The sequence below is a fragment of the Streptomyces sp. Qhu_M48 genome (assembly GCF_051305195.1).
Classification (GTDB): domain Bacteria; phylum Actinomycetota; class Actinomycetes; order Streptomycetales; family Streptomycetaceae; genus Streptomyces.
In genome coordinates this window covers 5,264,370-5,319,313 of sequence record NZ_CP195432.1, presented here as the reverse complement: position 1 = coordinate 5,319,313, position 54,944 = coordinate 5,264,370, and the positions used below count along the sequence as shown (strand labels likewise).

The following is a 54,944-nucleotide window of genomic DNA, read 5'->3' as shown; positions in this document are numbered from 1 at the left end:
GCCCGACTCGCTCTCCTCGCCGAGCCATCGCCACCACTTCGCCCGCCGCTCCCGCAGCTGGGGTTCCGTCAGGAGCGTGTGATGGGCGGAGGAGGGCTCGGGGCCGGAGTACGCCCCGCCGGGCACGCCGCGCGCGTAGTAGTCGTACTCGTCCTGGAGGCCGCCGAGCGAATGCCCGATCTCGTGCGGGGTGATGAGGGAGGAGAGCGCGTTGCCGCCGGACGCGGTGGCGTAACTGCCGCCCGCGCCCCCGTAGGTGGAGCTGTGGGCGAGGGCGACGATCTGCCGGTTGGCGTGGCTGGTGCCGGGGACGAGATCGGCGAGCGCGGCGGCCTTCCCGCTGTCGACGGTCAGCAGCCGCTGCACGCTGCCCGGGTTGCAGCCGCCCCAGAACCCCATGTCGAGCACGGTGTCACGGGCGGGGGCGTCCAGGCCCGTATCGCAGTCCACGCCCGATTCGGCCGAAGGGGATTCCACCGCCCACACGTTGATGTACGAGCGGTACGAGGCGAAGGGCTCGATGCTCCACAGGGTGTTCAGGTGCCGTTCGAGGTCCGCGCGGAACGCCGGCATCTCCGCCGCCGTGTAGCCGTCGCCCATGAACACCAGGTTGAACCGCCGGTCCGCGGGCCCGGTGGTCCGCACGGGGACGACGGCCGGGCCGTCACCGGCGGTCGGCGTTCCGGCCGCCGCGGGTACGGTTCCCACCAGGCCCGCGGCCAGCAGACACACCGTGACGAGGCGGGCCACCCCTCGTCGAACTCCACTGCGCTGTGAGGTCATGGGGCGCGAGCCTAGGCCGCGCCCCCGGCCCCGTAAAGATGTTGGCCGGTCGTACGGACGGGTGTCGCCTCAGTGTCGCAGGTACGCCAGCCCCGCGTGCTCCGCCGTGTAGCCGTCCACCAGCCGGCGGGCCACCGCCACCGAGTCGACCAGCGGGTGCAGGGCGAAGGCCTTCACGGCGGCCGACCGCGAGCCGCTCTCCGCCGCCGCGAGGACCTCCCGTTCCACGGCCTTCACCGCCGTCACCAGACCCACCGCGTGGTACGGCAGTGGGGACACCGCCACCGGATGGGCGCCGTTCGCGTCCACCACGCAGGGCACCTCGATCACCGCGTCCGCGTCGAGCGCGCCGAGTGTCGTGCCGTTGCGCACGTTGAGGATCAGCGTGGCCCGTTCGTCGCGCGCGATCGCCCGCATGAGGGCGAGCGCCACCTTCTCGTAGCCACCGGACTCCAGGTCCTCCTCGTCGCGCTCCCCGATCCCGGCGGCCTCCCGGTTGGCGGCCATGTAGGTGGCCTCGCGGTCGGCGAGCGTACGGTGCCAGGCGGCGAGGGCGGGCGTGTCCGGCTTGCCCATCTCCCGGTAGAAACCGGCCTGTTGGTCGCGGAGGTAGGCGCCGCGGGTCCGCTCCGCGGTGCGGTAGGCGTGCACGGCCTCCCGGTTGAAGTAGTAGTAATGCAGATACTCGTTGGGGATGGCGCCCAGCGAGCGCAGCCACTCGGGGCCGAACAGCCTGCCCTCCTCGAAGGAGCCGAGGGCCTCCTCGTCGGCGAGCAGCCGGGGCAGCTCGTCCCGGCCGCCGATCCGCAGTCCCCGCAGCCAGCCCAGGTGGTTGAGGCCCACGTAGTCGATCCAGGCCTCGTCCGGGTCGGCGCCCAGGACGCGCGCGACCCGCCGGCCCAGACCCACGGGGGAGTCGCAGATGCCGACGACCCGGTCGCCGAGGATCCGGGACATCGCCTCCGTGACCAGGCCGGCCGGGTTGGTGAAGTTGATGACCCAGGCGTCCGGGGCGAGTTCGGCGATCCGGCGGGCGACGCGCACCGCGACGGGCACGGTCCGCAGGCCGTAGGCGATGCCGCCCGCCCCCACCGTCTCCTGGCCGAGGACGCCTTCGGCGAGCGCGATCCGCTCGTCGGCCGCCCTGCCCTCCAGGCCGCCGACGCGGATCGCGGAGAACACGAAGTCCGCCCCGCGCAGCGCCTCGTCCAGGTCCGTCGTCGCCGTCACCCGCGGCGCGTCCGGCACCCCCTCGCCCTGCTCCGCGAGGACCCTGGCGATGGCCGAGAGCCGCCCCTCGTCGAGGTCGTACAGGGTGACGTGGGTGACCCGCCCCTCGGCGTGGTCGCCGAGGAGAGCGCCGTACACCAGCGGCACCCGGAATCCGCCGCCTCCGAGAATCGTCAGTTTCATGCTCGTACGCTACTCGGGCGACCGCTCCGAGCAGCGGGAATCCGGCCCGGCGTCCACCCGGCCGTCCACCTGCCGGGCGCCGTGCCGTGCGTCCGGTGGGGGACAATGGCGGCATGTCCCGACGCAAGACCCGCCCCCGTACGACCGCCGTCCCCGCGCCCGCCGTCACCGCGGAATCGCCCTGCCCGTGCGGCCTCGGCGCCCCGTACGGGGCGTGCTGCGGCCGGTTCCACACGGGTGCGGGCGGCACGGCTCCCACCGCCGAGCTGCTCATGCGCTCCCGCTACAGCGCGTTCGTCGTCCGCGACGAGGGCTATCTGCTGCGCACGTGGGCGCCGGAGACGCGACCGGGCGAGGTCGACTTCGACCCCGGCATGCGCTGGGCGGGGCTGGAGATCGAGGGAGCCACCGAGGGCACGGCCTTCCACCAGCGCGGCACCGTCACCTTCACCGCGCGCTACGTCCACGGCGGCGAGCCCGGCGCCCTGCGCGAGCGGAGCCGCTTCGCCCGGCACGAGGGAGCGTGGGTGTACGTGGACGGGGACGTCACGGAGTAGGGGCGCCGTCCGGTCCGACGAGTCCCAGGGCCCCCGAGACCGTCGGCCGGGGCCGCGCGTGAGGTCGTGCGCGAGTCCGCTCGTGAGGTCGTGCGTGAGGCCGCTCGTGAGGACCTCGGGCACGGAGAGCGGCGCCCCCGGGACAGTCCGGCCGGGCGCGGGTCTCAGCGCGCCCCCGCCGACACCTTCGGCCTGTCGCGCGGCAGGCCGTGCGCGAGGTCCTCGGCGACCATCCGCTTCGCGATGGCGTCCGTCGCCACGCGCAGCTCGGGCCCGCTGGGCTTGCCGCGTTCCTCCTCGATGCGGCCGGAGAGCCAGTCGCCCCAGGCGTGAGTGATCACGTCCGCCTCGCGCTTGCCCGCCGGGGTGTGCGAGAGCAGGCTGCCGTCGCGGGTGAGGAAGCCCTCGTCGACCATGCGGTCGAAGACCGGCAGGAGCACCTCGGGCGGCACCCGCCGCCCGGCCGAGATCAGGCCCAGGCTCGCGTGTCCGACCGTGCGGGTGAACAGTTCGACCTGCATCACCGCCCAGGCCCCGGCCGTGTCGAGCCGGGTGTCGGAGTCGGTGACGATCCGCCGGGCCGTGTCCAGGTCGGTGCGGCGCAGGATCCGGCCGACGGACAGTTCGAGGAGTTTCGCCGAGTCGCCGGAGGTGGTGGGGGAGGCGAAGCCCTCGCCCATGTCGGGGGCGGCGGCGCGGGCCGAGTCGCGGAGGGTCACCTGCTTGAGGAAGAGCGCGACGACGAAGCCGACGGCGGCGACCGGCACGGTCCAGAGGAAGACGGTGTGGAGGGTGTCGGCGTAGGCGTTGACGATCGGTTCGGCGACCTGGTCCGGCAGCCCGTGCACCCCGGCGGGGCTCTGGGCGGCCCGGGCGACACCGGCCGGGTCCACGCCGAGGCTCTGTGCGACGGCCGTGGCCTCGCCGACCCCGGCCGCCAGGTTGGGCCGGAGGGAGTTGACGTAGATCGTGCCGAAGACGGCGGTGCCGAAGGAGCTGCCGAGCGTACGGAAGAAGGTGACGCCGGAGGTGGCCGTGCCGAGGTCGGCGTAGTCGACGGTGTTCTGTACGGCGATGGTCAGGACCTGCATGCACAGACCGATGCCGACGCCGAGCACGAACATGTACAGCGACGCGAGCCAGGTGCTGGTCCCCGGTTCCATGAGCGACAGCAGATAGAGCCCGAGCCCCATCACCAGGCAGCCGACGATCGGGAAGATCCGGTAGTGGCCCGTCTTGCTGACCACGTTGCCGCTGAAGACGGAGGCGATGAGCAGACCGACGACCATGGGGAGGGTGCGGATGCCGGAGACGGTCGCCGAGTCCCCGTCGACGTACTGGAGGTACGTCGGAAGGAAGGTCATCGCGCCGAGCATGGCGAAGCCGACGACGAAGCTCAGCACCGAGCAGACGGTGAAGACCGGGTTGCCGAAGAGCCGCATGGGCAGCATCGGTTCGGCCGCCCGGGTCTCGACCCAGCAGAACAGGGCGAGGGCGATGATGCCGCCGGCGAAGAGGCCGATGATGACCCCGGAGCTCCAGGCGTACTCGTTGCCGCCCCAACTGGTCGCCAGGATCAGGGCGCTGGATCCGGCGGCGACGAACGCGATGCCGGCGTAGTCGATGACCGGTCGGCTCGCGGAGCGTACGGAGGGGATGGTGCGGGCGGCGGCGATGACGACCGCGATCGCGATGGGCACGTTGACGTAGAAGGCCCAGCGCCAGCTCAGGTGGTCGGTGAACAGACCGCCGAGGAGCGGGCCGATGACGGTGGACACACCGAACACGGCGCCGATCGCGCCCTGGTACTTCCCCCGTTCGCGCAGCGGGATCACATCGGCGATGAGCGCCATCGAGGTGACCATGAGGCCGCCCGCGCCGATGCCCTGGAGACCGCGCCAGACGATGAGCAGCGTCATGTTGGTGGCGAGTCCGCAGAGGAACGAGCCAGTGATGAAGATGATCGCCGAGATCTGGAAGATCACCTTGCGGCCGAAGAGATCGCCGAACTTGCCGACGAGGACGGTCGCGACCGTCTCAGCGAGCAGGTAGGCGGTGACCACCCACGACATGTGGGCGGCGCCGCCGAGGTCCGAGACGATCGTGGGCAGTGCCGTGCCCACGATGGTCTGGTCGAGGGCCGCGAGGAGGACACCCAGCATGATCGTGCCGAAGACGATGTTGCGGCGGCGGCGGTCGAGCACGGGTGGCTCGGTGGCGGCCGGGGGCGCGGGCGCTGCGTCGCTGGTCGTGGTCACTCTCGCAGCGTCACACCGGCCCCGTCCGGGTGCATGCGGGGGGCGGCCGAACGGGCGGACCCGTCAGGGGGCGCCGGCGGCGTGTCCGGGGCGGGTGACCGGCCCCGGAGTCCGGTCGGTTCCGGTGGGTGAGCGGCCCGGCGGACCGTCAGGGGGCGACGGGCAGCGTCGGGTGGTGCTTGGCGAGGATCTTGTTGGCGCGGGCGAGCGCGGCGAGGGCGTGCTCACGGTCGGCCCGGTCCTCCGCGCAGAGCGGTCCCCGGAACCGGTACACCTCGCGCGCCGCGCAGTCCGCGTCGATCTCGGCCTGGAGGACGTGCAGGGGCAGGCAGGACCCGATCAGCGCGGCGACACGGTCGGGGATGGGAACGGGTACGAGGCGCGAGAGAGAGGTGATCACGGGTCAGTCCTAGCGGGTCCGGGGAGCGTACGGAAGTGTTCTCCCCTCCATACGTACCGGATCGACGTACGGGTTCCGGTACGGCGTCGTCGCGGTCGGGCGACGACCGGGACGGCCCTCCGGGCGGTCCGGGGCGGATCAGGTCGGGCGACCCGGCGCGCACGTGATCCGGGGACGGGGGTGTTCTCGCAGGTACGGGGTCGGGTGACGGCGGCGGACATCCGTACCGTCCCTGTATATCGCCCGCACGGGCGGCGAACACATGGTCGATTCAAGGGTGTTGCGCCCCGTCCGTCCGCCCGGGGAATGTGAAGGATCTCACGTCGCGGAATGGTGCATTCCGGAGAAGGGGTCCTAGTCGAGGATCTCGGACAGGTCGTACGACACGGGTTCGTCCAACTGCCCGTACCCGCAGGACTCCGGCGCGCGGTCCGGGCGCCACCGCTTGAACTGGGCCGTGTGCCGGAAGCGGTCGCCCTCCATGTGGTCGTAACCGACCTCGCAGACCCGCTCGGGCCGCAGCGCCACCCACGACAGGTCCTTCTTCCCCGACCAGCGGCTCGGCGCACCCGGCAGCCGCGCCCCCTCGTGCGCCGCCTCCTCCGCCCACGCCGCCCACGGGTGCCCGTCCGGCGGGTCCATCCGGAGCGGTGCGAGCTCCTCGATCAACTCGGCCCGCCGCTGCGCGGTGAAGGCCGCGCACACGCCGACGTGCTGGAGGGCGCCCCGGTCGTCGTAGAGGCCGAGCAGGAGTGAGCCGACCACCGGGCCGCTCTTGTGGAGGCGGTAGCCGGCCACCACGACATCGGCCGTCCGCTCGTGCTTGATCTTGTACATGAGGCGGGCGTCCGGACGGTACGGCAGGTCGAGCGGCTTGGCGATCACCCCGTCGAGCCCCGCGCCCTCGTACTGCTCGAACCAGCGGGCGGCGAGCTCGGCGTCCCGGGTCGCCGGGGCCAGGTGAACTGGCGCGTCGATCCCCGCGAACACCCTCTCCAGGGCGGCCCGGCGCTCGCTCAGCGGGGTGTCGAGCAGCGCCTCGTCCCCGAGGGCGAGCAGGTCGAAGGCGACGAACCGCGCCGGAGTGGCCTCGGCCAGCATGCGGACCCGCGACTCGGCCGGGTGGATCCGCTCGCTGAGCCGGTCGAAGTCGAGATGACCGCCGTGCTCGACGACGATCTCCCCGTCGACCACGCAGCGCTCCGGCAGCCGGGCCGCGAGCGCCTCGACCAGCTCGGGGAAGTACCGGGTGAGGGGCTTGCCGGTACGGCTGCCGATGACGAGTTCCGCTCCGTCCCGGTGCACGATCGCGCGGAAGCCGTCCCACTTCGCCTCGTACTGCATGCCGGGCGGAATCCGCTTCACGGACTTGGCGAGCATCGGTTTCACGGGCGGCATCACCGGAAGATCCATGAGGCGATTGTCCGGTATGCGGGAGTTGTCGGCGAGCCCTAGGCTGACCGGCATGGCAGGCAAGGCGGCAGCGGTGGAACTGGAAGTCGGCGACCGGACCGTGCGCGTGTCCCATCCGGACAAGGTGTACTTCCCCGAACCCGGCTACACCAAGCTCGACGTGGTCAGCTACTACCTGGCCGTGGGCGACGGCATCACCCGCGCCCTGCGGGACCGCCCCACCACCCTGGAGCGCTACCCCGACGGGGTGACCGGCGAGTCCTTCTTCCAGAAGCGCGCCCCGAAGTACATGCCCGACTGGATCCCCACCGCCCACATCACCTTCCCCAGCGGCCGGTCGGCCGACGAGATGTGCCCCACCGAACCGGCGGCCGTGCTCTGGGCCGCCAACCAGGGGGCCTTCACCTTCCACCCCTGGCCGGTACGGCGGGACGACACCGACCACCCCGACGAACTCCGCATCGACCTCGACCCGCAGCCCGGCACCGACTACGCCGACGCGGTCCGCGCCGCCCACGAACTCCGTGCCGTCCTCGACGAACACGGACTGCGCGGCTGGCCTAAGACCTCCGGCGGGCGAGGCCTCCACGTCTTCGTGCCGATCACGCCCGACTGGACCTTCACGCAGGTCAGGCGTGCGGCCATCGCGTGCGGCCGGGAGCTGGAACGGCGGATGCCGGAGCGGGTCACCATCAGGTGGTGGAAGGAGGAGCGCGGGGAGCGGATCTTCGTCGACTACAACCAGACCGCCCGGGACCGCACGATCGCCTCCGCCTACTCCGTACGCCCGCGACCGCACGCCCCCGTGTCCGCGCCCCTGCGGTGGGAGGAGATCGACGACGCCGTGCCGCGGGACTTCGACATCAGGACGATGCCGGTGCGGTACGCCGAGGTCGGCGACGTCCACGCCGACATGGACGACGAGCGGTTCAGCCTGGAACCCCTGCTCGAACTGGCCCGGCGGGACGAGGCGGAGCACGGCCTCGGCGACCTGCCGTATCCGCCGGAGTACCCGAAGATGCCGGGCGAGCCGAAGCGGGTGCAGCCCAGCAGGGCGAAGAAGGAGAAGGGGGAGACGAAGGGGGAGTCGGAGTCGGGGTGAGGCGGGTGGGGGAGGCGGGCCGGCGCTTCCGGGTGGGCGCCGGCCCGCCTCTCTGTGAACCATAAAACAACACGAACGGTCGTGCTAGCATTTTTACCTGCCCAGGACGACCGAGGAGATCCGGCATGTACCCGATGGCTCCGCTCATCCGCACCGCCCTGAACGCCACCGCCCGCGTCGCCCCCGGCCCCGCCGGCCGCTGGGCCTTCCACCTCTTCGTCCGCCCCCTCGGCAGGGCACGGGTGAAACCCGGGGAGGAGGCGCTGCTCGCCACCGCGCGCACCGGGCACCTCCGGGTCCGGGGCAAGGACGTCGTCACCTACGCCTGGGGCGACGGCAGCCGTCCCGTCCTCCTCGTCCACGGCTGGTCCTCACGCGCCTCGCGCCTCACCGCCTTCGCCGAGGCGCTGCTCGCCCGCGGCTACAGTCCGGTCGCCTTCGACGCGCCCGGCCACGGCGACTCCCCGGGACGGGCGACCAACATCCTCGAATACCGCGAGATCATCCGGGAGTTGCACGCGCGCCACGGCGACTTCGACGCCGTCGTCGCCCACTCCTTCGGCGTCCTCGCCTCCCTCTTCGCCCTCCGCGACGGCGTGCGGACGGACCGGTTCGTCGGGCTCGGCGGCGTCGGCTCCTTCGACCTGCTGCTCGCCGGCTTCCAGGCCGGCCTCGGCCTCGACGACCGGGTCGTCCGGTGCATGCGCGACCATGTGGAGCGGCGGCTCGCGCCGGGAGAGCCCGGCGTCTGGGACCGCTTCGGTGCCGACCGGGAGCCCGGCCAACTCGGCGCTCCCGTGCTGCTGTTCCACGACGAGAGTGACGACATGGTGCCGCCCGCCCAGTCGAGGCTCCTCGCCCGGGCCCACGGCGACAGGGCCCGGCTCGTCGCCACCCGGGGCCTCGGCCACCGCCGCATCCTGCTGGACCCGGCGGTCGTGACGGAGGCGATGGAATTCCTGACGGCCCCGGCCGTGGAGCCGTCGGCCGTGGAGCCGTCGGAGGGGCGGGTGACCGCGCGCTGAGTCGGTACGCCTCGGGCGTGTTCGTCGACCGCCCTGCCGACGCGCCGCGTCAGCGCCCCTCGGCGTCGAGTCCGTCCCGGCCCCGGTTCGTGGCGGAGGCGCGCAGTCGGGCGGCGACTCCCCGTTCGGCGCGGACGTAGGCCGTGGTGTCGCCGAAGAGGACGGACTGCGCGTTGGCCGCCTCCATCAGGGCGATCACCTCGAACGCCAGCTGTTCCACATCGAGGTCCTCGGCGAAGTCCCCTACCGCCTGAGCCTCCGTCAGGGCCTGTTCCACGTAGGCGTTCCAGTCGCGGCGGGTCCCGGCGACGGCGTCGTGGACCGGACCCGTACGGGCGTCGAACTCCGCCGAGACCGCGTAGAAGAAGCAGCCGCCCGCGAACACCCTGCCCGAGGAGTACGCGAGCCAGTTCCGGCACAGCTCGTGGACCCGCCGCGCACCCGGCGGCACGTCCTTGAGGGGCGTGACGACGTGCTCGGCGAATACGGCCACGGCGGCCCTGATCGTGGCGAGCTGGAGCTCCTCCTTGGAGCCGAAGAGGGCGAAGACGCCACTCTTGCTCAGCCGCAGCTCGGTCGCGATCCGCCCCAGCGACAGGCCTTCGAGACCCTCGACCGAGGCGATGTCCATGGTCCGGCCGAGCACCAGGCGCCGGGTCTGGTTCCCGCGCTCGACGCGCCCGTCCGTCTTGGTCCCGGCGCCGCCGCCGGTGCTGCCGCTCATGTGCCCATGATACTGAACGCACGACCGTGCGGAAATCTTGGGCGCGCAGGTCGGCGGGTGCGCGGTCGATCGGGTGAGCAGGTGTGCGGCGGGGCGGGCAGGCTCCTAGCCGGTCCGTTCTCCGGGGTCGCGCCGCTCCGAGGGGGTCAGCAGAAGGACCTCAAGGGCGCGGGCGCAGGACCGTGCCTGCGCCAGGTACCAGTCGAGCCGCGCGTCGGTGATCAGCTCCGGCGTCGCGCGGACCGCCAGCGCGAACCGCGCGTGCCCCGTCCGCTCCAGGACCGGCACGGCGACCGTCCGCACCCCGAGGGCTGACTCGCCGTCGTTGAGGGCGTAACCCGCCTCCCGTACCCGCGCCAACTCGGCCGTCAGGGCGGGCGGTTCGACGATCGTCCGCTCGGTGAACGCGTACAGCGGCGGCAGCGAGCGCGGGCCCGCCTCGCCCGCGCGGGGCCAGGCGAGCAGCACCTTCCCGAGCGCCGTCGAGTGCAGCGGCCTGCGCAGCCCCACCTTCGGTGTCACCGAGCCACCCGCCACGATCACCACGTGCGGTCCGCTGCGCAGGGCCAGATCGGCGGTGGCGCCCGTCCGTTCGGCGAGATCGGACAGCTCGGGGGCGGCCAGATGCAGCCCCCGCTGGTGGTACGAGAGGCGGCCCAGCTCCGTCATCGCCGGGCCGAGCCGGTAGCGGGCGGTCCGGGCGTCCTGTTCGAGGAAGCCCGCGCCGAGCAGGGTCCGGGCGAGGCGGTGCGCGGTGGAGGTGGAGAGCCCGAGCCGCCGCGCCAGGTCGGAGGCGCTGAGGTCGGGCCCGTTGTCGTGGAAACAGTGCAGCACGTCCAGTGCGCGGCGGACCGCCTGGGCGCCCGCCGGGGGTCGGGCGATGCCGGCCTCGGTCGTCATAGGGTTCGCTCCCCGTGGGTGATCGGGCTCCCACGCTCCCACATGGCGGGAGCCGATTCAGGGCTCCGGGGCGGTCGGAAACACGCCGTTCATACGCAATCCCACATCGTGGGAGACGAGTTGTCGGAGGTCGAGCATCCGTGGCAAGGTTCCGGCCAAGCCACCACAGCGGCGCCGAACCGAAGGGAGCAAGGCCGGTCATGAACGGACGACGTACCGCACGACGTGGCGCACGATGTGCGCCCACCGCCTCTCCCGCACCGCTCGGACTCACCCGTCGCCGCCACATCGACCTGGGGCGCGTCGCAGGGGCCGGCTGTCGCTGACACGGCTCGTCGCCTGACGCCAGTGGCGCTGACGACGCTCGTCTCGGACGAGGCCTGTCGCTGATCGTCGCCCTCGGACGGCGCCCTTCGCCGGGGTTCGCTTCTCGGCCTCGTGCGGTCAGCGGGCCCAGGGTGGTCAGCGGACAGACGATGGCCAGCGGGCCGACGACGGTCAGCAGGCCGACGATGGTCAGCGGACGGACGACGGTCGGCAGGCCGATGGCGGCCGGCCGGGTGAGCCGGTCCCTCGGTCCTCTCCGGTCCAGCCTTGTCCCACCCGGTTTCCGGTTCCCCTGGTCTTCCCGTTCCCCCGGTTCTCCAGTCCCCCCGGTTCTTCAGTCCCCCCGGCCTTCCGGCTCCGCGATCCTCTCCGGATCCATCCGGTCCGGCGCGCCGTTCCTTCCCCGCTCCGTCACTGGCGCGTGATCGTGCGACCTGCCGTCGCACCCCACGCACCCTCCGCTGCCCCCGCCGTCCTCCCACCACACCCCGGGAAGCCCTCCATGCCGCACGCCCGCGTTCCCGACACGCTCTGGTTCACCCGTTGCCCCGTTCCCACCGCCACCGGTATCGCCGCCGATCGAGGCTGGCTGGCGGGCGAGTTCGCACCGGACGGCATCGCCGTCCGCTCGCTCCAGGACGCGGAACCCGGCGCCGACCGTGCCACCCACTTCACCCACGCCCTTCCGGGACTCCTCCGCGAGGGTGGCAACGTGCCCGCGCTGTGGGCCCGTTCGCGAGGTGAACGGACCCGGCTCATCGGCCTCACCTGGATCGAGGAGCGCCAGGTGGTGCTCGTCGCTCCCGGCTCCCCGGTGCGCGGCGCCGCCGCGCTGCGCGGTCTCCGTCTGGCCCTGCCCAGGCACTCCGTCCCCATCGACTTCTGGCGGGCGATGGCCCTGCGCGGCTTCGAGGGTGTCCTCGCCTCCGCCGGGTACGGGCTCGGCGACGCGGTCCTCGTCGACGTACCCGCCGACGGTCACCAGGGTCAGTGGGCCGCCGAGCTGGGCGCCCTGCGCCGGGGAGAGGTCGACGCCGTCTACGTGAAGGGTGCCCTCGCCGTCGAGGCGGCCCGCCGCGCCGGGGCCGAGGTGGCCGTGGAACTCGACTCCCTCCCCGATCCCGCCCACCGCGTCAACAACGGCACCCCGCGCCCCCTCACCGTGCACCAGGACCTCCTGGACGAACACCCCGAGCTCGTCGCCCGTTTCCTGGCCGTCCTGCTCCGTGCCGCCGACTGGGCGGCCGGTGAGCCGGCCGAGGTCGCCCGCATCCTCGGGGCCGAGACGGGGGCGGGCCCGGAGGGGGTCGCGGGTGCCTACCGGCCCGGCACCCACCGCACCCTGCACCCGGACCTGTCCGGCACCCGGCTCGACCTGCTGGCCCGGCAGGAGGAGGCCCTGCGTGCCCACGGCTTCCTGCCCGAGGCCGTGGACGTACGGAACTGGGCCGACCCGGAGCCGCTCCGGCTCGCCCGGCAGCTCACGGCAGCCGCCCCGCCGGCATCGACCCCGCCCGCGACGTCACCGCAGCCGGTCCCGTAGCCGCGCGAACACCGCACCACGCCCCGCCCCACCCCGGCGCCTCCCGCCCCCGAAGACTCACCCCCCCCGAAGACCTACCTGCCCACCGGCACCCGCCCCGCCCCACCGGCCCCCCCGACCCCCGAAGGACGACCGCCATGCGCCCCCTCACCCCGCTCGCCGTTCTGGCGGCCCTCGCCGCCCTCTCCACCCTCACCGCCTGCGGAGGCGCCGCGGACCCGGCCGCCGCTCAGGGCGGCGGCGGGGCGAAGGGAGCGAACGGCACGGTCACCATCCGTATCCCCGACCCCGGCAACGCCGGTGTCCTCGCCCGCGGCAAGAAGGACGGCAGCCTCGACAAGGCCCTCGCCGCGGTCGGCGCCAAGGTGGCGTGGACCGGCAGCGCCGGCCCCTTCGCCCCCGCCGCGCAGGCGATGAACGCCGACCAGCTCGACATCGCGACCGGTTCGATCACCTCCGGCATCACGTCCCTCTCGCAGAGCCCCGGCTTCGCCTTCTTCACGGCGACGGCCCCCGACCCCGTCGGCGAGGGCATCCTCGTCCGCGAGGGTTCGGACATCGACTCCGTGCGGGACCTCGTCGGCCGCAAGGTCGCCGTCAACAAGGGCGGCACCGGCGAGTACCTGCTCCTGAAGGCCCTCGCCAAGGCGGGTGTCCCCGCAGACAAGGTGGAGCGGGTCTATCTGCGCCCCGACCAGACGGCCGCCGTCTTCAACGCCGGTCAGGTCGACGCCTGGGCCGTCTGGTCCACCTACGCCGTCGCCGAGATCGGCTCGGGCAAGGCCCACTTCGTCGCCGACGGAACCGCCATCGGCTCCGACAACTACAGCCTCAACGCCGTCCGTTCGGGCTTCGTCAAGGAACACCCCGAGGTCGTCAAGGCGCTCTACGCCTACCTCCACGAGAACAGCGCCAAGGAGAAGCGGGACCCGGCCGCCTACCTGAACGTCTTCACCGACGCGGGCCCCACCGCGGTCAACGGCAAGGCCAAGGACGTCCAGATCGCCTTCACCGGCAAGGGCGGCACCGTCGACCCGATCCGGCCCGAGGACATCAAGCGCTTCGAGACCGTCGCCCGGTTCTACGCCGACCAGAAGGTGACGCCGAACAAGGTCGACATCGCCGCCCACCTCCTCGACATCGAGAAGCTGTCATGACGGCCACCGCTCCCGACTCCACGACGGCGAAGACGGCCACCGCCCCCGACTCCACGACGGCGAAGACCGGCACGGCGGCAGTCGACGCCGCCGTCGGACTCGTCGCACCACGCCCGCAGCTGCGCCGCCCCCGCTCCCGTACGTACTCCCTCACCGTCCGCGCCCTCGGCCCCGTCGCCCTCCTCGCCCTCTGGTGGTCCTCGTCCGCCACCGGCCTCCTCACCCCCGACGTCCTCGCGTCCCCGGTGCAGGTCATCGACGCGGTAGGGGAGTTGTGGGGCAACGGACAGTTACCGGACGCCCTCGCCACGTCCCTCACCCGCTCGGGCATCGGGCTCGTCATCGGTCTCGCGGTCGGGCTCACCCTCGGCATCACCACCGGCTTCACCCGGCTCGGCGACGAACTCCTCGACTCCTCGCTCCAGACCCTCCGCACCATCCCCTTCCTCTCCCTCGTCCCGCTCTTCATGGTCTGGTTCGGCATCAACGAGACCGCCAAGATCCTGCTCATCGCGGTCGCCACCACCTTCCCGATGTACGTCTCCACGGCCGGAGGCGTCCGCAACACCGACCCCAAGCTCGTCGAGGCCATGCGCAGCTTCGGCCTCGGCCGGCTCGCGATCGTCCGCCAGGTCGTCCTGCCCGGCGCGCTGCCCTCGCTCCTCGCCGGACTGCGGCTCTCCATGACGCTGAGCGTCATCGCGCTCATCGCCGCCGAGGAGATCAACGCCACCGAGGGCATCGGCTATCTGATGTCCCAGGCCCAGAGCTACGCCCGTACCGACATCCTCGCCGTCTGCATCCTCGTCTACGGCCTGCTCGGCCTGACCGCCGACGTCCTCGTCCGCGGTCTGGAGCGGGTCCTGATGCCCTGGCGGACGGCCGGCCCCGGGGGAGGAACCCGATGAGCGCGTCCACCACCACCCCGAGCACGGCGGTACGGGTACGGGGCCTGCGCCGGGTGTTCGGTACCCGCGCAGTCCTCGACGGACTCGAACTCTCCTTGGCCCGCGGCGAGTTCCTGGCCCTGCTCGGCGCGAGCGGCAGCGGCAAGACCACCCTCCTCCGTATCCTCGGCGCCCTCGACGGCGCCGACAGGGGAGAGGCGCTCGTTCCCGAGGCGCGCACCATCGTCTTCCAGGAACCCCGCCTCATCCCGTCCAAGAGGGTCCTCGCCAATGTGACCGTCGGCCTCCCGCGCGGAGCGGCGACCCGGGCGACCGGGCTGCGGGCCCTCGCGGAGGTCGGCCTGGAACGGCACGCCGACGCCTGGCCCGCCACCCTCTCCGGCGGCGAGGCCCAGCGGGTCGCGCTCGCCCGGGCGCTGGTCCGCGAGCCCGAACTCCTGCTCCTCGACGAGCCGTTCGCCGCCCTCGACGCGCTGACCAGGCTCCGTATGCAGGACCTGGTCGGCGAGCTGCGCCGGATCCACCGTCCCGCCGTCCTGCTCGTCACGCACGACGTCGACGAGGCCGTGCGCCTCGCGGACCGGGTCGCCGTCCTGCGCGACGGCCGCCTCGTCACGGACGAGCCCGTCACCGTCGCCCACCCCCGCGACCCCGGCGACCCGGCGTTCGTCGCGCTGCGCCGCCGTCTCCTCGCCGACCTGGGCGTCCACACGCCCGAGGAGGCACCCACCTCCGTACCCGCCCCCACCCCCGCCCCCACCCCTGCCCCCGCCCCCGCGCCCGTGTCTCTCGAAGGAGCGTCCGCATGACCGTCGTCATCGGTGTCCACCGCAGCAACCCCTCCCTCTACCACCTGTCCCGGCTCGGCTACGCGGAGGAGGAGCTCGCCGCGCTCGGCGAGACCGTGACCTGGCACCCGTACACCGACGGCGTCCGTACCGGCGCCCATCTCGCCGACGGCACCATCGACTTCGGCGGCACGGGCTCCACCCCGCCCGTCACCGCGCAGGCCGCGGGCCACGACATCGTCTACACGGCCGTCTCGGCGCCCCGCCCCGACCACGGCGCCCTCCTCGTCCCCGAGGACAGCCCGGTCCGCACCGTCGCCGACCTGAAGGGCGGCACCGTCCACCTCGCCGTCGGTTCCTGGCAGACCCACCTCGTGGCGAAGGCCCTGGACGACGCGGGGCTCTCGTACGCCACCGACATCACTCCCGTACGCGGCGACTCCGGCAGCGAGGGGAAACTGCGTTCCGGTGAGATCACCGCCTGGGTCGCCCAGGGTGCCGAGCTCGCGGCCGCCCGCCGCACCGGCGGACTGCGCACCCTGGTCCGTACCGGCGAGGTCATCAGCGACCGGTCCGTCTTCTTCACCCGGCGCGATCTGGCCGAGCGGCGGCCCGAGGTCGTCGAGGCGCTGACCCGGGCGCTGCGGCGGGCCGACGAGTGGGCCGCCGCCCACCCCCGAGAGGCCGCCGAGATCGCCGCCGCGGACCAGGGCGGCGCGGTCGACGACTGGGAGACGGCGCTGCGCGCCCTGCCCTGGACGATCGAGGCGGTCAGCGAGGAGTTCGTCGCCGAGCAGCAGCAGGCGGCCGACATCTTCCACCGCACCGGCTTCATCGACCGCGCGGTCACCGTCGCGGACGCCCTGCCCCGGAAGGCCTGAATCCCATGACCTCCCCGGCACCCGAAGTGCTCTGGTACATCATCCCGCGCGAAGGCGCCTACCCCTGGGAGCCGGCGGGCCGTCGTCCCGTCGACCTCGGCTACCTGACGCAGCTCGCCGGAACCGTCGAACGTCTCGGCTACACCGGCGCGTTGCTCGCCACCGACCTGTACGACGTGTGGCCGCTCGGTTCGGCGCTCGCGGCCTCCACCAGCACCCGCTTCAAGCCGCTCCTCGCCGTCCACCCCGGCCTGATCGCGCCCACCCTGCTCGCCAAGATGGCGCTGAGCTTCGACAACCTCTTCGGCGGACGGCTCCGCTTCAACGTCGTCAACGGCTCGACCGCCTCCCTCCGCGAGTACGGGCTCCACGTCGAGCACGACGAGCGGTACGAGCTGAGCGCCGAGTACTGGTCGATCGTGAAGCGGCTCACGGCGGGGGAGGTCTTCGACCACAAGGGGCGCTTCTACGACCTCAGGGGCGCGGGCGCCTCCTTCCGGGACCTGCGGCCGGTCCAGGAACCGTACGTGCCGCTCTGGTTCGGAGGTTCCTCGGCCCCCGGCATCGAGATGGCCGCCGAACACGTCGACGTCTACCTCACCTGGGGCGAGCCGCCGCACCTCCTGAAGGAGAAGCTCGACCGCGTGCGGGCCCGGGCCGCCGCCCACGGCCGTACCCTCCGCATCGGCCTGCGTCTCCACCTCATCGTCCGCGCCACCGAGGACGAGGCCTGGGCCGCGGCCGACCGGCTCCTCGACGTCACCAGCGAGGCGACGTACGCGCGGCAGCTCGGCGAGCGCGCGGGGGAGGACGGCGTCGGCTGGCAGCGCCAGTTCCGCCAGCACGGCGGCAGGGTTCCCGCCCACGCCCGCGAACTGGAGACCCACCCCAACCTCTGGCCCGGCATGGGCCTCTTCCGCCCCGGCCCGGGAACGGCGGTCGTCGGTTCCACGGCCCAGGTCGTGGAACGCCTCAAGGAGTACCAGGACCTGGGCGTGGACACGTTCATCCTCTCCGGCAACCCCCTCCTGGAGGAGGCCTACCGGGTCGCGGAGACGGTCCTCCCGGCTCTGGGCGTCACCCGCTGAGATCGAAGACGCACCACGCGGTGTACGGCTCGACCTGGACGTAGATCCTGCTCCCCCGGCCGACGACCCGCCGGCGGCCGAGGGGGGTGCCCGCGGGCAGGGTGAGCCGGCCGGCGGCCGTGGGTTCCACGGACGCCTCGGTGAGCTCCCCGTAGGCGAGCCGGTCGTGGTCCTCCCCGTAGCCGCCGAGGAAAGCGACCCGGTTCCCGTGGACCGCCACCGCCTTGGCGCCCCGCACGGTGTTGGTCCGCACCCTCATCTCCTGGTCCGGCCGGATCTCCAGGAGAGGGAAGTCGGTGTACGGGCAGGCCCAGGCGACGGATCGGGAGACGTTGAGGGCGTAGCAGTCCGTGATCCACGCGACTCCCGGGACGTGGTCGAGCACCTCGTGGATCTGGCCTGTGGCGCTCCACCGGCGGATGCCCAGGGGGTTCTCGTCGAAGTGCCCGACCCAGAGGTCACCGGCCGCGTCCACGAGCAGGTGCTCGATCGCGTCCCCGACGGAGAAGGTCCAGCTCTCGCGGCCGAGGGCGTCGAAGACCTGCACCTGGTTCCCGTCCTCGTACCGGCGGGCGCGGGAGGACGCGACGACGAAACCGCCGTCCGGCAGGCGGCCCAGGTGCGGCCACCGGGCCCGGACCGCGCTCAGCTCCGTGACCTCGGCGCCTCCGTCGTCGTGGACGGAGACGAACAGCGCGTCGTAGGGAGGGAGGTCGGCGCCCGGGTCCGGCAGGCGGTCGGCGAGCAGCCAGTGGGCGGCGCCGAAGGCGTCGACGGTACTGCCCAGGACATGGCGGGAGTGGTACGTGCGGGGCAGCCGGGCGTGGGGGACGAGGGCGGTCTTCCGCACGGGCGGGCTCTCCTGGGTGGGGCGGTCGCGGGGGTTCTGGCGCGCGGACGGCGGAACCCGGTGGTGCGCGACCGGCGGAGAGCGGGGCCGGGCGCCCACGCGGCACGGCCCTTTCCGATCGTCTTGCGGCGATCCTCGCCCATGCCCCGAGGGGTGACGATCCCCTTCGGCGCGCCGCATTGATCGAACGTTGATGGCTCGTTTACGACGCTCCGGCAGCGTGTACGGCATGCAGACCTACACGAGCGTACTGACCGCACCGGAGCCCGACATGACCTGGCAGGAGAACGCGCTGTGCGCCCAGGCCGGACCGGAGTTCTTCTTCCCGGCCCCCGGCTCCTCGACCCGCGAGGCGAAGCAGCTCTGCGGAGCCTGCGAGGGGCGCGTGGCCTGCCTGGAGTACGCGCTGAGCCACGACGAGCGCTTCGGCGTGTGGGGCGGCCTCTCCGAGAAGGAGCGGGGGCGGCTCAAGCGGCAGAGCCGCTGAACCGCCCCGGCATCACCGGCGGATATCAGCCCGCCTTGCGCGCGGCCAGCCGCGCCTTGCGGGCCGCGAGCTTCTCGTCGAACTTGCTCGCCTCGGAGTCCAGGCCGTCCATGTACAGCCCCAGCTCCTCCTGGGCGCGCAGGCCCTCCGGGCCGAGGCCGTCGATCTGGAGGACCTTGAGGAAGCGCAGCACGGGCTGGAGGACGTCGTCGTGGTGGATGCGCATGTTGTAGATCTCGCCGATCGCCATCTGCGCCGCCGCCCGCTCGAAGCCGGGCATGCCGTGTCCGGGCATCCGGAAGTTGACCACGACGTCCCGCACGGCCTGCATGGTGAGGTCGGGGGCGAGCTCGAAGGCCGCTCCCAGCAGGTTGCGGTAGAAGACCATGTGCAGGTTCTCGTCGGTGGCGATGCGGGCGAGCATCCGGTCGCACACGGGGTCGCCGGACTGGTGGCCGGTGTTGCGGTGCGAGATGCGGGTGGCGAGCTCCTGGAAGGCGACGTACGCCACGGAGTGCAGCATCGAGTGCCGGTTGTCGGACTCGAAGCCCTCGCTCATGTGCGCCATCCGGAACTGCTCCAGCTTGTCCGGGTCGACGGCGCGCGAGGCCAGCAGGTAGTCCCGCATCACGATGCCGTGCCGGCCCTCCTCGGCGGTCCAGCGGTGCACCCAGGTGCCCCAGGCGCCGTCGCGGCCGAAGAGGCTGGCGATCTCGTGGTGGTAGCTCGGGAGGTTGTCCTCGGTGAGCAGGTTGACGACGAGGGCGATCTTGCCGATCTCGGTCACCTTGGACTGCGCCGGGTCCCAGGCCTCGCCGTCCTCGAAGAAGCCGGGGAAGTTGCGGGCGTCGGACCAGGGCACGTACTCGTGCGGCATCCAGTCCTTGGTGACCTTGAGGTGCCGGTTGAGCTCCTTCTCCACGACCTCTTCCAGCGCATAGAGCAGCCGGGCGTCGGTCCACCCTGCCGAGCTGTCGAGGTGGGGAGAAGTGAGCGTCACGGGGACTCCTGGGGACGGAGAGGGGCGAACGGGCGTACCTACGGATTCGTAGGTTACGAGACCGTAGGTTAAGGCTCCGTAAGGCGTCGGCCAAGCCCGTCCCGACGATGTCCGGTTACGTTCCGTTATGCGCGCTGCTCGGACGGGGTGCTGGAGACGCAGGTCACGTCCGGGACACCCCCTGGCGGCCGGTCGGCTGACTACGCAGTGCAGCCGTTCGGCGGCTCAGGGCACGCGCCCGGCCCGGCGGCTCGGAGCGCCCGCTGCCCTCTCGTCCGGACCGCCGGGTGGCGCCCCCTCCGCCCGGACCGCCGCCCGATGCCCCTCGCCCGGACCGCGCCCCGCGGCTCAGAGCAGATGGTCGGCGGCGCCGGACTTCACCGCGGAGAGTCAGTGCCCGAAGGGCCTCCACCGAGTCGCTGACGCACGCGTCGGGGCTGAGGGTCGAGCCGATGTACGCCCGGCCCGCGTCGTCGAGGAGTGCCGCGACCGCCGCGGCCGCAGCATGTGGCTGCTGGCCGCGGCGGTCGACGCGCACGGAGGGGACTGGGGACTCGCCCCCGTCCTCACTCCCGGCGGCGGCACGAAGTCCTGGGCCCTGCTCCACCGTTAGCCCCGGAGACCGCTACCGCCCGGGAACCGCCCCACCGGCGACGGGACCCGGCGCCGTCTCCCGTACCTCCTCCGCGGTCGTCGGCCTCAGCTCACCGTCGAGCAGCAGCCAGCGGGTGATGCCCAGCGACTCCAGGAACGTCACGTCGTGGCTCGCCACGACCAGCGCCCCCTCGTACGCGTCGAGGGCCGCCGTCAGCTTCCGTACCGACGCCATGTCCAGGTTGTTCGTCGGCTCGTCCAGCATCAGCAACTGTGGCGCCGGCTCCGCGAGGAGCAGTGCCGCGAGCGTCGCCCTGAACCGCTCCCCGCCCGACAGGGTGCCCACGGCCTGGTCGGCCCGCGCCCCCCGGAACAGGAACCGGGCCAGCCGCGCCCTGATCGCGTTCCCCGTCGCCGTGGGCGCGAACCGGGCCACGTTCTCCACCACACTCAACCCGTCGTCGAGGACGTCGAGCCGCTGCGGCAGGAAGCGGAGCGGCACCCGCGCCTCCGCCTCGCCCGAGAGCGGCTCGACCTCCCCGGCGATCGTCCGCAGCAGCGTCGTCTTTCCAGCGCCGTTCCTGCCGCCCAGCGCGACCCGCTCCGGCCCGCGCAGCTCGAACGCGCCGGCCACCCGAGCCCCGTACCGCAGCTCCAGATCCCGCAGGAACAGCACCTCGCGGCCCGGCGGCACCGAGGTCCGCGGCAGCTCGACCCGGATCTCGTCGTCGTCCCGCACCGCCTCCACCGCCGCGTCCAGCCGCTCCCGGGCCTCCGAGAGGCGCTCCGTGTGCAGCGCCCGGTGCTTGCCGGCCGAGACCTGGGCCTCGCTCCTGCGGTTGTTCGCGACGATCTTCGGTACGACCTTGTTCTCGAAGCTCTTCTGCCCGAACCGTCTCCGGCGGGCCAACTTCACCTGGGCGTCGGAGAGTTCCCGCTTCTGCCGCTGGACGTCGGCCTCGGCGACGCGGACCATCCGCTCCGCCGCCTCCTGCTCGGCGGCGAGCGCCGCCTCGTAGTCGGAGTAGGCGCCGCCGTACCAGGCGACGGAGCCGTCCCGCAGATCGGCGATCTGGTCGACCCGCTCCAGGAGTTCACGGTCGTGGCTGACCACGACCAGGACACCGGACCAGTTCTCCACCGCCTCGTACAGTCGCGCGCGGGCGTGCCGGTCCAGGTTGTTGGTCGGCTCGTCGAGGAGCAGGACGTCGGGGCGGGCGAGCAACAGCGCGGCGAGGCGCAGCAGCACGGACTCCCCGCCCGAGACCTCGCCGACGGTCCGGTCGAGGCCGACGGAATCGAGCCCGAGCTGGTCGAGGGTGGCACGGGCCCGCTCCTCCACGTCCCAGTCGTCGGCGAGGGCGGTGAAGTGCTCCTCCGCCGGGTCGCCCGCCTCGATGGCGTGCAGGGCGGTGCGCTTGGCCGCGATGCCGAGGATCTCGTCCACCCGACGTGAGGTGTCCAGGACCAGGTTCTGGGGGAGGTAGCCGAGTTCACCGGTGACCCGGACCGTGCCGGAGACCGGAGCGAGCTCGCCCGCGATCAGCTTCAGGAGGGTGGACTTGCCGGAGCCGTTGAGTCCGACGAGCCCCGTTCGGCCGGGGCCGACCGAGAGCCGGAAGTCGTCGAGGACCTCGGTGCCGTCGGGCCAGGAGAAGGAGAGGGACGTGCAGGTGATGAAGGTGGGGTGATGCGCCATGGGGGCCTCCCGGATGCGTGAGCGCGAGCGTGACGTGATGCGACGCGTGGAGACACCGGGGCGCGGGCAGTCGGAGGAACGGCTCGTACGCCGAGGTCGAGAACGGCACACGCGGCTCACAGGGCACGCGCGGCGCGGTGTCTCGCAACCTCAGACGAGCAACGTCCTTCTCCGATCTGATGACGACAGGTCGTTACGGACCGTACGCCGGGGCGCGGGAGGGCGGCAAACGATTTAAGCGGCGACGCGCGTGAGGGAGGGGGAAAGGGCCGGTGGCGGCCGGGCCGCTACGGGCGCTCGTCCAGCAGCTCCGTGAGGTCCTCGTCCCAGTCCAGGTACTGGTGCTCACGGCCCGCCGGCACCAGATGCTGCGAGGCCTCCAGGAAGCGACGCAGCTCCGAGGTCCGGACGTGGACCATGGCCACCCCCTCGGGAGCGTGGAACTCGACCACCGTCCGGTCGTACCCGTACGGGCGCAGGCGTACGTCCCCGACACCGGCCGGCCGCTCGACGCCCTGCACCAGGAGCTCACGGGCGAAGGCCCACGAGACCTCGACACCCTCCAGGGTCGCGGGCGGCGGGAAGGCCATGCTCACCGCGTACGGGTCCTCGCGGTCGTACCGCAGAGTGGCGGGGACGGTCTCCATCCGCGGAGCGGATGCGACCAGACGGGCCTGGACGGCCTGCTCGATGACGACGGCGGACAAGACCGGCTCCTCTCACACGGGCTTCGGATCCTGTGCGTCTCCCCGACACCAGGGCACCTGACACCTGGCTAGACGAGCGGAACGGCCGGAACGTGCACTCCAGGACCACGTGACCTGCGTCACCGAGCTCGGACCGACGGCGGTACGGGGCGCATCGGCGCAGGTCAACGCTGTTCTTCCAGGTCGTCGTCGGGTTCGGCGCACGGACCGGAGTGATCGCAGTACGGCTGGTTTCCGGAGGCTCCGCAGCCGCACGGGACCACCCGGGTCTCCTGCCGCTCGCCGTACGCGCCCGCCATAAGGAGGTCTCCGCGCGGGACGAGTCGGCCGGAGGGGGTGCGGCGCACGGTCGTGGGGGAGTCGGGGGGTTCCGCGGAGCCGTCGGCCGGGTGGTACCGCAGCGCGCCGGAGGGGCGGCGGCGGACGGCCTCGGCGACGAGACCGGTCCCGGCGGCGTCGGTCAGCACCCATGGGTGCCGCGACGGGTCGAAGACCTCGGGCAGGCCGTGGACGCACTCGGCCGCGTGCAGGCAGCGGCGTGGCTCGAAGGTGACGGTGATGCCCTCGCCCTCGTATTCCTTGAGCTTCGGCCTCTCGTCGGGCCCGCCCTCGTACTCCTTGAGCTTGGGCTTTCCGTCGGGCCCGCCCTCGTACTCCTTGAGTTTCGGCTTCTCGTCGGGCCCGCCCTCGCCCGTGCGGTGGGTCATGGCACCCAGCCTGGGAACGCCCCTCGGGGGACGCACCCTGGACGGGGAGCGGCCGGGGGTACTAGCTTCCGGCGCCATGACGTCCATGGGGAAGACGAGACGAATGATGTCGGTGGGGCTGATCGGGGCGGCGCTCGCGCTGACCCTGGCCGCCCCGGCGCGCGCAGGGGCGACGCCCGCGGCCGCGCTCGACGGGCGGACGGCGGAGACAGGGGCCACCGCGATCGGCTGGCATCTGACGCCGACCGGTACCGACGCCCGGTTCCGCGGCCTCGCGGCGGTCGACCGCCGCACCGCCTGGGCCGCCGGCTCGAAGGGCACGGTGCTGCGGACCACCGACGGCGGCCGGAGCTGGCGGAACGTGTCGCCGCCGGGCGCCGCCGAGCTCGAGTTCCGTGACGTGGAGGCCTTCGACGCCCGCCGCGCCGTCGTCCTCGCCATCGGGGAGGGCGAGGCCTCGCGCGTGCTGCGCACCGAGGATGGCGGCGCCACCTGGACCGAGGCGTTCCGCAACACCGATCCGCGCGCCTTCTACGACTGCATGACCTTCTTCGACCGCCGGCACGGACTCGCCATGAGCGACCCGGTCGACGGGAAGTACCGCATCCTCTCCACCCGGGACGGCGGCCGTTCCTGGAAGGTGCTCCCGAACGCCGGGATGCCCGACGCGCTGCCCGGCGAGGCCGGTTTCGCGGCGAGCGGCCAGTGCCTGGTGTCGGCCGGCCCCCGGGACGTGTGGCTGGCGACGGGTGGCGGCGCCACCGCGCGCGTGCTCCACTCCGCGGACCGGGGCCTGACCTGGACCGCCACCGTCGCGCCGATCCCCGCGGGAGACCCGGCCCGGGGCGTCTTCGGGCTCGCCTTCCGCGACCGCGCGCACGGCATCGCCGTCGGCGGGGACTACCGCAAGGACCAGCCGTCCCCGCGGGCGGCGGCGGTCACCGGTGACGGGGGCCGCACCTGGCGCGCCTCGGCGACACCCCCGCCCGCCTACCGCTCCGGCGTGGCCTGGCTCCCGCACAGCGGGAACGCGGCGCTCGCGGTCGGACCGACGGGCACGGACCTCACCACGGACGGCGGCCGCACCTGGCGCACGGTCGACACCGGCTCGTACGACACGGTGGACTGCACCCGCGACGGCTCCTGCTGGGCCTCCGGCGAGAAGGGCAGGATCGCCCGCCTCACCGGTCGCTGACGAGCGCGGCCCGGAGCCGGGCGGGCGAGGGCGGTAAGGGGGCGAGCGCGTACCGGGATCAGGAGGGGAGCTGCTCCCGGTACGCGGCGAGGTCGTCGGCCGTCTTCGTCGCGTAGAACTCCGTGATCCGGTACGCGCACACGCCCTCGACGCTGAACGGGTCGGCCGCCGCGATCTTCTCGATCTCCGCGCGGTCGACCCCGGCGGCCAGGATCACCCCGCCGTCGCGCGGGTTCTTCCGCCCCGATGCGAGGAACACGCCGGCGGCGTACTGCGCGTCGAGCCACTCGATGTGCGCGTCGAGCAGCGCGTCCGCCCGCTCGACGGGCGCGGTGTAGGTCAATTCCAGTACGAACATGATCGCCAGGCTACCCGCGCGGCCCGGACACCCGCGGACCGTCCCACCAACCGGACCGCCCTCCGCGACGCCCCGCCCCACGTTTCCCCGCCGCGGGCCTGGGAGCCGGCCGGCGGCCGAACATAGGGTGACCCGCATCATGACGATCATCGACATTCCGGCGGGCTGGCCCGCCGACGAGACCGCCGCCCGGGCCGTCCAGCAGGAGCTGCGCGGGCGCCTCGTACGCGACGAGGAGGGGCCGGAGGCCGGCCGGGGGCACGTCACGGGGCTCGACGTGGCCTACGACGACGAGCGCGACCTCGTCGCCGCGGCGGCCGTCGTCCTCGACGCGCGGACCCTGGAGGTGGTGGAGGAGGCCACGGCCGTCGGCCGGGTGTCCTTCCCGTACGTCCCCGGGCTCCTCGCCTTCCGCGAGATCCCGACGGTCCTCGCCGCCCTCGACCGCCTCACCGCCGATCCCGGCCTCCTCGTCTGCGACGGCTACGGCCTCGCCCACCCCCGTCGCTTCGGCCTCGCCAGCCACCTCGGGGTGCTCACCGGCCGGCCGTCCATCGGCGTCGCGAAGAACCCCTTCACCTTCACGTACGAGCAACCCGGCTCGGCACGCGGCGACTTCGCCCCGCTCCTGGCCGGCGGCGAGGAGGTGGGGCGGGCCCTGCGGACCCGCGCCGGGGTGAAGCCCGTGTTCGTCTCCGTCGGCCACCGGGTCTCCCTGGCCAACGCCTGCGCCCACACCCTCCACCTCACCCCCCGCTACCGCATCCCGGAGACCACCCGCCACGCCGACTCCCTCTGCCGCCGCGCCCTGACGGAGGCACTCGGGGCGGTCTGAACCCGGGTGCGTCCGATGGGGTGGGCGTCTGTGGCCCTGGGGCCCTGGACCCTGGGGTGGCCGGGACGCCTGGGATGCCTGGGGACGTTTGGGGCGCCTGAGACGCCTGAACACGTCCGAGACGCCTGAGTGCGTCGGAGCGGCGAGAGGCATGAGTCGCCTACTGGGACGTCTGAGTACCTGTACGGATACCGAGCCGTGACCCGGCCCCGGCAGAGTGGGGTTCATGACAACACCCCTTTCCGCTCCGCCGCGTTCCGCCGGGCGCGGCCTGAACCTGATCCTCGCCGGGTCCGCGCTCGTCGCCCTGGCCTGGGTCTGCGCCGTGCTGTACATCATCGTCGCCTGGGCCGTGGCGTGATCGGGCGCCTGAGGTGCCTCGTGCTCGACTGCCCGGACGCCCTGCAACTCGCCGCGTTCTACCGGCGGTTGATCGGCGGGGAGGTGGAGAGACCCGATCCCCGGTGGGCCGTCGGCGAGGGCTCCGCCGTGCTGCGCGGCGACGCCGGTCCGGTGCTCGCCTTCCAGGGCGTGGCCGATCACCGGCCGCCCGTCTGGGGCGCGCCCGAGCAGCAGTTCCACCTCGACGTGCGGGTCGACGACCTGGGCGCCGCCCATGACGCCGTGCTCGCCCTCGGAGCCGTACCGCTCGACGACGGGGGCGACGGCCAGGCCTGGCGCGTCTACGCCGACCCGGCCGGCCACCCGTTCCGTCTCGTACGGCCCTGATCCCGCGCGTCCGTCCGTCGTATGGCCCTGCCCCCCCCGCCCGTCCGCTCAGCCGCGGTGGGCCACCCGGAAGCGGATGCCCGCCGCCCTCAGGCGGGTGATGAGCGCGTCGCCCATCGCCGCCGCCGTCGTGACCTGCCCCGCCGTCTTCGGCAGCGGGTCGAAGGCGAGGCAGAGGGCCGACTCGGCGAGCATCTTGGCCGTCTCGTCGTACCCGGGGTCGCCGCCCGAGACCTCGGTGAAGATCCGGCGTCCGCCGCCCTCGCCGACGAAGCGCACCGAGAACCAGCTGCGCGCGCGCCGCTCGGCCGACGGCCCCCGGCCCGCCTGGTAGCGCCCCATCAGCCATTCACGCACGGGCGGCAGTTGGGCCGCCGCCACGCTCGCCCCGACGGCGGCCGCGCCCCCGAGTGCCACCGGGAGGTTCTTCACGGAGGCGTAGTGCCGGTAGCGGAAGTCCGGCCCGTACCGGTCGAGGGCCGCCGCCGAGCGGGCCACGACCTGCGGGTCGAGCGTCGGCAGCGGCAGCGCCCAGGTATCGGTCTCGCGGCTGAACCGCGGCCCGCCCAGCGGTGCGCGGGCCCGGCGGGCCACCAACCTCGGTTCGTGGAGGTGTCGTTCGCGCGCAGCCCGCAGCATCTCCCGGCCCCGGCCGAGGGCGGTCAGCGCCGAGGCGAAGGTGCCGCCGGAGAAGGTCGCCCCGACCCGCACGAAGCCGTCCACCCGGAGCGGCACCCCCTCCGGGAGCTGCTGGACGGTGAAGTACGCGCCCAGATCGTGGGGGACGGAGTCGAAGCCGCAGGCGTGCACGATCCGGGCGCCGGTCTCCCGGGCGCGGGCGTCGTGCCGCACGTACGTCAGGTCGACGAACTCCGCCTCGCCGGTGAGGTCCACGCAGTCCGTCCCGGCCTCGGCGCAGGCGGCGACGAGCCCGTCGCCGTACCAGACGTACGGACCGACCGTGGTGGCCACCACCCGGGTGGACTCGGCGAGTTCGCGCAGGGAGTCGGGGTCGGCGGCGTCGGCGACGACGAGCGGCAGGTCGGCGCGGTGCGGCCACCGGGCGGCGAGCCGCTCGCGCAGGGCCGTGAGCCCCGCGAGGTCGCGGCCCGCGAGTGCCCAGCGGCACTCCGCCGGGGCGTGCTCGGCCAGGTAGGCGGCGGTGAGTTCGCCCACGAACCCGGTCGCGCCGAACAGGACCACGTCGTAGGGCCTGCCCCCACGGCCCGGCGAGGCCTCCCGCCCGCCCTCGGGCGCCGTGCCGCTCCCGCTGTCCGGCGCGCCTTCGTTCCCGACCCCGGCCCCAGCCCCGGACCCGGCCCCGCTCCCGCTCGCGGTCCCGCTGTCCGGCGTGGCCCCGCTGTCCCGCGTGGAGCCGTGGTGCGGCGTGGCCCCTTGGTCCGATGCGCCCCCGCTTTCGCCGCCGGGCTCCGCCCCGCTCCCCACGCCCGTCCCTGTACCCATCCAGCCCCTCATTTCGGCCGTGCCGCGCCGCCGCGCGCGGCTGTCGTCGTCGGCGGAGGATAGCGGGTCCCGCACCATGCCCCGTTGCCGCCCTACCCCCGGTTACCCCGTCTGCCCCCGTCCGGTAATTTCCAAGCGCTTGCTCGGCCGGGGGGCTTGTGCCGAGTGGAACACGTTCCTAGCATCTCTGGTGTTACATCATTGGTGTCACACATGCCTGGGGGCTCGATGAGCACGACGCACACCGCCGGGAACGGGCCGCTGACCGGGGTCCGCGTGGTCGAACTCGCCGGCATCGGCCCCGGCCCCTTCGCCGCCATGCTGCTCGCCGACCTCGGCGCCGACGTCGTCCGCGTCGACCGCCCGGGCGGTCCCGGCCTCGGCATCGACCCGGCCCGTGACCTCACCAACCGCAACAAGCGCTCCGTCCTCGTCGACCTCAAGGCCGAGGACGGCCCCGCCACCGTCCTCGACCTCGTGGCCCGCGCCGACATCCTGATCGAGGGCTACCGGCCCGGCGTCGCCGAACGCCTCGGCGTCGGCCCCGACGTCTGCCTCGTCCGCAACCCGCGTCTCGTCTACGGCCGGATGACCGGCTGGGGCCAGGACGGGCCGCTCGCCGCGACCGCCGGACACGACATCGGCTACATCGCGATCACCGGCGCCCTCGGCATGATCGGCCCCGACCCGGACGGCCCGCCCACCGTCCCCGCCAACCTCGTCGGCGACTACGCGGGCGGCTCCCTCTACCTCGTGATCGGCGTCCTCGCCGCCCTCCAGCACGCCCGCGCCCACGGCGAGGGCCAGGTCGTCGACGCGGCGATCGTCGACGGCACCGCCCACCTCACCACCATGATCCACGGCATGCTCGCCGCCGGCGGCTGGCAGGACCGCCGAGGCGTCAACCTCCTCGACGGCGGCTGCCCGTTCTACGGCGTGTACGAGACCTCCGACGGCGGCCACATGGCGGTCGGCGCCCTGGAGGAGCGGTTCTACGCGGAGTTCGTCCGCCTCCTCGGCGTCGAGGACGTCGCGCCCGCCCGCCGGGACCCCGGCCGCTGGCCCGAACTGCGCAAGGCCGTCGCCGACCGCTTCCGGAGCCGTACCCGCGAGGAGTGGACAGCCGTCTTCGACGGCGGTGACGCCTGCGTCGCTCCCGTGCTCTCCCTGCGCGAGGCCCCGTCCCACCCCCACCTCGCCGCGCGCGCCACCTTCACCGAACACGGCGGCATCGCCCAGCCGGCCCCCGCACCGCGCTTCTCGGCCACCCCCGGCACCCTGCGCACGGGCCCCGCCCTGCCCGGCGCCGACACCGCCGAGGTCGCCCGCGACTGGGCCGTACCCGCCCTCGATCGTCCGATCCAGACCCAGGAGACCGACGCATGAAGCGCCAGCTGTACACCGCCGACCACGAGGCCTTCCGGGCCACCGTCCGCACCTTCCTGGAGAAGGAGGTGCTGCCCCACTACGCGCAGTGGGAGAAGGACGGCATCGTCGCCCGCGAGGCCTGGCTCGCCGCCGGCCGTCAGGGGCTGCTCGGCCTCGCCGTCGACGAGGAGTACGGAGGCGGCGGCAACCCAGACTTCCGCTACGGAGCCGTCCTCGCCGAGGAGTTCACCCGCGCCGGCGCCCCCGGACTCGCCATCGGCCTGCACAACGACATCATCGGCCCGTACCTCACCTCGCTCGGCACCGAGGAGCAGAAGCGGCGCTGGCTGCCCGGCTTCTGCTCCGGCGAGACCGTCACGGCGATCGCCATGACGGAGCCCGGCGCCGGTTCGGACCTCCAGGGCATCCGTACGACCGCCGAGGACCACGGCGACCACTGGATCCTCAACGGCTCCAAGACCTTCATCTCCAACGGCATCCTCGCCGACCTGGTCGTCGTCGTCGCCCGCACCACCCCCGAGGGCGGCGCGCACGGCCTCTCCCTCCTCGTCGTCGAGCGCGGCGCCGAGGGCTTCGAGCGCGGCCGCAACCTCGACAAGATCGGCCAGAAGTCCCAGGACACCGCCGAACTCTTCTTCCGCGACGTCCGCGTCCCCAAGGAGAACCTGCTCGGCGAGCTCAACGGCGCCTTCCTGCACCTCATGACCAACCTCGCCCAGGAGCGCCTCGCCATCGCCGTCGCCGGGATCGCCGGGGCCGAGCACCTCCTGGAGATCACCACCCGGTACGTCAAGGAGCGCGAGGCCTTCGGCCGCCCGCTCGCCCGGCTCCAGCACATCCGCTTCGAGATCGCCGAGATGGCCACCGAGTGCGCCGTCACCCGGACCTTCGTCGACCGGTGCATCGAGGAGCACACCGAGGGAGGGCTCGACGCCGTCCACGCCTCCATGGCCAAGTGGTGGGCGACCGAACTCCAGAAGCGGGTCGCCGACCGCTGCCTGCAACTCCACGGCGGATACGGCTACATGAGCGAATTCCCGGTCGCCCGCGCCTACACCGACGGCCGGATCCAGACCATCTACGGCGGCACCACCGAGATCATGAAGGAGATCATCGGCCGTTCCCTCCTCGGCTGACCTCCCGCCGCCCGTCTCCCCAACCCTCATCGCGAAAGGCTTCCCGTGAGCACCGAAGCGTACGTGTACGACGCGATCCGCACCCCGCGCGGACGCGGCAAGGCCAACGGCTCCCTGCACGGCACCAAGCCCATCGACCTGGTCGTCGGCCTCATCCGGGAGATCCAGACCCGCAACCCCGGCCTCGACCCGGCCGCCATCGACGACATCGTCCTCGGCGTCGTCGGCCCCGTCGGCGACCAGGGCTCCGACATCGCCCGGATCGCGGCCATCGCCGCCGGACTCCCCGACACCGTCGCCGGCGTCCAGGAGAACCGCTTCTGCGCCTCCGGCCTCGAAGCCGTCAACATGGCCGCGATGAAGGTCCGCTCCGGCTGGGAGGACCTCGTCCTCGCCGGCGGCGTCGAGTCGATGTCCCGGGTGCCGATGGCCTCCGACGGCGGTGCCTGGTTCTCCGACCCGATGACCAACCTGGAGACCAACTTCGTCCCGCAGGGCATCGGCGCCGACCTCATCGCCACCATCGAGGGCTTCTCCCGCCGCGACGTGGACGAGTACGCCGCGCTCTCCCAGGAGCGGGCCGCGGCCGCCGTCAAGGACGGGCGCTTCGCCCGGTCGATCGTCCCCGTGAAGGACCGCGCGGGACTCACCGTCCTCGACCACGACGAGTTCCTGCGCCCCGGCACCACCGCCGACTCCCTCGCCCGGCTCAAGCCCTCCTTCGCCGACATCGGCGAGCTCGGCGGCTTCGACGCCGTCGCGCTGCAGAAGTACCACTGGATCGAGGAGATCGACCACGTCCACCACGCCGGCAACTCCTCCGGCATCGTCGACGGCGCCTCCCTCGTCGCCATCGGCTCGAAGGAGGTCGGCGAGCGGTACGGACTCGCCCCGCGCGCCCGGATCGTCTCGGTCGCCGTCTCCGGCTCCGAGCCGACCATCATGCTGACCGGCCCCGCCCCGGCCACCCGCAAGGCCCTCGCCAAGGCCGGACTCACCATCGACGACATCGATCTCATCGAGATCAACGAGGCCTTCGCCGCCGTCGTCCTGCGCTTCGTCAAGGACATGGGCACCACCCTGGACAAGGTCAACGTCAACGGCGGCGCCATCGCGCTCGGCCACCCGCTCGGCGCCACCGGCGCGATGATCCTCGGCACCCTCGTCGACGAACTGGAGCGGCAGGACAAGCGCTACGGCCTGGCCACCCTCTGCGTGGGCGGCGGCATGGGCATCGCCACCGTCGTCGAGCGCGTCTGACCGTCCCGTCCGAACCCCTCATACGGAGAAGCAGAGCCATGAGCGAGAGCACCACCATCCGCTGGGAGCAGGACGCGACCGGGATCGTCACCCTCGTCCTCGACGACCCGAACCAGTCCGCCAACACCATGAACCAGGCCTTCCGGGCCTCGATCATCGCGATCGCCGACCGCGTGGAGGCCGAGAAGGACTCCATCCGCGGCATCATCTACACCTCCGCGAAGAAGACCTTCTTCGCCGGCGGCGACCTCAAGGACATGGTCCAGGCGGGCCCCGAGCACGCCCAGGACATCTTCGAGGGCGCCCTGGAGATGAAGCGCGCGCTGCGCCGCATCGAGACCCTCGGCAAGCCCGTCGTCGCCGCGATCAACGGCGCCGCGCTCGGCGGCGGCTACGAGATCGCCCTCGCCTCGCACCACCGCGTCGCCCTCGACGCCTCCGGCTCCAAGATCGGCCTGCCCGAGGTCACCCTCGGTCTGCTGCCGGGCGGTGGCGGCGTCACCCGCACCGTGCGCCTCATGGGCATCACCGACGCCCTGCTCAAGGTGCTGCTCCAGGGCACCCAGTACACCCCGAGGCGGGCCCTCGACAGCGGCCTCGTCCACGAGGTGGCCGCCACGCCCGAGGAGATGATGGACAAGGCCATCGCCTTCATCGACGCGCACCCCGAGTCCCGGCAGCCCTGGGACGTCCCCGGCCACCGGATCCCCGGCGGCACCCCCTCGAACCCCAAGTTCGCGGCCAACCTGCCCGCGTTCCCCGCCAACCTGCGCAAGCAGCTGAACGGGGCGCCCTACCCGGCGCCGCGCGCCATCATGGCCGCCGCCGTCGAGGGCTCCCAGGTCGACTTCGAGACCGCGCTCACCATCGAGAGCCGCTACTTCACCGAGCTGGTCGTCGGCCAGACGGCGAAGAACATGATCCAGGCGTTCTTCTTCGACCTCCAGGCCGTCAACTCCGGCGCCAGCCGCCCCAAGGGTGTCGAGCCCCGCCCGGTCCGCAAGGTCGCCGTCCTCGGCGCCGGCATGATGGGCGCCGGCATCGCCTACTCCTGCGCCCGCGCCGGCATCCAGGTCGTCCTCAAGGACGTCTCGGCCGAGTCCGCCGCGAAGGGCAAGGCCTACTCCGAGGCGCTCTGCGCCAAGGCCGTCTCCCGGGGCCGCACCACCCGGGAGAAGGCCGACGCGCTCCTCGCCCGGATCACCCCGACCGCCGAGGTCCGGGACCTGGCGGGCTGCGACGCCGTCATCGAGGCGGTCTTCGAGGACACGTCGCTCAAGCACAAGGTCTTCCAGGAGATCCAGGCCGTCGTCGAGCCCGACGCGCTGCTCTGCTCCAACACCTCGACCCTGCCGATCTCGGTCCTCGCCGAGGGCGTGGAGCGCCAGAGCGACTTCATCGGCCTGCACTTCTTCTCCCCGGTCGACAAGATGCCGCTCGTCGAGATCATCAAGGGCGAGCGGACCGGCGACGAGGCGCTGGCCCGCGCGTTCGACCTGGTCCGGCAGATCAGCAAGACGCCGATCGTCGTCAACGACTCGCGCGGCTTCTTCACCTCCCGGGTGATCGGCCACTTCATCAACGAGGGCGTCGCCATGGTCGGCGAGGGCATCGAGCCCGCCTCCGTCGAGCAGGCCGCCGCACAGGCCGGCTACCCGGCGAAGGTCCTCTCCCTGATGGACGAGCTGACCCTGACCCTGCCCCGCAAGATCCGCAACGAGACGAAGCGGGCGATCGAGGAGGCCGGCGGGGTCTGGGTGACCCACCCGGGCGAGGCCGTGATCGACCGCATGGTCGACGAGTTCGGGCGGCCCGGACGCAGCGGCGGCGCGGGCTTCTACGAGTACGGGGAGGACGGCGGGCGCGGGAAGCTCTGGCCCGGCCTGCGCGAGCACTTCGCCAAGCCCGGGTACGAGATCCCCTTCCGCGACATGCAGGAGCGGATGCTCTTCGCCGAGGCCCTGGACACCGTGCGGCTGCTGGAGGAGGGCGTCCTGACGTCGGTCGCCGACGCCAACATCGGCTCCATCATGGGCATCGGCTTCCCTGCCTGGACCGGTGGCGTGCTCCAGTACGTCAACGGGTACGAGGGCGGTGTCGCGGGCTTCGTGGCCCGCGCCCGCGAGCTGGCGGAGACGTACGGCGAGCGGTTCACCCCGCCCGCCCTCCTGGTGGAGAAGGCCGAGCGGGGCGAGGTCTTCACCGACTGACGGTCACGGCCGGCCGGGACGCGCCACGGAGACCCGGCCGCCGGACGGGCGTTCACGGAGCCCGGAACGCCGTCCTCAGCTCCTCGCTCAGCGAGCGCTGGAAGGCCGTGAGGAGGGCCTGGACCACCATCGGCTGCATGTGCGCCGAGAGCGACCTCATCGCGCTCAGGTGGTCCGGGTCCTCCCCGCTCTCCCGGTACGGGCTCCACACCTCGTCCCGGAAGAGCCGGGAGAGCTCCTGGGCGGCGGCGCGCGCGTGCTCCAGGAGCACGGTGCGGGAGGCGAGGATGGTCTCGTGCTCGATCGGCACGTCGAGCAGTTCGACGCCGAGCCGGAGCAGCGCGCCGTCGAGCCGGAACGTGTCCTCCTCCCCGGTCCGGTCGAGCACCCCCATCGCGGCCAGCCGGTCCACGTCCCGCTCGGTCAGCGCCCGCCCGGCCCGCCGCTCCAGCTCCCGCCGGGTGATGGACTCGGCGGACTCCGGAGCCCAGGAGGCCACCAGGGCCCGGTGGATCGCCAGGTCCTGCGCGCTGAGGTCGGGCGGCAGCTGCTCCAGGTACCGCTCGATCGCGGCCAGGGTCATGCCCTGCCGGCGCAGCTCCTCGATGAGCGCGAGCCGTGACAGGTGCCCCGGCCCGTAGTGCCCGACCCGCCGTGCCCCGATGACGGGCGGCGGCAGGAGACCCCGCGTCCCGTAGAACCGCACGGTCCGCACCGTGACCCCGGCCCGCGCGGCCAGCTCGTCGACGGTGTAGCTCGGCCCGTCGTCCCCGTCGCTCCCGACGCCCATCCGAGGTGCCCCGCTTCCCCTCCAGGCGACCCGCCGGTCGGGATCGCTTGAACAGTATTGCTGTCTCACCACCTGTGTAAAAGACTGCCGCCGTTGTCAGTGCGGCGCCGTACCGTGATCGTCATGAACGGGATCACGTACGTCCGGGGGGACGCGACCGCGCCGCAGGCCAGGGGCGTCAAGATCGTCGCGCACGTCTGCAACGATCTCGGGGGCTGGGGGAAGGGCTTCGTCCTGGCGGTCTCACGCCGATGGAGCGAGCCGGAGGCGGCCTACCGGCGGTGGCACCGTGACCGCGCGCGGAACGACTTCGGTCTGGGCGCAGCCCAGTTCGTCCAGGTCGAGCCGTGCGTCTGGGTGGCCAACCTGGTGGGCCAGCGGGGGATGCGCACCGGGCGGAGCAGCGGCGTACCCGTGCGGTACGAGGCGATCGACGCCGCGCTCGGGCGGCTCGCCGACCGGGCGGGCGAGCTGGGGGCGTCCGTGCACATGCCGCGCATCGGATGCGGGCTCGCGGGCGGGTCCTGGGAGCGGGTCGAGCCGTTGGTCGTGCGGCGGCTGGTGGAGCGGGGGATACCGGTCACCGTGTACGACTTCGGCGGGTGAGGGGCGCGGGCGGCGGTGGGGGTGTGGGCTCGTGGGGGCTAGAGTCTGCGGCTGTTCGAACCGGGGGAACGGGAACAGGGGAGTCATATGTACACGCAACTCAGGGAGACGGCCGCCGAGTTGGCCAGGGTCCTGTGGCGGGAGCACACCGTCTACCGGGAGCGGGGCGGTGGCGTGGTGATCCGGGGCGAGCACGTGGGCCGCTGGATAAGTCTCGGTCCGACCGGGGGCAGGGACCAGGCGCTGCTGCGCGCCGGGCGGCTGCTCGACGGGGGGACCACCGCCCCGGCCCGTACCGAGGTGGTCGTCGACCTGACGGTCGGGACGGCGGAGCTGGCGGCGGTCTGCCGCAGCCTGCTCGCCGATGTCGCGGCGGTCGCCGAGCCGGCCCCCGTCGCGTCGGGTCGGTCCGGTCGGTCCGGTCGCGCGGGAGCGTCCGGGAGACAGCCGAAGCCGGGTCGGGCGGCGCGCGCCGCCCGACCCGGCCGGCCCCGCAAGGGGCGGCACACGAGCCTGGGTTCCCTCGTCGTGCTGCTCTGTGTCGCCGGTGTGCTCGGCGCCTGGCTCTACAGCCTCTTCGGCGGATCCGGCTACTGAGCCGCGCCCGCCGCCGGCCCGGTCCCGGTCAGAAGCCGGTGACCGGGTAGTGGTCGGAGAGGTTGGTGTACGTGTAGCTCGTGCCCCAGCTGGAGACCGTCCACGGGGCGCTCCGCTCCAGGACCACGTGGTTGGTCCAGCCGGCGGGGCGGGCGTTCCCGGCGCGGAAGAGGACGTAGTCGAGGTCCTCGCGCGGGTCGTCCGGGTAGCGCTCGGAGGCGATCGAGTTCAGGTCGGTGTCGAAGGAGTAGGGGTGGCCCGTGCGGGCGTCGGCCCCCACGAGGCCGGCGTCGGCGAGCATGGTGGCGTGCTCGGGCGTGTGCGAGTCGACGTTCAGGTCGCCGGCGACGACCACCTGCTCGTTCGCCGGGATGTTCTTGGCGTCGAGGAAGGCGTCGATCGCCTTGAACTGGCGGCTGCGCGTCTGGGCCGCCTCGCCCGCCGAGCAGCCCGGGTCGGTGGACTGGGCGTGGGTGCCGAGGACGTGGACCCTGCTGCCGTTCACGTCGAGCACGGCGTAGGCGAATCCCTTGTTCGACCACCAGTCGGCGCCGCACGCGTCCTTGTAGACGTGCTGCTCCTTGCGGACGATCGGCCACTTGCTGAGGATCGTCACCCCGCCGTCCTCGGGGGTGGTCGCGGAGTAGGCGCCGCCGGTGGCGTCCCAGCCGCCCTTGCCGCGGCCCACGACGGGGGTCTGGTGCGGATACTGCGCGGCGGCGTTCGCCTTGAGCGCGTCCGAGGCCCCGTTGTCGAAGGCCTCCTGGAGGACGACGACGTCCTGCCCCTGGAAGAAGGGGGCGGCGGGGATCGCCTTGGCGCGGTGGTCCTGGCCCCAGTTCGGGTAGAGGGACTTGGAGAACAGGAACGCGTTGTAGGTGAGCACCTTGAGCCGGGGGGTCTCGGCGGCCGTGGCGGAGGCGGCGGTCGCGCCCGGCGCGGTCGCGGCCAGGGTGGCGGCGGCGAGCGCGAGGGAAAGGGCGGCGCCGGGGGCGCGGCGGAGCGCGGCGAGCGTCACGGTAACTCCCATGAGGGTGTGGGGGGTTGAGCTGGCGCGGCACATACAATCAGTCGGAGTTACCATCCGGTAGCCTCTGGATGCCGGGAATCTTGCCGATCTCGCAAGATCACGCCAACTCTCGTTCCGGTTTCCGATTTGTACCTTTTTGAACCAGGTAGAATGCGCCCATGACCCTCGCGAACTCCACTGTCTTCAAGATGGACCTCGGTCCGCTCAACCCCGTCTGGGCCGAGCTCATCATCGGCGCCGTGTTGTTCGGGCTCACCTTCCTGATCATGGCCAAGGCCGTCCTGCCGAAGATCAAGCGCACCATCGAGGAGCGTGAGGACGCCATCGACGGCGGCACCGAGCGCGCCGACGACCTGCGCGCCGAGGCCACGCGGATCCGTGAGCAGTACGAGGCCGAGCTGGCCGAGGCCCGCCACGAGGCCGCCCGTATCCGCTCCAAGGCCGTCGAGGAGGGCTCGGTCGCCATCGCCGCCGCCCGCGCCGAGGGCAACGCCGAGCGCGAGGCCATCCTCGCCGCCGGTACCGAGAAGATCGCCGCCGAGCGCACCGCCGCCGAGCGCGAGCTCTCCGCCGACGTCGACGCCTGGGCCCACGCCCTCGCCGCCCGCATCGTCGGCGAGCCGGTCGGCGCCGACCGCGCCTGACCCGTACTCCCCGGAAGGGGCCGTCACCAGGGGCCGCAGCGCCCGGGTGACGGCCCCTTCGTCGTGGGTGCAGCCTTGGAGTGTGAGGAGAAGCCCCATGGAACGCGCGCGTCCCGTCGACCCCACCGACCCCACCGATCCCGACGCCTCCGGCCGTCCCGGGGACCGGGACGGGGCCGGCGACCCGGCGCCGCCGCCCGTCGGCGGGGTGCTGTGGACCGTCGCCGGTGACATCCGCGCGCTCCTGATGCTCCCCGCCGCCCTCACGATGCAGGTCGCCCACCCCGCCATCGGCGCCGGCGTGGACGCCCACTCGGTCTTCCGCACCGACCCCTGGGGCCGCGGGGAACGCTCCCTCAGCTCGGTCCAGCTGTGGATCTACGGCGGTGAGGACGCCGCACGGGAGGGGCGCCGCCTCCGGAGGCTGCACCGCGACATCCAGGGCACCGACGCCCACGGGCGCCGCTACCACGCGCTGACCCCCGCCTACTACTCCTGGGTGCACGCGACCGGCTTCCCCGTCTACGCGCACGGTCTCCGCCTCCTCGCCCGCCCCCTCACGGAGGCGCAGGAACGGCAGCTGTACGCCGAGTGGCTCCAGGTCGGCCGCGTCCTCGGCATCCACGACCGGGACATGCCGCAGACGATCGAGGAGTTCTGGCCGCACTACCGGAAGGTCCTCGCGGAGGAGCTGGAGGCGACCGTCGTCGTCCGGGAGCTGCTCGACCCCGACCAGCCGGTCCCCGCCCCCGACCGGGGGCCGCTGCCGGCCCGGCTCGCCCTCCGGCTGCTCTGGCCGGTCCTGCGCCGTCCGTTCCTGCGGCTGCGCGCCTTCCTCACCGTGGGCATGATGCCGCCGGACGCCCGCGAGGCCATCGGCCTGGAATGGACGCCGGAGCAGGAGCGCGCCCTGCACCGGTTCGCCCGGGTGGTCCGCCTGGTGGTCCCCGTCCTGCCGGAGCGGCTGCGCTATCTGCCGCTGGCCCGGAAGGCCCGGGAGGCCGCCCGCCGCGCGAAGCGCTGACGGACGGCCCCGGTGGGCGTACGGCCGGGGTGCCCCCGAGCTGGTGCGGCTCAGGCGGCCCCGGGCCCGTGACGGCTCGGGTGACCCCTGGGGACCGATGGGCTCAGTGCCCGCCGTGCCCCGTGGCGCCGTGCTGACCGGTCTCGTGGACCGTGTTCGTCGCCGCGATCTTCTTCCACGACTTCGGCTGCGCCGGCTTCACCGGCCTGGCCTGCGGAGCCGCCGAGCGCGCGGACGGGGCGCCGGACGCGGGCGCCGCGGCCGGCGCGGACAGACCGACCGCCGCGGCGGTCGACGCGGACGGCTTCGACGGCTGGTACAGCCAGGTGTCGAAGAGCTCGGCCAGCGGCTTGCCGGAGACCTTCTCCGCGTACTTCACGAAGTCGGCCACGCGCGCGTTGCCGTGGGCGAACTTCTGCGGCCAGCCCTTCAGGATCGCGAAGAAGTCCTCGTCGCCGATCTCGTTGCGCAACGCCTGGAGCGCCAGCGCGCCCCGGTCGTAGACGGCGATGTGGAACTGGTTCTCGGGGCCCGGGTCGCCCGGCTTCACCGTCCAGAACGGGTCCTCGGCGGTCCTGGTGGCGTACACGTAGTCCGCCAGCTCCTGGGCGGTGCCCTCGCCCTCCTTCTCCGACCACAGCCACTGGCTGTAGCGGGCGAAGCCCTCGTTGACCCAGATGTCCTTCCAGTCGCGGACGGACACGCTGTCGCCGTACCACTGGTGCGCCAGCTCGTGGACGACCACCGACACGTTGGCGCCGTTGGCGAACTGCCGCGGGCTGTAGAACGGGCGGGTCTGCGTCTCCAGGGCGAAGCCGCTCGTCACGTTCGGCACGTACCCGCCGAGGGCGTTGAAGGGATACGGTCCGAAGACCCCCTCCAGCCACTCCGCGACCTCGGTGGTGCGCTCGATCGAGGCGCGCGCGGCGCCGTCGTTGTCGCCTAGGTCCTTGCTGTACGCGTTGAGGACGGGCAGCCCGTTCGCCGTCCGGTCCGTCATGATGTCGAACCTGCCGACGGCGAGCGTGGCCAGGTACGTCGCCTGCGGCTTGTTGGAGCGCCAGTTGAAGCGGGTCCAGCCCAGACGGGAGGACTGCGACTGCAGGACACCGTTGCTGATGGCCTGGGTGCCGTCCGGCACCGAGACGGAGACGTCGAAGGTGGCCTTGTCCAGCGGGTGGTCGTTGGACGGGAACCACCAGGCGGCCGAGTCCGGCTCCTGCGCGGCGACGCCGCCGTCCGGGGTACGGGCCCAGGCCGTCCAGCCGTCGATCTTCACCTCGGAGGGCTTGCCCGCGTAGCGGACGACGATCGAGATCGACTTGTTCTTCTCCAGCGGGACGGCCGGGGTGACCTCCAGCTCGTGGGAACCGGAGGTGGCGAACTTCGCCACCCGGCCGTTGACCCGGACCTCACTGACCTTCAGTCCGAGGTCGAGGTTGAACCGGGACAGGTTCTGCTTGGTGGTGGCGACGATCGTCGCCGTGCCCTCCAGGAGGTCGGTGGCGGGCTGGTACGTCAGACGCAGGTCGTAGTGCGAGACGTCGTAGCCGCCGTTGCCGCTGGTGGGGTAGTAGGAGTCGCCGATGCCCGGGGCCCCCGGAGTGAAGTCGGCCGCCGATGCCGGGATCGCCAGCAGCAGGGCGGCCGCGAGGGCGCTCGGAACGATGATTCTGCGGTGCACAGGTGCTCCCCAAGTCATAAGAAACGTAAGACGCGCGGGTGGTCGTCGGTCCTTAGTCCGGACACTATTCAGAGCCCCGACGCACCGTCACGTCCAGAGGACCCGCTGTCACACGATCGCCATTCGGCCGACATGAACCCCTCCGCCTCCGGAATCACCCTGAATCCCCCCTGATTGGCTACGGCACTCTTTTGCACGGGAGTTGACCGGGGTACGTTCCCGCCCATGCCGATGCGAAAGCGGAGAACCCGCGGAGCCCGACTGCCGTACGGAACCCTCGTGGCCGCCGCCACCGCCGCCCTGCTCGCGACCATGGTCGCGCCCGCGAGCGCCCGGCCGGAGCCCGCCACGCCGTCCGGGAGCACGGCGTCGTCCGGGACCGCCGTGCCGTCACGAGCCGCGCTCTCCTCGCCCGTCGCGTCCTCCGTCCGGGAGTCCCGGCCCGTCCACTCCTACGCCGATGCCATCCGTGAGTCCGTCTGGGTCGACACCGGGCTCGACGGCGACGGGGACGGGCGCGCGGACCGGGTCGCCGTCGACATCGTCCGCCCCCGGGAGCCCGCCGCGGCCGGCCGGAGGATCCCGGTCATCATGGACGCCAGCCCGTACTACGCCTGCTGCGGACGCGGCAACGAGAGCCAGAAGAAGACCTACGACGCCGCCGGAGATCCCGTCCGGTTCCCGCTCTTCTACGACAACTTCTTCGTCCCGCGCGGCTACGCCTTCGTCGCCGTCGACCTCGCCGGCACCAGCCGCTCCGACGGCTGCGACGACGTCGGCGGACGCTCCGACGTCCAGTCGGCCAAGGCCGTCGTCGACTGGCTGAACGGCCGCGCCCGCGGCTACACCTCCCGTACGGGGGAGGCCAGGGCCCGCGCCACCACCTGGAGCACCGGGAACGTCGGCATGATCGGCAAGAGCTGGGACGGCACCATCGCCAACGGCGTCGCCGCCACCGGCGTCGAAGGGCTGAGAACCATCGTCCCGATCGGCGCCATCTCCTCCTGGTACGACTACTTCCACTCCCAGGGCGCCCCGCTCTACGACGCCAACCCGAGCTGGCTCTCCGCGTACGTCAACAGCCCCGAGGCGCAGGCCCGCTGTGGCGCCGTCCAGGACCGCATCACCGCCGGCACCCCGTACAGCGGTGACCGCACGGCCGCCTGGACCGAGCGCGACCACGTACGGAACGCGGCCAAGGTGAAGGCCAGCGTCTTCGTCGTGCACGGACAGCAGGACCTCAACGTGCGCGCGAACCAGTTCGGCCAGTGGTGGGACGCGCTCGCCGCCCACGGCGTCGAGCGGAAGATCTGGCTCTCCCAGACCGGCCACGTCGACCCCTTCGACTTCCGGCGCGCCGACTGGGTCCGCACCCTGCACCGCTGGTTCGACCACTACCTCCTGGGCTACGAGAACGGCATCGACCGCGAACCGGTCGCCGACATCGAGCGCGCCCCGGACCGCTGGACCACCGACCGGCAGTGGCCGCCGCGTGCCACCGCGACCACCACCCTGCGCCCCGCCCCGGGCACGGCCTCCGGCCCCGGCGTCCTCGGCCGCGCCCCCGCGGCCCCCGGCTCCACCGCGACCTTCACCGACGACCCGGGCCTCGGCGAGCTCGACTGGGCGGCCCGGATCGACAGCGCGACCCCCGAGAAGGCCGGGTTCGTCACCCGCCCCCTCTCCCGGGACCTGCGGATCTCCGGCTCCTCGAAGGTGACGGTCACCGCCACCCCGACCACCGCCACCGCCCACCTCTCCGCCGTCCTCGTCGACCTCGGCCCCGACACGATCCGCGACTACGCGGCGGCCGGTGAGGGCATCACCACCCTCGCCGACCGCACCTGCTGGGGCGCGAGCACCCCCGGGGACAGCGCCTGCTTCAAGGAGACCGAGGCCCGCACGGCGGACGTCGGGTACACGGTCGTCAGCCGGGGCTGGGCCGACCTCGGCACCTGGGCCGACGCGCGCGAGGAGCGCCCGCTGACCCCCGGCAGGGCGTACACGATGACCCTGGACCTCGCCGCCACCGACCACGTCGTCCCGGCCGGGCACCGGCTCGCCCTGATCGTCGGCGGCACCGACAGGGACCTCCTCGACCCCCCGTCGACACTTCCGACCCTGACCCTCGACCTCGCCCGCACCCGGGCGGCACTGCCGCTGGTCGGCGGCGCCGAGGCCTTCGTCCGCGCGACGACCGGGCCGTACCCGGTCCTCCCGTCGCCCGTCACCGCCGCCCCGTCCCTCGGCGACGCCCCACCGCCGGCCGGAGTCACCGGTCCGCGCCTCCCCGGATTCGGAGCCGCCCGATGACCTCCCGTACCGCACGCCGGAGTTCACGGCGCGCCCTCTCCCTGGTTGCGGGGGCCGCTGCCCTCGCCCTGCCGCTCGTCGGCCTCCCCGCCGAGGCGGCGGACAGCACGCCGGTGAAGCCGCTCCCGCGCACCGGCTTCGAGCTCAGCGGGGGAGCCCGGTGGACCGGCGAGACCGAGGAGCGGGACTTCCTCGCCGCCGTCGACCTGGCGAGCGCGCGGGTGTCGCTGCGGGTGATCGGCACCACCGCGCGGGGTCGTCCGATCCGGCTCGCCACCCTCGGCACGGGCCGCACCACCGTGCTGCTCGTCTGCAGCCAGCACGGCGACGAGCCCGCCGGCCGCGAGGCCTGTCTGAGCACGGTGCGCGACCTCGCCCACGCCCGGGACCGGGAGACCCGGGAGTTCCTCGCCCGCACCACCGTCCTCGTCGTGCCCACCGCCAACCCCGACGGCCGGGAGGCCGACACGCGGGGCAACGCCGACGGCGTCGACGTCAACCGCGACCACATCGCGCTGCGGACCGCCGAGGCGCGCGCGGTCGCCGCCGTCATCCGCGACCACCGCCCCGAACTCGTCTACGACCTGCACGAGTACGGGGCCACCCCCCGGTTCTACGACAAGGACCTGCTCGCCCTCTGGCCGCGCGCCCTCGACACCGACCCGCACGTCCACGACGAGTCCCGGAAGCTCTCCGAGCGCTACGTCCGGCCCGCCGCGGGGCTCGCCGGGTACACCAGCGGCATCTACGGCATCTGGACCGACCCCCTCACCGGGAAGCCGCTCAAGCAGGTCGCCGGCGACGGCCAGGAGCGGATCCTGCGCAACACGGCCGGCGTCAAGCACTCCGCGGGTCTGCTCGTCGAGACCCGGGTGGACGCGCTCGACGAGGCCGAGCGGGACGACCCCGCGCTCAACCACCGGCGCCGTGTCGCCACCCAGCACGCGGCCCTGGAAGGCGCCTTCGCCTACGTGAAGGAGCGGCGCGTACCGCTCACGGTGGCCACCGCGGTCGCCCGGCGCGCCGGGTTCGCCGACCGCGGCCCGGTCCACCTCGGCGGCGCGGACAACGACCCGCCGGAGCCGGGGGAGATCCTCGCCGACCCGCCGTGCGGCTACCGGCTGGACTCCGCGCGGTACGCCGAGGTGGGAGACGAACTCGCCCTGCACGGCGTCACCGTCCGAAGGGAGGGCGCGGGGGTGTTCGTCCCGATGGGCCAGTCGCGTAGGGCGCTCGTCGCCCTTCTCCTGGACGGTCGCGCCACCTATCACCTCGTCAGTGGCAGTCCTGTGGAGGAGTGTTGACGATCATGTGACGCAGGGCGGCGATGGCGTGAATCCGACGTTTGCCGAGGTAAAGTTACCGGCCGGTACTGACCATGCCTCATGGGGGCACCCCCGGCCGAAGGCCGGGGAAGGGTCCCCGCGGCCCCGAAGTTGGAGAAACACCATGCGCGCCACCACGACCGCCCGTCGTGTCCTCACGTCCCTGCTCGCCACGACGCTGCTCGCCGGGGGCGTGCTGCTCGGCCAGACGGTGACCGCCGAGCCCGCGGCCGCCGCCAAGATCACCTGCAACATCGGCCAGCTGAAGGCCGACGCCCGCAAGGAGCGCGACCGCGCCGCCCAGCTCAAGCGCCTCGGCGCCACGACGGAGGCCCGCAAGGCCCTCGCCAAGGCCGAAGCCCTGGAGAAGCGCGCCCGCCAGTGCGCCGACGCGGAGAACAACAGCAGGCCGCCGCTCTGGAAGTAGCGACACGAGCGGGGCGGGCGCGGTCCGAACGGGCGGCGCCCGCCCCGCTGCCGTTCGCGCGCGCCGCCGTTCGCCCGCGTCGCCCGTCCGGGTCCTGTCCTTCGGATCAGGCCTTGCTCGCGGGGCCTGATCCGAGGCCACGACCTAACCGCCCTCCACCAGCTCCGCCGCCCGCTCCGCGCAGCCCCAGGCCACCGTCACCCCCGCGCCCCCGTGCCCGTAGTGGTGCACCAGACGCCGGCCGCCCGGCAGCGACACCGCCTCGATCCGCACCCCGCCCAGCCGCGCGGGCCGCAGCCCCACCCGGTGGCCGAGCACCCGGGCCCCCGCGATCTCCGGCCGCACCCGCGCGCACCGCGCCACGATCGCCGCCGCCGTCGCGGGATCGGGCGTCAGCCGCTCGTCGCCCTCCTCGGCCGTCCCGCCCAGCACCAGCCGCCCCGGCTGCGGGAAGAAGTACGTCGACCGGCCCGACCCGGAGTCCGGCGAGGTGAACCACTCCTCGACCCCCGGGTTCTCCACCAGGACCAACTGGCCCCGCACCGGACGCATTCCGGGATCCGGCACGAGCTCCCGCGCCGCCGCCCCGGTGCAGTCGACGACCACGCGCGCCCGGGCCGACGCCTCCTCGAAGCCGGTCACCGCACGCCGCTCGAAGACGCCGCCCGCCGCCTCGAACCGGGCCCGCAGCCAGGCGAGATGGACCGGCATGTCGATCAGCGGCAGACGCGCCGCCAGACCCGCCTCGTACGGCCCCGGCACCTCCTCCGGCGCCAACTGCCGTAGCTCCGGCACCTCCAGGGCCCAGGCGCCGAGCCGGTCGAGCACGGTGTCCGCGTGCACTCCTGACACCCACCGCACCCCCGTCCGCCCGGGGTCGGCGGCCAACTCCCCGTACACGCGCAGGGATGCCAGCGCCCAGGCGCCGACCTCGGCCGCCGGCTCGATCCGGTACGGCCACCACAGCGCGCCCGCCACCGCCGAGGTCGTCGCCGTCACGTCGTCCCGCGACCAGATCCGTACGCCGAGCCCGCGTTCCGCGAGCGTCACCGCGGTCGTCAGGCCGACGACCCCGCCACCCACCACGATCACGTCGTTCTCCATGGGCGGACCGTACCGGGACCGGGACATTTCCGGGACGGCCCGGCCACGGAAGAGCGGAAGACTCGATGTCATGCGCGGCGCCTACACGACCCTCGACCTCGCCCCCGCCGACCGTGCGGAGGGCGTCCTCCCCGGGAGCCCCAGCGGACACCGGCCCGGCCCCGCCGACCTCGTGGTCGACGGCAGGCCGCTGCTCCGGCTGATCGACGAGGTCGACGGCGTCGACACGGTCTCGCCCCTCGCCTCCGACCTCCCGCCCGTCCTGCGCGCCGACCACGTCGAGCGGCTCCTGGACCACGGCCACGGGGCCGGCGACGGCCGCCGGGTGATCTACTCCTGCCCCGACTGCGACGACCCCGGCTGCGGAGCGGTCACCGCACACGTCGGGAGCGACGGCGACGACGTCGTCTGGCGCGACTTCGCCTGGCAGACCGGCCCCACCGCCGACCCGGTCCGCGAGGGCTACCCCGGCGTCGGCCCGTACCGCTTCCACGGCGCCGCCTACCGGTCCGTGCTGCGGCGCCTCCTCGACGGCCGGGCGTGTCGATCCGTCGCCTAGGATTCGTTCCCTGATGACTGCAACCCTCGTCGCCAAGGACCTCGCCGCCGGCCACGGCGAACGCACCCTCTTCGCCGGGCTCGACCTCGTGGTCGCCCCCGGCGACGTGATCGGCCTCGTCGGCGTCAACGGCGCCGGCAAGTCGACCCTGCTGCGGCTCCTCGCCGGGCTCGACGCCCCCGAGGAGGGCGAGCTCCGGCTCTCCCCGCCCACCGCCGCCGTCGGCCACCTCCCACAGGAGCCGGAGCGGCGCCCGGGGGAGACCGTGCGCGAGTTCCTCGCCCGGCGCACCGGCGTCGCCGCCGCCCAGACCGCCATGGACGAGGCCACCCAGGGCCTCGTCGACGGAACGCCCGGCGCCGACGACGCGTACTCCGTCACCCTGGAACGCTGGCTGAACCTCGGCGGGGCCGACCTCGACGAGCGCGCGGAGGAGGTCGCCGACTCCCTCGGCCTCACCGTCGGCCTCGACCAGCCGATGACCGCGCTCTCCGGCGGCCAGGCCGCCCGCGCCGGCCTCGCCTCGCTGCTCCTCTCCCGCTACGACGTCTTCCTGCTCGACGAGCCCACCAACGATCTCGACCTCGAAGGTCTGGAGCGCCTGGAGGGGTTCGTGAAGGGGCTGCGCGCCGGGACGGTCGTCATCAGCCACGACCGCGAGTTCCTCACCCGCACGTGCACCAAGGTCCTGGAGCTCGACCTCGCCCAGCAGCAGATCACCCTGTACGGCGGCGGCTACGAGGCGTACCTGGAGGAGCGGGACACCGCCCGGCGCCACGCCCGCGACGACTTCGAGGAGTACGCCGGCAAGAAGGCGGCCCTCGAAGCGCGCGGTCACATGCAGCGGTCCTGGATGGACAAGGGCGTCAGGAACGCCCGCCGCAAGGCCACCGACGGCGACAAGCTCGGGCGCAACGCGCGCAGCGAGGCCAGCGAGAAGCAGGCCGCGAAGGCCCGCCAGACCCAGCGCATGATCGAACGCCTCGACGTCGTCGACGAGCCCCGCAAGGAGTGGGAGCTGCGCATGGAGATCGCGGCCGCGCCGCGCTCCGGCTCGGTCGTCGCGACCCTGCGCGAGGCCGAGGTGCGCCGCGGCGACTTCTCCTTCGGCCCCGTCACGCTGCAGATCGACTGGGCCGACCGGGTCGCCGTCACCGGCGCCAACGGCGCCGGGAAGTCGACCCTGCTCGCCGCCCTCCTCGGCAGGCTGCCGCTGGACTCCGGCGACACCGTCCTCGGCTCGGGCGTCGTCGTCGGCGAGGTCGACCAGGCCCGCAAGCTCTTCCACGGCACGGAGACCCTCCTGGAGGCGTTCTGCGCGGCCGTGCCCGAGACCGAGCCCGCCGAGGTCCGTACGCTGCTCGCCAAGTTCGGCCTCAAGGCCGTCCACGTGATGCGCCCTGCCACCACCCTGTCCCCGGGCGAGCGGACCCGCGCCGCACTCGCCCTGCTCCAGGGCCGGGGCGTGAACCTGCTCGTCCTGGACGAGCCCACCAACCACCTGGACCTGCCGGCCATCGAACAGCTGGAGTCCGCCCTCGACTCGTACACGGGCACGCTGCTGCTCGTCACCCACGACCGGCGGATGCTCGACGCCGTCCGCACCACCCGGCGCGTCGAGGTCGCCGACGGCAAGGTGACCGAGCTCCGATGACGCTCCCGTGCGGCGGGGGCCGGCGATGACGGTCTCCTTCGGCTGGGGCCCCGTCGAGGCGCGGGTCCTGGCCCCCTCGGCCGCCTGCGTGGTCGTGGTCGACGTCCTGTCCTTCACCACGTCGGTCGGTGTCGCCGTCGAGGGCGGCGCTGCGGTGCACCCGTACCGGTGGCGGGACGCGACGGCCGTCGCGTACGCCGAGAGCGTCGGGGCCGGCCTCGCCGTCGGTCGCCGGGAGGCGACCGACGAGCACCCGTGGACGCTCTCCCCGGCCGCCCTGCGCGCCGCCCCGCTGCCGCCCCGCCTGGTCCTGCCCTCGCCGAACGGCTCCACCATCGCGGCGGAGGCCGGTGACGCGCCCGTCGTCGCCGCCTCCCTGCGCAACCACTCGGCCGTCGCCCGCTGGCTCACCGACCGGGGGTACGGCACGGCGGACCGCCCCGTCGCCGTGATCGCCTCCGGCGAGCGGTGGCCCGACGGTTCGTTGCGCCCGGCCCTGGAGGACCTGCTCGGCGCGGGTGCCGTCCTCGCCGGACTGCGCGCCGCGGGCCGGAGCACCCTGACCCCCGAGGCGACCGCGGCGGCCACGTTGTGGGCGGCGACGGAGGACCCGGTCGCCGCCTTGCACGGCTGCGACTCGGGCCGTGAACTGTACGCGTACGGCTTTCCGCAGGACGTGGCCGTGGCCGCCGAGACCGACAGCTCGACGACCGTCCCCGTTCTCGTGGACGGCGCATTCCAGGAGGCACCATGACCGACGACGGCATCACCCGGCTCATCGAGATGCTGGACGACCTCGACGCGGACGTCGACGCGACCATCGACCTCGCCGACGAGATCGCGGCGACCGGCGACCGGGCGCTGCTGCCGCGCCTGACAGCCGAGCTCGACCGGGCGATCGCCGAGCGCAACGCGTACGCCCGCGAGCTGCTCGGCGGTGTCGTCGCGGGCGTCGGCGGCACCGGGACCCTCCCGGTCCTGGTGCGGGCCTCGGCCGTCGACCTCGGGGACGACCAGGACGGACTGGCCACCGAGATCGTCGACCTGGTCCAGGCGGACCCGCAGACGGCCCGCGGGCTGCTCCAGCCCCTCACGGAGGACGACGACCTCTCCGTCGCCAACCGCGCCGACTGGGCCCTGCGCTTCCTGCCGTAGCGCCGGACGTACGTGAGGAGGCCACGGCCGGTGGGCCGTGGCCTCCTCACGTCTGTGCGTACGGGGTGCCTAGCGGCGCTTGCCGCCGCCCTCGCCCAGCAGCCCGGCCTTGCGCAGGGCGTCGGCCATCGCGCTGTTCGCGGGGGCGGGCGCGCCCGAGCCGCCCGCCTTGCCACCACGGTCGGACGGGCCGCCCCCGGCCGCCCGGTCGCCGCCCTGAGCGCCCCGGCTGCCCTGGCCGCCCCGGTCGGGCTGACCGCCCCGGCCGCCGCGTTCGCCCCGGCCGCCACCGCCCTGCCGCTGCTGCGGCGGCCGGCCCGAACGCTCGCCCCGCTCGCCCCGCTCGCGCCTGGGCGCGCCGTCCGGGTCGTCCGTGCCGGCCTGGTCGTCCAGGCGCAGCGTCAGCGAGATCCGCTTGCGCGGGACGTCCACGTCCAGGACCTTCACCTTCACCACGTCACCGGGCTTCACCACGTCGCGCGGGTCCTTGACGAAGGTCTTCGACATCGCCGACACGTGGACGAGACCGTCCTGGTGCACACCGACGTCCACGAACGCGCCGAACGCGGCCACGTTGGTGACGACCCCCTCCAGGACCATCCCGGACACCAGGTCGCCGATCTTCTCGACGCCCTCCTTGAAGGTGGCCGTCCTGAACGCCGGACGGGGGTCGCGGCCCGGCTTCTCCAGCTCGCGCAGGATGTCCGTCACCGTCGGAAGCCCGAAGGTCTCGTCGACGAAGTCGTCCGGCCGCAGCGAGCGCAGCGTGCCCGTGTCGCCGATGACCGCGGCGACCTGGCCGCCCGTCTTCTTCACCATCCGGCGCACCACCGGGTACGCCTCCGGGTGCACCGACGAGGAGTCGAGCGGGTCGTCGCCGTCACGGATGCGCAGGAAGCCCGCGCACTGCTCGTACGCCTTCGGGCCGAGCCTGGCCACGTCCTTGAGCGCCCGGCGGGAGCGGAAGGGGCCGTTGGCGTCCCGGTGCGCGACGATGTTCTCGGCGAGACCGGAGCTGATGCCCGAGACGCGCGAGAGCAGCGGCGTGGAGGCGGTGTTGACGTCCACGCCGACACCGTTCACACAGTCCTCGACGACCGCGTCGAGGGAGCGCGAGAGCTTCACCTCGGCCAGGTCGTGCTGGTACTGGCCGACGCCGATGGACCTCGGGTCGATCTTCACCAGCTCCGCGAGCGGGTCCTGGAGCCGGCGGGCGATGGAGACGGCGCCGCGCAACGACACGTCGAGGCCGGGGAGTTCCTGCGAGGCGAACGCGGAGGCCGAGTAGACCGAGGCGCCCGCCTCCGAGACCATCACCTTGGTCAGGTTCAACTCGGGGTGCCTGTCGAGGAGTTCGGCGGCCAGCCTGTCGGTCTCCCTGGAGGCCGTGCCATTGCCGATCGCGACCAGCTCGACCGCGTGCTCCTTGGCCAGCCGCGCCAGCCTCTCCAGCGCCTGGTCCCACTTGTTGGCGGGGACGTGCGGGTAGATCGTGTCGGTGGCCACGACCTTGCCGGTCGCGTCGACCACGGCGACCTTCACGCCGGTACGGAAGCCGGGGTCGAGGCCGAGCGTCGCCCGGGTGCCGGCCGGCGCGGCGAGCAGCAGATCGCGCAGGTTCGCCGCGAACACCCGGACCGCCTCGTCCTCGGCGGCCGTCCGCAGCCGCAGCCGCAGGTCGATCCCGAGGTGGACCAGGACGCGGGTCCGCCAGGCCCAGCGGACCGTGTCCTGGAGCCACTTGTCACCGGGGCGCCCCCGGTCCGCGACGCCGAAGCGGTTCGCGATGATCCCCTCGTACGAGGAAGGCCCCTCGGTGGGCTCCTCCGGCTCCAGGTCCAGGCTGAGCACGTCCTCCTTCTCACCGCGCAGCATGGCGAGCACCCGGTGCGAGGGCAGGGCCGTGAAGGGCTCGGCGAAGTCGAAGTAGTCGGCGAACTTCGCTCCCGCCTCCTCCTGCCCGGCCCGCACCTTCGCCACGAGGCGGCCACGTCCCCACATGCGCTCGCGCAGCTCGCCGATGAGGTCGGCGTCCTCGGAGAACGTCTCGGCGAGGATCGCCCGCGCGCCCTCCAGGGCCGCGGCGGCGTCCGCGACGCCCTTGTCCGCGTCCACGAAGGCCGCCGCGGCGGCAGCCGGCTCCACCGACGGGTCGGCGAGCAGCCCCTCCGCCAGCGGCGCCAGACCGGCCTCACGGGCGATCTGGGCCTTCGTCCGGCGCTTCGGCTTGAAGGGCAGGTAGATGTCCTCCAGGCGCGCCTTGGTGTCCGCCGCCCGGATGCGGGCCTCCAGCTCCTCCGTCAGCTTTCCCTGCTCGCGTACGGAGTCGAGGATCGCCGACCGGCGGTCCTCCAGCTCGCGCAGGTAGCGCAGCCGCTCCTCGAGCGTGCGCAGCTGCGCGTCGTCGAGCATCTCCGTCGCTTCCTTGCGGTAGCGCGCGATGAACGGCACGGTCGAACCGCCGTCGAGCAACTCGACGGCTGCCTTCACCTGTCGCTCGCGTACGCCGAGTTCCTCGGCGATCCTTGCTTCGATGGACGTCGTCACGGTGTCCCGACTCGCCTTCTCGTGCCTCAAGCTTGCGAGTGCATTGTGCCGGGTCCGTCACCCGTACGCGGCAACCGACCCGTCCCGCGCGCGTCCCGCGGCCTCCCGCGCGCCCCCGCTCACCCCTTGCCGACGAGGTCCGCCGGGAAGGCGCCCGCGCCCGCCGCCGTGATCAGGAAGCCGCGTCCCAGCTCGGTGAGCCGCTCGACGCCGGCCGCGCCGAGGTGCTCGTAGGGGGCCGAGTCAAGGCGGTCGGTGTGCTCCTCGAGCTCGGCACGGAGGGCCGTGCCCGCCTCGGTCAGCTCGCCGTCGGCGCCGAGCAGTCCGCGCCCGCGCAGCCGCTCCACCGCCGCCTCCCAGTCGGCGCGCCGCCAGCCGCGGGAGCCGAGGACCCAGCGCGGGGCCATGCCCTTGCCGGTGGCGGTGTGGGAGGCGAGGGCCTCGACGGGGTCGAGCCCGGCGGAGAGCAGGGCCGCGAGGTGCCCGTCGCCCCGGTGCTCCCGCAGCAGGGTGGCGGCGTGCCAGTACGCGAGGTGGGGCTCCTCGGGGACCGGCAGGTCGGCGTTGGCCGAGTACAGGGGCCGGGCGTGCCGGGTGCAGGCCTCGGCGGCCCGCAGGGCGAGCCGAGCCGCCTCGGCCATCTCGGGGGAGGAGACGGTGTCCTCGCCGAGCAGCCTGCGCAGGGTCGCGTCCGCGGTGCGCAGCCTCGCGTCCAGGACCTGGGCGGGGGAGGCGGTCTCCCAGACGGCCGGGAGGTGCCGGGCGAGCAGCTCGTGGTTGTAGTTGTAGAAGGTCGCGGCGACGGTGCCGGCGCCCACCGCGCCGAGCGCGGCGCTGCGCGCGGCGAGCCGCATCGCGCTCTGGTCGGTGAACCCGAGGGCGCCGAACTCGCGGTCGAGGTCGGGCGAGAAGTAGAGCGTGGAGTGCAGCGGGTTGAGGGCGTTGTGGCAGCGGCGTCCCGCGCGCGGCGGCAGAGCAGTCGTCATGCCCCGAAGGTTACCGACTGGTCGGTACGACGGGAACAGTCGGCCCTCTCCGGCCCTCCCCCGGCCTTCCGCGACCAGGGGGCCAGCGTCATGGCAGAAAAGGTGGGGTCGGCGTCATTGCGGCCGTCCCTACCCCCTCCCAGGATGGAGCCATGACGCAGCGACCCGTACTCGTCGTCCTCTTCGACGGCGTCCAGAGCCTCGACGTCACCGGCCCCTTCGAGGTGTTCGCCGGTGCCGGCCGCGCCGCCGGAGACCCGGACGCGTACACCATCCGCACCGCCTCGCTGGACGGTGGCCCGGTCCGTACGCACAGCGGACTGCGTCTGCTCCCCGACACCACACTCGACGCGGCGGTCGCCGATGGCGCCCCGCACACCCTCGTCGTCCCCGGCGGCGAGGGCACCCGCGCACCCGACCCCGCCCTGATCGAGTGGCTGCGCGTCCACGCCCCCGGCGCCGGACGCCTGGTCTCCGTCTGCACGGGGGCGCTGCTCCTCGCCGAGGCCGGGCTCCTCGACGGACACCGGGCGACGACCCACTGGATCGCCTGCGACCACCTCGCCCGCCACTACCCCGAGGTCGAGGTGGAACCCGACCCCATCTTCGTACGGGACGGACGCCTCTCCACCTCCGCCGGGGTGACCGCCGGCATCGACCTGGCGCTCGCCCTCGTCGAGGAGGACCTCGGCCGGGACGTGGCCCTCACCGTCGCCCGCCATCTGGTCGTCTTTCTCCGCCGCCCCGGCAACCAGGCCCAGTTCAGCGCCCAGCTGGCCGCCCAGACCGCCCGCCGGGAGCCGCTGCGCGACCTCCAGGCATGGATCACCGAACACCCCGACGGGGACCTCTCCGTCGAGGCGCTGGCCGCCCGCGCCCGGCTCTCGCCCCGCCACTTCGCCCGCGCCTTCCACGCGGAGACCGGCGCGACCCCCGGCCGCTACGTCGACCGCGTACGGCTCGAACACGCCCGCCGCCTCCTGGAGGAGACCTCGCGCGGGGTCGAGGAGGTCGCCCGCGCCTCGGGCTACGGCACCCCCGAGGCGATGCGCCGCGCCTTCACCAGGGCCCTGGGCACCGCACCCGCCGACTACCGCCGCCGCTTCCACGCACCCGTCAGCTGAAAGGGACCACCGTGCAGATCGCCGTCCTGCTCTACCAGGGCTTCACCACGCTCGACGCCGTCGGCCCGTACGAGCTCCTCGCCCGCCTCCCCGGGGCCGAGACCGTCTTCGTGGCCAAGGAGACCGGGCCCGTCCGCAACGACCAGGGCAGCCTCGCCCTCGTCGCCGACAGGAGCCTCGCCGAGGTCCCGCGCCCGGACATCGTCCTGGTCCCGGGCGGGCCCGACTCCCGGGAGGCGATGAACGACCCGGAGATCCTGGCCTGGCTCCGCACCGCCGACGAGACCAGCACCTGGACCACCTCCGTCTGCACCGGCTCCCTGATCCTGGCCGCCGCGGGGGTCCTCTCCGGCCGCCGCGCCACGACCCACTGGCTCGCGTACGAGGAGCTCAGGGCGCTGGGCGTCGAACCCACCGGCGAGCGGGTCGTCTTCGACGACAAGTACGTCACCGCCGCCGGCGTCTCCTCCGGTATCGACATGGCGCTCCACCTGCTCGGCCGGATCGCCGGGGACGAGGTGGCCCAGACGATCCAGCTGCTCACCGAGTACGACCCGCAGCCGCCGTACGACGCGGGTTCGCCGGAGAAGGCGCCGGCCGCGATCGTGGCGCACTGGCGGGGCGAGAAGGTGGAGACCCTCGGCCGGTAGGGCCGGCCCCTGAGCTGTCCGGGCCGTCTCCGGGGTCAGCTCCCGTAGGTGAAGCGGGGCGCCCGGCGTTCCAGGAAGGCGGCGACACCCTCCGCGGTGTCGCCGCTGCCGCGCGCCTGCTCGGCCCAATGGGCGTCCCGGTCCAGGCGTCCGTCGGCGAACTCCTTGGCCGCAGCCTGGGTCAGCAGCGAGCGCGAGGCCAGCACCCGGGCGAACTCGGCGACCCGCTTGTCCAGCTCGCCCACCGGGTGCAGCTCGTCCACGAACCCGGTCCGCAGCGCCCGCCCGGCGTCGATCAGCTCACCGGAGAACAGCAGGTACTTGGCGGCCGAGGGCCCCACCAGGGCGGCGAGCCTGCGGGTCGACGAGGACGGGTAGACGATGCCGAGCTTCGACGGGGTGATCCCGAAGCGGGCGCCCTCCTCGGCGAACCGCAGGTCGCACGCGGCGGCCAGCTGGCTGCCGCCCCCGACGCAGAAGCCCCGCACGGCCGCCAGGGTCGGCCGGGGAAAGGCCGCGAGCGCCTCCTCGGCCCGTACCGCGAGCGTCCGCTGCTCGTCGCCGGGCTCCCGGAGCGCCGAGATGTCGGCGCCGGCACAGAAGGTGTCGCCCTCGCCCGTCAGCACCAGGACCCGGACCGAGGGATCGGCGGCGAGCCGGTCCAGTACGCCGGGCAGCGCGCGCCACATGCCGGCGCTCATCGCGTTGCGCTTGGCCGGGTTGGCGATGACGACGGTGGCGATCCCGTCCGCGACGGTGTCCCTCAGCTGCGGCTCCATGGGCCGGATGCTATCCGCCGCACCCGAACGTACGATCAGGAAGGGGTCGTTCCGAGGAG

53 protein-coding genes (1 of these 53 only partly in view) are annotated in these 54,944 nt (G+C 73.3%); 32 read left to right on the top strand and 21 right to left on the bottom strand.

The features are described from left to right. Together ACRRSS_RS24040 and ACRRSS_RS24035 are read right to left on the bottom strand one after the other, a co-directional pair. Positions 1–750 carry the beginning of a M64 family metallopeptidase gene (locus ACRRSS_RS24040; RefSeq protein WP_435973196.1) on the bottom strand. The gene continues 1,113 nt to the left of window position 1, outside the view, so the window shows 750 of its 1,863 coding nt (coding positions 1–750); the start codon lies at positions 748–750; its stop codon lies off the left edge, out of view. A gap of 102 nt (positions 751–852) precedes the next feature. Then, positions 853–2,196: a 6-phospho-beta-glucosidase gene (locus ACRRSS_RS24035; protein WP_435973195.1), complete on the bottom strand. Its 1,344-nt coding sequence runs from the start codon at positions 2,194–2,196 to the stop codon at positions 853–855. Between the two features lie 113 nt (positions 2,197–2,309). Here ACRRSS_RS24035 and ACRRSS_RS24030 point away from each other — a divergent pair, with 113 nt between their 5' ends. Then, positions 2,310–2,753, top strand: a complete 444-nt coding sequence (locus ACRRSS_RS24030) for a YchJ family protein (protein WP_435973194.1) — start codon at positions 2,310–2,312, stop codon at positions 2,751–2,753. A 164-nt stretch (positions 2,754–2,917) separates the two neighbouring features. On the opposite strand, the gene ACRRSS_RS24025 is transcribed toward ACRRSS_RS24030, so the two are convergent. From ACRRSS_RS24025 to ACRRSS_RS24015, 3 genes are all read right to left on the bottom strand, one after another. Further along, positions 2,918–5,011, bottom strand: coding sequence for an MDR family MFS transporter (locus ACRRSS_RS24025; RefSeq protein WP_435973193.1), 2,094 nt, complete (start codon positions 5,009–5,011; stop codon positions 2,918–2,920). A gap of 148 nt (positions 5,012–5,159) precedes the next feature. Next, the gene (locus ACRRSS_RS24020) at positions 5,160–5,411 is read right to left on the bottom strand and encodes a hypothetical protein (RefSeq protein WP_435973192.1); all 252 of its coding nucleotides are present in this window, start codon (positions 5,409–5,411) and stop codon (positions 5,160–5,162) included. 354 nt (positions 5,412–5,765) lie between these two features. Beyond that, positions 5,766–6,824: an ATP-dependent DNA ligase gene (locus tag ACRRSS_RS24015; protein WP_435973191.1), complete on the bottom strand. Its 1,059-nt coding sequence runs from the start codon at positions 6,822–6,824 to the stop codon at positions 5,766–5,768. Positions 6,825–6,876: 52 nt separating this feature from the next. On the opposite strand from ACRRSS_RS24015, the gene ligD reads away from it, so the two are divergent. Both ligD and ACRRSS_RS24005 read left to right on the top strand, forming a co-directional pair. Next, on the top strand, positions 6,877–7,926 hold the full coding sequence (gene ligD, locus ACRRSS_RS24010) for a non-homologous end-joining DNA ligase (RefSeq protein ID WP_435973190.1): 1,050 nt from the start codon (positions 6,877–6,879) through the stop codon (positions 7,924–7,926). Between the two features lie 125 nt (positions 7,927–8,051). Further along, complete coding sequence (locus ACRRSS_RS24005) at positions 8,052–8,951, top strand: alpha/beta hydrolase (protein WP_435973189.1); 900 nt, start codon at positions 8,052–8,054, stop codon at positions 8,949–8,951. A gap of 49 nt (positions 8,952–9,000) precedes the next feature. On the opposite strand, the gene ACRRSS_RS24000 is transcribed toward ACRRSS_RS24005, so the two are convergent. Next, positions 9,001–9,675 (bottom strand): TetR/AcrR family transcriptional regulator, encoded by a 675-nt coding sequence (locus ACRRSS_RS24000; protein WP_435973188.1) that lies wholly within the window; start codon positions 9,673–9,675, stop codon positions 9,001–9,003. A gap of 105 nt (positions 9,676–9,780) precedes the next feature. After that, positions 9,781–10,575, bottom strand: a complete 795-nt coding sequence (locus ACRRSS_RS23995; RefSeq protein WP_435973187.1) for an IclR family transcriptional regulator — start codon at positions 10,573–10,575, stop codon at positions 9,781–9,783. A gap of 200 nt (positions 10,576–10,775) precedes the next feature. Here ACRRSS_RS23995 and ACRRSS_RS23990 point away from each other — a divergent pair, with 200 nt between their 5' ends. The 7 genes from ACRRSS_RS23990 (at position 10,776) to ACRRSS_RS23960 (ending at position 17,267) form a co-directional block, all read left to right on the top strand. Then, the gene (locus ACRRSS_RS23990) at positions 10,776–10,901 is read left to right on the top strand and encodes a putative leader peptide (RefSeq protein ID WP_435973186.1); all 126 of its coding nucleotides are present in this window, start codon (positions 10,776–10,778) and stop codon (positions 10,899–10,901) included. A 503-nt stretch (positions 10,902–11,404) separates the two neighbouring features. After that, positions 11,405–12,445, top strand: coding sequence for an ABC transporter substrate-binding protein (locus ACRRSS_RS23985; RefSeq protein ID WP_435973185.1), 1,041 nt, complete (start codon positions 11,405–11,407; stop codon positions 12,443–12,445). 137 nt (positions 12,446–12,582) lie between these two features. Continuing rightward, positions 12,583–13,602 carry an ABC transporter substrate-binding protein gene (locus tag ACRRSS_RS23980; protein WP_435973184.1) on the top strand — a complete coding sequence of 340 codons (1,020 nt, stop codon included), beginning with the start codon at positions 12,583–12,585 and terminating at the stop codon, positions 13,600–13,602. After that, the gene (locus ACRRSS_RS23975) at positions 13,599–14,510 is read left to right on the top strand and encodes an ABC transporter permease (protein WP_435973183.1); all 912 of its coding nucleotides are present in this window, start codon (positions 13,599–13,601) and stop codon (positions 14,508–14,510) included. The genes ACRRSS_RS23980 and ACRRSS_RS23975 overlap by 4 nt, the downstream gene beginning before the upstream one ends. Then, on the top strand, positions 14,507–15,319 hold the full coding sequence (locus ACRRSS_RS23970; RefSeq protein ID WP_435973182.1) for an ABC transporter ATP-binding protein: 813 nt from the start codon (positions 14,507–14,509) through the stop codon (positions 15,317–15,319). The genes ACRRSS_RS23975 and ACRRSS_RS23970 overlap by 4 nt, the downstream gene beginning before the upstream one ends. Continuing rightward, complete coding sequence (locus tag ACRRSS_RS23965; protein ID WP_435973181.1) at positions 15,316–16,179, top strand: ABC transporter substrate-binding protein; 864 nt, start codon at positions 15,316–15,318, stop codon at positions 16,177–16,179. Before ACRRSS_RS23970 ends, ACRRSS_RS23965 begins: the two co-directional genes overlap by 4 nt. A 5-nt stretch (positions 16,180–16,184) precedes the next feature. Continuing rightward, on the top strand, positions 16,185–17,267 hold the full coding sequence (locus tag ACRRSS_RS23960) for an LLM class flavin-dependent oxidoreductase (RefSeq protein WP_435973180.1): 1,083 nt from the start codon (positions 16,185–16,187) through the stop codon (positions 17,265–17,267). Here the strand turns inward: ACRRSS_RS23960 and ACRRSS_RS23955 are convergent. Beyond that, positions 17,257–18,117, bottom strand: a complete 861-nt coding sequence (locus ACRRSS_RS23955) for a hypothetical protein (RefSeq protein ID WP_435973179.1) — start codon at positions 18,115–18,117, stop codon at positions 17,257–17,259. The two genes, ACRRSS_RS23960 and ACRRSS_RS23955, sit on opposite strands and share 11 nt — an antisense overlap. A 229-nt stretch (positions 18,118–18,346) precedes the next feature. Between ACRRSS_RS23955 and ACRRSS_RS23950 the strand changes: the two genes are divergently transcribed. Further along, positions 18,347–18,604: a WhiB family transcriptional regulator gene (locus tag ACRRSS_RS23950; RefSeq protein WP_435973178.1), complete on the top strand. Its 258-nt coding sequence runs from the start codon at positions 18,347–18,349 to the stop codon at positions 18,602–18,604. Between the two features lie 25 nt (positions 18,605–18,629). Here the strand turns inward: ACRRSS_RS23950 and ACRRSS_RS23945 are convergent, their stop codons facing one another. The 4 genes from ACRRSS_RS23945 to ACRRSS_RS23930 all read right to left on the bottom strand — a co-directional run bounded on the left by ACRRSS_RS23945 (position 18,630) and on the right by ACRRSS_RS23930 (position 23,311). Continuing rightward, on the bottom strand, positions 18,630–19,604 hold the full coding sequence (locus ACRRSS_RS23945; RefSeq protein WP_435973177.1) for an acyl-ACP desaturase: 975 nt from the start codon (positions 19,602–19,604) through the stop codon (positions 18,630–18,632). A 625-nt stretch (positions 19,605–20,229) separates the two neighbouring features. Continuing rightward, entirely contained in the window at positions 20,230–21,897 is a 1,668-nt protein-coding gene (locus ACRRSS_RS23940; protein ID WP_435973176.1) for an ABC-F family ATP-binding cassette domain-containing protein, read from the bottom strand. A 287-nt stretch (positions 21,898–22,184) separates the two neighbouring features. Continuing rightward, entirely contained in the window at positions 22,185–22,544 is a 360-nt protein-coding gene (locus ACRRSS_RS23935; protein WP_351901356.1) for an SsgA family sporulation/cell division regulator, read from the bottom strand. A gap of 224 nt (positions 22,545–22,768) precedes the next feature. Next, a complete protein-coding gene (locus tag ACRRSS_RS23930) occupies positions 22,769–23,311 on the bottom strand; it encodes a (4Fe-4S)-binding protein (RefSeq protein WP_435973175.1) in 543 nt (180 codons plus the stop codon). A 76-nt stretch (positions 23,312–23,387) separates the two neighbouring features. Here ACRRSS_RS23930 and ACRRSS_RS23925 point away from each other — a divergent pair, with 76 nt between their 5' ends. Then, positions 23,388–24,506, top strand: a complete 1,119-nt coding sequence (locus ACRRSS_RS23925) for a WD40/YVTN/BNR-like repeat-containing protein (protein WP_435973174.1) — start codon at positions 23,388–23,390, stop codon at positions 24,504–24,506. A 58-nt stretch (positions 24,507–24,564) separates the two neighbouring features. On the opposite strand, the gene ACRRSS_RS23920 is transcribed toward ACRRSS_RS23925, so the two are convergent. Next, positions 24,565–24,864 (bottom strand): YciI family protein, encoded by a 300-nt coding sequence (locus ACRRSS_RS23920; RefSeq protein ID WP_435973173.1) that lies wholly within the window; start codon positions 24,862–24,864, stop codon positions 24,565–24,567. 139 nt (positions 24,865–25,003) lie between these two features. On the opposite strand from ACRRSS_RS23920, the gene ACRRSS_RS23915 reads away from it, so the two are divergent. The 3 genes from ACRRSS_RS23915 (at position 25,004) to ACRRSS_RS23905 (ending at position 26,428) form a co-directional block, all read left to right on the top strand. Then, positions 25,004–25,699: an endonuclease V gene (locus tag ACRRSS_RS23915; protein ID WP_435973172.1), complete on the top strand. Its 696-nt coding sequence runs from the start codon at positions 25,004–25,006 to the stop codon at positions 25,697–25,699. Between the two features lie 226 nt (positions 25,700–25,925). Continuing rightward, positions 25,926–26,060, top strand: a complete 135-nt coding sequence (gene mmpA / locus ACRRSS_RS23910) for a morphogenic membrane protein MmpA (protein WP_351901165.1) — start codon at positions 25,926–25,928, stop codon at positions 26,058–26,060. Continuing rightward, on the top strand, positions 26,057–26,428 hold the full coding sequence (locus ACRRSS_RS23905) for a VOC family protein (RefSeq protein ID WP_435973171.1): 372 nt from the start codon (positions 26,057–26,059) through the stop codon (positions 26,426–26,428). The genes mmpA and ACRRSS_RS23905 overlap by 4 nt, the downstream gene beginning before the upstream one ends. 48 nt (positions 26,429–26,476) lie before the next feature. Here ACRRSS_RS23905 and ACRRSS_RS23900 read toward each other — a convergent pair whose 3' ends face one another. Further along, a complete protein-coding gene (locus ACRRSS_RS23900; protein WP_435973170.1) occupies positions 26,477–27,631 on the bottom strand; it encodes a saccharopine dehydrogenase family protein in 1,155 nt (384 codons plus the stop codon). A 489-nt stretch (positions 27,632–28,120) separates the two neighbouring features. On the opposite strand from ACRRSS_RS23900, the gene ACRRSS_RS23895 reads away from it, so the two are divergent. From ACRRSS_RS23895 to ACRRSS_RS23880, 4 genes are read left to right on the top strand one after another with little or no spacing between them, the layout of a single operon-like run. Beyond that, positions 28,121–29,278, top strand: a complete 1,158-nt coding sequence (locus tag ACRRSS_RS23895) for a CaiB/BaiF CoA transferase family protein (protein ID WP_435973169.1) — start codon at positions 28,121–28,123, stop codon at positions 29,276–29,278. After that, on the top strand, positions 29,275–30,417 hold the full coding sequence (locus tag ACRRSS_RS23890; RefSeq protein ID WP_435973168.1) for an acyl-CoA dehydrogenase family protein: 1,143 nt from the start codon (positions 29,275–29,277) through the stop codon (positions 30,415–30,417). Before ACRRSS_RS23895 ends, ACRRSS_RS23890 begins: the two co-directional genes overlap by 4 nt. Positions 30,418–30,462: 45 nt before the next feature. Continuing rightward, the gene (locus ACRRSS_RS23885; RefSeq protein ID WP_351901157.1) at positions 30,463–31,677 is read left to right on the top strand and encodes an acetyl-CoA C-acetyltransferase; all 1,215 of its coding nucleotides are present in this window, start codon (positions 30,463–30,465) and stop codon (positions 31,675–31,677) included. 38 nt (positions 31,678–31,715) lie between these two features. Further along, entirely contained in the window at positions 31,716–33,887 is a 2,172-nt protein-coding gene (locus ACRRSS_RS23880; protein ID WP_435973167.1) for a 3-hydroxyacyl-CoA dehydrogenase NAD-binding domain-containing protein, read from the top strand. A 52-nt stretch (positions 33,888–33,939) separates the two neighbouring features. On the opposite strand, the gene ACRRSS_RS23875 is transcribed toward ACRRSS_RS23880, so the two are convergent. Next, the gene (locus ACRRSS_RS23875) at positions 33,940–34,677 is read right to left on the bottom strand and encodes a MerR family transcriptional regulator (RefSeq protein ID WP_351901153.1); all 738 of its coding nucleotides are present in this window, start codon (positions 34,675–34,677) and stop codon (positions 33,940–33,942) included. Between the two features lie 123 nt (positions 34,678–34,800). On the opposite strand from ACRRSS_RS23875, the gene ACRRSS_RS23870 reads away from it, so the two are divergent. Together ACRRSS_RS23870 and ACRRSS_RS23865 are read left to right on the top strand one after the other, a co-directional pair. Further along, complete coding sequence (locus ACRRSS_RS23870; protein ID WP_435973166.1) at positions 34,801–35,283, top strand: macro domain-containing protein; 483 nt, start codon at positions 34,801–34,803, stop codon at positions 35,281–35,283. An 87-nt stretch (positions 35,284–35,370) separates the two neighbouring features. Next, positions 35,371–35,880 carry a hypothetical protein gene (locus ACRRSS_RS23865; protein ID WP_435973165.1) on the top strand — a complete coding sequence of 170 codons (510 nt, stop codon included), beginning with the start codon at positions 35,371–35,373 and terminating at the stop codon, positions 35,878–35,880. A gap of 28 nt (positions 35,881–35,908) precedes the next feature. On the opposite strand, the gene sph is transcribed toward ACRRSS_RS23865, so the two are convergent. After that, complete coding sequence (gene sph, locus ACRRSS_RS23860) at positions 35,909–36,943, bottom strand: sphingomyelin phosphodiesterase (RefSeq protein WP_435973164.1); 1,035 nt, start codon at positions 36,941–36,943, stop codon at positions 35,909–35,911. 125 nt (positions 36,944–37,068) lie between these two features. On the opposite strand from sph, the gene ACRRSS_RS23855 reads away from it, so the two are divergent. Together ACRRSS_RS23855 and ACRRSS_RS23850 are read left to right on the top strand one after the other, a co-directional pair. Next, on the top strand, positions 37,069–37,554 hold the full coding sequence (locus tag ACRRSS_RS23855) for a F0F1 ATP synthase subunit B family protein (protein ID WP_435973163.1): 486 nt from the start codon (positions 37,069–37,071) through the stop codon (positions 37,552–37,554). A 97-nt stretch (positions 37,555–37,651) separates the two neighbouring features. Continuing rightward, entirely contained in the window at positions 37,652–38,578 is a 927-nt protein-coding gene (locus tag ACRRSS_RS23850; RefSeq protein WP_435973162.1) for an oxygenase MpaB family protein, read from the top strand. A 103-nt stretch (positions 38,579–38,681) separates the two neighbouring features. Here the strand turns inward: ACRRSS_RS23850 and ACRRSS_RS23845 are convergent, their stop codons facing one another. Continuing rightward, positions 38,682–40,262, bottom strand: coding sequence for a M1 family metallopeptidase (locus ACRRSS_RS23845; protein WP_435973161.1), 1,581 nt, complete (start codon positions 40,260–40,262; stop codon positions 38,682–38,684). Between the two features lie 225 nt (positions 40,263–40,487). Here ACRRSS_RS23845 and ACRRSS_RS23840 point away from each other — a divergent pair, with 225 nt between their 5' ends. From ACRRSS_RS23840 to ACRRSS_RS23830, 3 genes are all read left to right on the top strand, one after another. Beyond that, positions 40,488–42,575, top strand: coding sequence for a Xaa-Pro dipeptidyl-peptidase (locus tag ACRRSS_RS23840; protein ID WP_435973160.1), 2,088 nt, complete (start codon positions 40,488–40,490; stop codon positions 42,573–42,575). Beyond that, on the top strand, positions 42,572–43,879 hold the full coding sequence (locus ACRRSS_RS23835; protein ID WP_435973159.1) for a M14 family metallopeptidase: 1,308 nt from the start codon (positions 42,572–42,574) through the stop codon (positions 43,877–43,879). The genes ACRRSS_RS23840 and ACRRSS_RS23835 overlap by 4 nt, the downstream gene beginning before the upstream one ends. 145 nt (positions 43,880–44,024) lie before the next feature. Continuing rightward, positions 44,025–44,327, top strand: coding sequence for a hypothetical protein (locus ACRRSS_RS23830; protein ID WP_435973158.1), 303 nt, complete (start codon positions 44,025–44,027; stop codon positions 44,325–44,327). 144 nt (positions 44,328–44,471) lie between these two features. On the opposite strand, the gene ACRRSS_RS23825 is transcribed toward ACRRSS_RS23830, so the two are convergent. Continuing rightward, entirely contained in the window at positions 44,472–45,431 is a 960-nt protein-coding gene (locus ACRRSS_RS23825; protein WP_435973157.1) for an FAD-dependent oxidoreductase, read from the bottom strand. A 70-nt stretch (positions 45,432–45,501) separates the two neighbouring features. Between ACRRSS_RS23825 and ACRRSS_RS23820 the strand changes: the two genes are divergently transcribed. The 4 genes from ACRRSS_RS23820 to ACRRSS_RS23805 are packed head-to-tail and all read left to right on the top strand — an operon-like array spanning position 45,502 to position 48,799. Further along, positions 45,502–45,990, top strand: a complete 489-nt coding sequence (locus ACRRSS_RS23820; RefSeq protein WP_435973156.1) for a hypothetical protein — start codon at positions 45,502–45,504, stop codon at positions 45,988–45,990. A gap of 13 nt (positions 45,991–46,003) precedes the next feature. Further along, positions 46,004–47,644 carry an ABC-F family ATP-binding cassette domain-containing protein gene (locus ACRRSS_RS23815; RefSeq protein ID WP_435973155.1) on the top strand — a complete coding sequence of 547 codons (1,641 nt, stop codon included), beginning with the start codon at positions 46,004–46,006 and terminating at the stop codon, positions 47,642–47,644. 25 nt (positions 47,645–47,669) lie between these two features. After that, entirely contained in the window at positions 47,670–48,398 is a 729-nt protein-coding gene (locus tag ACRRSS_RS23810; RefSeq protein ID WP_435973154.1) for a 2-phosphosulfolactate phosphatase, read from the top strand. Further along, positions 48,395–48,799 (top strand): hypothetical protein, encoded by a 405-nt coding sequence (locus ACRRSS_RS23805; protein WP_435973153.1) that lies wholly within the window; start codon positions 48,395–48,397, stop codon positions 48,797–48,799. Before ACRRSS_RS23810 ends, ACRRSS_RS23805 begins: the two co-directional genes overlap by 4 nt. Before the next feature lie 69 nt (positions 48,800–48,868). On the opposite strand, the gene ACRRSS_RS23800 is transcribed toward ACRRSS_RS23805, so the two are convergent. After that, entirely contained in the window at positions 48,869–51,346 is a 2,478-nt protein-coding gene (locus ACRRSS_RS23800) for a Tex family protein (RefSeq protein WP_435973152.1), read from the bottom strand. A 119-nt stretch (positions 51,347–51,465) separates the two neighbouring features. Beyond that, positions 51,466–52,332 (bottom strand): SCO6745 family protein, encoded by an 867-nt coding sequence (locus ACRRSS_RS23795; protein WP_351906059.1) that lies wholly within the window; start codon positions 52,330–52,332, stop codon positions 51,466–51,468. Positions 52,333–52,484: 152 nt separating this feature from the next. On the opposite strand from ACRRSS_RS23795, the gene ACRRSS_RS23790 reads away from it, so the two are divergent. Both ACRRSS_RS23790 and ACRRSS_RS23785 read left to right on the top strand, forming a co-directional pair. Further along, complete coding sequence (locus ACRRSS_RS23790) at positions 52,485–53,456, top strand: GlxA family transcriptional regulator (RefSeq protein ID WP_435973151.1); 972 nt, start codon at positions 52,485–52,487, stop codon at positions 53,454–53,456. Positions 53,457–53,467: 11 nt separating this feature from the next. Continuing rightward, positions 53,468–54,106, top strand: coding sequence for a DJ-1/PfpI family protein (locus ACRRSS_RS23785; protein WP_435973150.1), 639 nt, complete (start codon positions 53,468–53,470; stop codon positions 54,104–54,106). Positions 54,107–54,141: 35 nt separating this feature from the next. On the opposite strand, the gene ACRRSS_RS23780 is transcribed toward ACRRSS_RS23785, so the two are convergent. Next, positions 54,142–54,885: an enoyl-CoA hydratase/isomerase family protein gene (locus tag ACRRSS_RS23780; RefSeq protein ID WP_435973149.1), complete on the bottom strand. Its 744-nt coding sequence runs from the start codon at positions 54,883–54,885 to the stop codon at positions 54,142–54,144. Positions 54,886–54,944: the final 59 nt, after the last annotated feature.

Excerpts from the sequence above, each read along its gene's own strand:
- ACRRSS_RS23940 (WP_435973176.1), bottom strand. The coding sequence starts at position 21,897 with ATGGCGCATCACCCCACCTTCATCACCTGCACGTCCCTCTCCTTCTCC.
- ACRRSS_RS23880 (WP_435973167.1), top strand. The coding sequence starts at position 31,716 with ATGAGCGAGAGCACCACCATCCGCTGGGAGCAGGACGCGACCGGGATC.
- ACRRSS_RS23805 (WP_435973153.1), top strand. The coding sequence starts at position 48,395 with ATGACCGACGACGGCATCACCCGGCTCATCGAGATGCTGGACGACCTC.
- sph (WP_435973164.1), bottom strand. The coding sequence starts at position 36,943 with ATGTGCCGCGCCAGCTCAACCCCCCACACCCTCATGGGAGTTACCGTG.
- ACRRSS_RS24005 (WP_435973189.1), top strand. The coding sequence starts at position 8,052 with ATGTACCCGATGGCTCCGCTCATCCGCACCGCCCTGAACGCCACCGCC.
- ACRRSS_RS23895 (WP_435973169.1), top strand. The coding sequence starts at position 28,121 with ATGAGCACGACGCACACCGCCGGGAACGGGCCGCTGACCGGGGTCCGC.
- ACRRSS_RS23985 (WP_435973185.1), top strand. The coding sequence starts at position 11,405 with ATGCCGCACGCCCGCGTTCCCGACACGCTCTGGTTCACCCGTTGCCCC.
- ligD (WP_435973190.1), top strand. The coding sequence starts at position 6,877 with ATGGCAGGCAAGGCGGCAGCGGTGGAACTGGAAGTCGGCGACCGGACC.
- ACRRSS_RS23925 (WP_435973174.1), top strand. The coding sequence starts at position 23,388 with ATGACGTCCATGGGGAAGACGAGACGAATGATGTCGGTGGGGCTGATC.
- ACRRSS_RS23965 (WP_435973181.1), top strand. The coding sequence starts at position 15,316 with ATGACCGTCGTCATCGGTGTCCACCGCAGCAACCCCTCCCTCTACCAC.
- ACRRSS_RS23855 (WP_435973163.1), top strand. The coding sequence starts at position 37,069 with ATGACCCTCGCGAACTCCACTGTCTTCAAGATGGACCTCGGTCCGCTC.
- ACRRSS_RS23875 (WP_351901153.1), bottom strand. The coding sequence starts at position 34,677 with ATGGGCGTCGGGAGCGACGGGGACGACGGGCCGAGCTACACCGTCGAC.
- ACRRSS_RS23980 (WP_435973184.1), top strand. The coding sequence starts at position 12,583 with ATGCGCCCCCTCACCCCGCTCGCCGTTCTGGCGGCCCTCGCCGCCCTC.
- ACRRSS_RS23830 (WP_435973158.1), top strand. The coding sequence starts at position 44,025 with ATGCGCGCCACCACGACCGCCCGTCGTGTCCTCACGTCCCTGCTCGCC.
- ACRRSS_RS23870 (WP_435973166.1), top strand. The coding sequence starts at position 34,801 with ATGAACGGGATCACGTACGTCCGGGGGGACGCGACCGCGCCGCAGGCC.
- ACRRSS_RS23975 (WP_435973183.1), top strand. The coding sequence starts at position 13,599 with ATGACGGCCACCGCTCCCGACTCCACGACGGCGAAGACGGCCACCGCC.
- ACRRSS_RS23810 (WP_435973154.1), top strand. The coding sequence starts at position 47,670 with ATGACGGTCTCCTTCGGCTGGGGCCCCGTCGAGGCGCGGGTCCTGGCC.
- ACRRSS_RS23840 (WP_435973160.1), top strand. The coding sequence starts at position 40,488 with ATGCCGATGCGAAAGCGGAGAACCCGCGGAGCCCGACTGCCGTACGGA.
- ACRRSS_RS23920 (WP_435973173.1), bottom strand. The coding sequence starts at position 24,864 with ATGTTCGTACTGGAATTGACCTACACCGCGCCCGTCGAGCGGGCGGAC.
- ACRRSS_RS23890 (WP_435973168.1), top strand. The coding sequence starts at position 29,275 with ATGAAGCGCCAGCTGTACACCGCCGACCACGAGGCCTTCCGGGCCACC.
- ACRRSS_RS23790 (WP_435973151.1), top strand. The coding sequence starts at position 52,485 with ATGACGCAGCGACCCGTACTCGTCGTCCTCTTCGACGGCGTCCAGAGC.
- ACRRSS_RS23995 (WP_435973187.1), bottom strand. The coding sequence starts at position 10,575 with ATGACGACCGAGGCCGGCATCGCCCGACCCCCGGCGGGCGCCCAGGCG.
- ACRRSS_RS23820 (WP_435973156.1), top strand. The coding sequence starts at position 45,502 with ATGCGCGGCGCCTACACGACCCTCGACCTCGCCCCCGCCGACCGTGCG.
- ACRRSS_RS24015 (WP_435973191.1), bottom strand. The coding sequence starts at position 6,824 with ATGGATCTTCCGGTGATGCCGCCCGTGAAACCGATGCTCGCCAAGTCC.
- ACRRSS_RS23990 (WP_435973186.1), top strand. The coding sequence starts at position 10,776 with ATGAACGGACGACGTACCGCACGACGTGGCGCACGATGTGCGCCCACC.
- mmpA (WP_351901165.1), top strand. The coding sequence starts at position 25,926 with ATGACAACACCCCTTTCCGCTCCGCCGCGTTCCGCCGGGCGCGGCCTG.
- ACRRSS_RS23835 (WP_435973159.1), top strand. The coding sequence starts at position 42,572 with ATGACCTCCCGTACCGCACGCCGGAGTTCACGGCGCGCCCTCTCCCTG.
- ACRRSS_RS23930 (WP_435973175.1), bottom strand. The coding sequence starts at position 23,311 with ATGACCCACCGCACGGGCGAGGGCGGGCCCGACGAGAAGCCGAAACTC.
- ACRRSS_RS24000 (WP_435973188.1), bottom strand. The coding sequence starts at position 9,675 with ATGAGCGGCAGCACCGGCGGCGGCGCCGGGACCAAGACGGACGGGCGC.
- ACRRSS_RS23825 (WP_435973157.1), bottom strand. The coding sequence starts at position 45,431 with ATGGAGAACGACGTGATCGTGGTGGGTGGCGGGGTCGTCGGCCTGACG.
- ACRRSS_RS23780 (WP_435973149.1), bottom strand. The coding sequence starts at position 54,885 with ATGGAGCCGCAGCTGAGGGACACCGTCGCGGACGGGATCGCCACCGTC.
- ACRRSS_RS23915 (WP_435973172.1), top strand. The coding sequence starts at position 25,004 with ATGACGATCATCGACATTCCGGCGGGCTGGCCCGCCGACGAGACCGCC.
- ACRRSS_RS23950 (WP_435973178.1), top strand. The coding sequence starts at position 18,347 with ATGCAGACCTACACGAGCGTACTGACCGCACCGGAGCCCGACATGACC.
- ACRRSS_RS23970 (WP_435973182.1), top strand. The coding sequence starts at position 14,507 with ATGAGCGCGTCCACCACCACCCCGAGCACGGCGGTACGGGTACGGGGC.
- ACRRSS_RS23865 (WP_435973165.1), top strand. The coding sequence starts at position 35,371 with ATGTACACGCAACTCAGGGAGACGGCCGCCGAGTTGGCCAGGGTCCTG.
- ACRRSS_RS23795 (WP_351906059.1), bottom strand. The coding sequence starts at position 52,332 with ATGACGACTGCTCTGCCGCCGCGCGCGGGACGCCGCTGCCACAACGCC.
- ACRRSS_RS23850 (WP_435973162.1), top strand. The coding sequence starts at position 37,652 with ATGGAACGCGCGCGTCCCGTCGACCCCACCGACCCCACCGATCCCGAC.
- ACRRSS_RS24035 (WP_435973195.1), bottom strand. The coding sequence starts at position 2,196 with ATGAAACTGACGATTCTCGGAGGCGGCGGATTCCGGGTGCCGCTGGTG.
- ACRRSS_RS23960 (WP_435973180.1), top strand. The coding sequence starts at position 16,185 with ATGACCTCCCCGGCACCCGAAGTGCTCTGGTACATCATCCCGCGCGAA.
- ACRRSS_RS23815 (WP_435973155.1), top strand. The coding sequence starts at position 46,004 with ATGACTGCAACCCTCGTCGCCAAGGACCTCGCCGCCGGCCACGGCGAA.
- ACRRSS_RS24030 (WP_435973194.1), top strand. The coding sequence starts at position 2,310 with ATGTCCCGACGCAAGACCCGCCCCCGTACGACCGCCGTCCCCGCGCCC.
- ACRRSS_RS23935 (WP_351901356.1), bottom strand. The coding sequence starts at position 22,544 with ATGGAGACCGTCCCCGCCACTCTGCGGTACGACCGCGAGGACCCGTAC.